The organism is Paraburkholderia sp. SIMBA_054 (assembly GCF_046534875.1).
GTDB lineage: Bacteria > Pseudomonadota > Gammaproteobacteria > Burkholderiales > Burkholderiaceae > Paraburkholderia > Paraburkholderia hospita.
This window is the reverse complement of sequence record NZ_JAWRXV010000026.1, coordinates 57,672-115,342: the sequence shown is the minus strand read 5'-3', so window position 1 is coordinate 115,342 and position 57,671 is coordinate 57,672. Positions and strand designations below refer to the sequence as shown.

General features: G+C 60.1%; 43 protein-coding genes and 5 pseudogenes. 41 read left to right on the top strand and 7 right to left on the bottom strand.

What is annotated here, in order from left to right:
• Positions 1–55: 55 nt before the first annotated feature.
• Positions 56–1,021: a LysR family transcriptional regulator gene (locus SB822_RS28910; RefSeq protein ID WP_410856184.1), complete on the bottom strand. Its 966-nt coding sequence runs from the start codon at positions 1,019–1,021 to the stop codon at positions 56–58.
• A gap of 372 nt (positions 1,022–1,393) precedes the next feature.
• Here SB822_RS28910 and SB822_RS28905 point away from each other — a divergent pair, with 372 nt between their 5' ends.
• From SB822_RS28905 to SB822_RS28865, 9 genes are all read left to right on the top strand, one after another.
• Positions 1,394–2,344 carry a 3-carboxyethylcatechol 2,3-dioxygenase gene (locus SB822_RS28905; protein WP_410856183.1) on the top strand — a complete coding sequence of 317 codons (951 nt, stop codon included), beginning with the start codon at positions 1,394–1,396 and terminating at the stop codon, positions 2,342–2,344.
• 30 nt (positions 2,345–2,374) lie between these two features.
• On the top strand, positions 2,375–3,886 hold the full coding sequence (locus SB822_RS28900; protein ID WP_410856182.1) for a 4-hydroxyphenylacetate 3-hydroxylase family protein: 1,512 nt from the start codon (positions 2,375–2,377) through the stop codon (positions 3,884–3,886).
• Between the two features lie 104 nt (positions 3,887–3,990).
• Positions 3,991–4,470 (top strand): flavin reductase family protein, encoded by a 480-nt coding sequence (locus SB822_RS28895; RefSeq protein ID WP_410856181.1) that lies wholly within the window; start codon positions 3,991–3,993, stop codon positions 4,468–4,470.
• Positions 4,471–4,507: 37 nt separating this feature from the next.
• Positions 4,508–5,341 (top strand): 2-keto-4-pentenoate hydratase, encoded by an 834-nt coding sequence (gene mhpD, locus SB822_RS28890; protein WP_410856180.1) that lies wholly within the window; start codon positions 4,508–4,510, stop codon positions 5,339–5,341.
• 11 nt (positions 5,342–5,352) lie between these two features.
• Positions 5,353–6,306: an acetaldehyde dehydrogenase (acetylating) gene (locus SB822_RS28885; RefSeq protein ID WP_410856179.1), complete on the top strand. Its 954-nt coding sequence runs from the start codon at positions 5,353–5,355 to the stop codon at positions 6,304–6,306.
• Between the two features lie 5 nt (positions 6,307–6,311).
• A complete protein-coding gene (gene dmpG / locus SB822_RS28880) occupies positions 6,312–7,343 on the top strand; it encodes a 4-hydroxy-2-oxovalerate aldolase (protein ID WP_410856178.1) in 1,032 nt (343 codons plus the stop codon).
• 92 nt (positions 7,344–7,435) lie between these two features.
• On the top strand, positions 7,436–8,779 hold the full coding sequence (locus SB822_RS28875) for an MFS transporter (RefSeq protein ID WP_410856177.1): 1,344 nt from the start codon (positions 7,436–7,438) through the stop codon (positions 8,777–8,779).
• A 153-nt stretch (positions 8,780–8,932) separates the two neighbouring features.
• Positions 8,933–10,687: an FAD-dependent monooxygenase gene (locus SB822_RS28870; RefSeq protein ID WP_410856176.1), complete on the top strand. Its 1,755-nt coding sequence runs from the start codon at positions 8,933–8,935 to the stop codon at positions 10,685–10,687.
• A gap of 85 nt (positions 10,688–10,772) precedes the next feature.
• Positions 10,773–11,636: an alpha/beta fold hydrolase gene (locus SB822_RS28865; RefSeq protein ID WP_410856175.1), complete on the top strand. Its 864-nt coding sequence runs from the start codon at positions 10,773–10,775 to the stop codon at positions 11,634–11,636.
• 1,067 nt (positions 11,637–12,703) lie between these two features.
• Here SB822_RS28865 and SB822_RS28860 read toward each other — a convergent pair.
• Positions 12,704–13,963, bottom strand: coding sequence for an IS256 family transposase (locus SB822_RS28860; protein ID WP_410856174.1), 1,260 nt, complete (start codon positions 13,961–13,963; stop codon positions 12,704–12,706).
• Positions 13,964–14,401: 438 nt separating this feature from the next.
• Here SB822_RS28860 and SB822_RS28855 point away from each other — a divergent pair.
• Positions 14,402–14,797, top strand: a pseudogene (locus SB822_RS28855) (FMN-binding negative transcriptional regulator); the annotation flags it as partial.
• Positions 14,798–14,823: 26 nt separating this feature from the next.
• Here the strand turns inward: SB822_RS28855 and SB822_RS28850 are convergent.
• Complete coding sequence (locus SB822_RS28850) at positions 14,824–15,423, bottom strand: lytic transglycosylase domain-containing protein (protein ID WP_410856173.1); 600 nt, start codon at positions 15,421–15,423, stop codon at positions 14,824–14,826.
• Between the two features lie 1,335 nt (positions 15,424–16,758).
• Here SB822_RS28850 and SB822_RS28845 point away from each other — a divergent pair.
• The 26 genes and pseudogenes from SB822_RS28845 to SB822_RS28720 all read left to right on the top strand — a co-directional run bounded on the left by SB822_RS28845 (position 16,759) and on the right by SB822_RS28720 (position 46,084).
• Positions 16,759–17,592 (top strand): phytanoyl-CoA dioxygenase family protein, encoded by an 834-nt coding sequence (locus SB822_RS28845; protein ID WP_410856172.1) that lies wholly within the window; start codon positions 16,759–16,761, stop codon positions 17,590–17,592.
• 17 nt (positions 17,593–17,609) lie between these two features.
• The gene (locus tag SB822_RS28840; RefSeq protein WP_042305830.1) at positions 17,610–18,023 is read left to right on the top strand and encodes a RidA family protein; all 414 of its coding nucleotides are present in this window, start codon (positions 17,610–17,612) and stop codon (positions 18,021–18,023) included.
• 79 nt (positions 18,024–18,102) lie between these two features.
• Positions 18,103–19,461 carry a DUF1329 domain-containing protein gene (locus SB822_RS28835; protein WP_042305829.1) on the top strand — a complete coding sequence of 453 codons (1,359 nt, stop codon included), beginning with the start codon at positions 18,103–18,105 and terminating at the stop codon, positions 19,459–19,461.
• Between the two features lie 75 nt (positions 19,462–19,536).
• Positions 19,537–21,366 carry a DUF1302 domain-containing protein gene (locus SB822_RS28830; RefSeq protein ID WP_410856171.1) on the top strand — a complete coding sequence of 610 codons (1,830 nt, stop codon included), beginning with the start codon at positions 19,537–19,539 and terminating at the stop codon, positions 21,364–21,366.
• 45 nt (positions 21,367–21,411) lie between these two features.
• The gene (locus SB822_RS28825; protein ID WP_410856170.1) at positions 21,412–23,772 is read left to right on the top strand and encodes an efflux RND transporter permease subunit; all 2,361 of its coding nucleotides are present in this window, start codon (positions 21,412–21,414) and stop codon (positions 23,770–23,772) included.
• A 33-nt stretch (positions 23,773–23,805) separates the two neighbouring features.
• Positions 23,806–24,771 (top strand): WD40/YVTN/BNR-like repeat-containing protein, encoded by a 966-nt coding sequence (locus SB822_RS28820; RefSeq protein WP_410856169.1) that lies wholly within the window; start codon positions 23,806–23,808, stop codon positions 24,769–24,771.
• Positions 24,772–24,859: 88 nt separating this feature from the next.
• Positions 24,860–26,347, top strand: coding sequence for a flavin monoamine oxidase family protein (locus tag SB822_RS28815; protein ID WP_410856216.1), 1,488 nt, complete (start codon positions 24,860–24,862; stop codon positions 26,345–26,347).
• Positions 26,348–27,028 (top strand): c-type cytochrome, encoded by a 681-nt coding sequence (locus SB822_RS28810; RefSeq protein WP_410856168.1) that lies wholly within the window; start codon positions 26,348–26,350, stop codon positions 27,026–27,028.
• Between the two features lie 221 nt (positions 27,029–27,249).
• A complete protein-coding gene (locus SB822_RS28805; protein ID WP_042305823.1) occupies positions 27,250–28,383 on the top strand; it encodes a saccharopine dehydrogenase family protein in 1,134 nt (377 codons plus the stop codon).
• 58 nt (positions 28,384–28,441) lie between these two features.
• On the top strand, positions 28,442–29,995 hold the full coding sequence (locus SB822_RS28800) for an AMP-binding protein (RefSeq protein ID WP_042305822.1): 1,554 nt from the start codon (positions 28,442–28,444) through the stop codon (positions 29,993–29,995).
• A gap of 25 nt (positions 29,996–30,020) precedes the next feature.
• Positions 30,021–31,262, top strand: a complete 1,242-nt coding sequence (locus SB822_RS28795) for a thiolase family protein (RefSeq protein ID WP_410856167.1) — start codon at positions 30,021–30,023, stop codon at positions 31,260–31,262.
• 178 nt (positions 31,263–31,440) lie between these two features.
• The gene (locus SB822_RS28790; RefSeq protein ID WP_410856215.1) at positions 31,441–32,784 is read left to right on the top strand and encodes an NAD(P)/FAD-dependent oxidoreductase; all 1,344 of its coding nucleotides are present in this window, start codon (positions 31,441–31,443) and stop codon (positions 32,782–32,784) included.
• Positions 32,785–33,039: 255 nt separating this feature from the next.
• Positions 33,040–33,726: a TetR/AcrR family transcriptional regulator gene (locus tag SB822_RS28785; protein WP_042305820.1), complete on the top strand. Its 687-nt coding sequence runs from the start codon at positions 33,040–33,042 to the stop codon at positions 33,724–33,726.
• Positions 33,727–33,894: 168 nt separating this feature from the next.
• Complete coding sequence (locus tag SB822_RS28780; RefSeq protein WP_042305819.1) at positions 33,895–35,184, top strand: acyl-CoA dehydrogenase family protein; 1,290 nt, start codon at positions 33,895–33,897, stop codon at positions 35,182–35,184.
• A 135-nt stretch (positions 35,185–35,319) separates the two neighbouring features.
• Positions 35,320–35,748, top strand: coding sequence for a DUF4148 domain-containing protein (locus SB822_RS28775; protein WP_410856166.1), 429 nt, complete (start codon positions 35,320–35,322; stop codon positions 35,746–35,748).
• Positions 35,745–36,494 (top strand): electron transfer flavoprotein subunit beta/FixA family protein, encoded by a 750-nt coding sequence (locus SB822_RS28770; RefSeq protein ID WP_410856165.1) that lies wholly within the window; start codon positions 35,745–35,747, stop codon positions 36,492–36,494. Before SB822_RS28775 ends, SB822_RS28770 begins: the two co-directional genes overlap by 4 nt.
• 14 nt (positions 36,495–36,508) lie before the next feature.
• Entirely contained in the window at positions 36,509–37,450 is a 942-nt protein-coding gene (locus SB822_RS28765) for an electron transfer flavoprotein subunit alpha/FixB family protein (protein ID WP_091787069.1), read from the top strand.
• 404 nt (positions 37,451–37,854) lie between these two features.
• The gene (locus tag SB822_RS28760) at positions 37,855–39,342 is read left to right on the top strand and encodes a flavin monoamine oxidase family protein (protein WP_410856164.1); all 1,488 of its coding nucleotides are present in this window, start codon (positions 37,855–37,857) and stop codon (positions 39,340–39,342) included.
• Positions 39,343–39,352: 10 nt separating this feature from the next.
• Complete coding sequence (locus tag SB822_RS28755) at positions 39,353–40,009, top strand: c-type cytochrome (RefSeq protein ID WP_091787063.1); 657 nt, start codon at positions 39,353–39,355, stop codon at positions 40,007–40,009.
• 34 nt (positions 40,010–40,043) lie between these two features.
• Complete coding sequence (locus tag SB822_RS28750) at positions 40,044–40,721, top strand: hypothetical protein (RefSeq protein ID WP_410856163.1); 678 nt, start codon at positions 40,044–40,046, stop codon at positions 40,719–40,721.
• 15 nt (positions 40,722–40,736) lie between these two features.
• Positions 40,737–41,471, top strand: coding sequence for a hypothetical protein (locus tag SB822_RS28745; RefSeq protein WP_042305814.1), 735 nt, complete (start codon positions 40,737–40,739; stop codon positions 41,469–41,471).
• A gap of 36 nt (positions 41,472–41,507) precedes the next feature.
• On the top strand, positions 41,508–41,804 hold the full coding sequence (locus SB822_RS28740) for an EthD family reductase (RefSeq protein WP_042305813.1): 297 nt from the start codon (positions 41,508–41,510) through the stop codon (positions 41,802–41,804).
• 90 nt (positions 41,805–41,894) lie between these two features.
• A pseudogene (locus SB822_RS28735) lies at positions 41,895–43,485 on the top strand (Re/Si-specific NAD(P)(+) transhydrogenase subunit alpha).
• 13 nt (positions 43,486–43,498) lie between these two features.
• Positions 43,499–44,911, top strand: a complete 1,413-nt coding sequence (pntB, locus tag SB822_RS28730; protein ID WP_042305811.1) for a Re/Si-specific NAD(P)(+) transhydrogenase subunit beta — start codon at positions 43,499–43,501, stop codon at positions 44,909–44,911.
• Between the two features lie 101 nt (positions 44,912–45,012).
• Positions 45,013–45,324 (top strand): high-potential iron-sulfur protein, encoded by a 312-nt coding sequence (locus SB822_RS28725; RefSeq protein WP_042305810.1) that lies wholly within the window; start codon positions 45,013–45,015, stop codon positions 45,322–45,324.
• A gap of 112 nt (positions 45,325–45,436) precedes the next feature.
• Positions 45,437–46,084 carry an MCP four helix bundle domain-containing protein gene (locus SB822_RS28720; protein ID WP_410856162.1) on the top strand — a complete coding sequence of 216 codons (648 nt, stop codon included), beginning with the start codon at positions 45,437–45,439 and terminating at the stop codon, positions 46,082–46,084.
• Here SB822_RS28720 and SB822_RS28715 read toward each other — a convergent pair.
• Positions 46,006–46,263, bottom strand: coding sequence for a recombinase family protein (locus SB822_RS28715; protein ID WP_410856161.1), 258 nt, complete (start codon positions 46,261–46,263; stop codon positions 46,006–46,008). The two genes, SB822_RS28720 and SB822_RS28715, sit on opposite strands and share 79 nt — an antisense overlap.
• Entirely contained in the window at positions 46,179–46,502 is a 324-nt protein-coding gene (locus SB822_RS28710) for a recombinase family protein (protein WP_410856214.1), read from the bottom strand. The genes SB822_RS28715 and SB822_RS28710 overlap by 85 nt, the downstream gene beginning before the upstream one ends.
• 217 nt (positions 46,503–46,719) lie before the next feature.
• Here SB822_RS28710 and SB822_RS28705 point away from each other — a divergent pair, with 217 nt between their 5' ends.
• Together SB822_RS28705 and SB822_RS28700 are read left to right on the top strand one after the other, a co-directional pair.
• Positions 46,720–47,358: a plasmid pRiA4b ORF-3 family protein gene (locus SB822_RS28705; RefSeq protein WP_410856160.1), complete on the top strand. Its 639-nt coding sequence runs from the start codon at positions 46,720–46,722 to the stop codon at positions 47,356–47,358.
• 14 nt (positions 47,359–47,372) lie between these two features.
• The gene (locus SB822_RS28700; RefSeq protein ID WP_410856159.1) at positions 47,373–48,803 is read left to right on the top strand and encodes an ISKra4 family transposase; all 1,431 of its coding nucleotides are present in this window, start codon (positions 47,373–47,375) and stop codon (positions 48,801–48,803) included.
• 126 nt (positions 48,804–48,929) lie between these two features.
• Here the strand turns inward: SB822_RS28700 and SB822_RS28695 are convergent.
• Positions 48,930–49,085: pseudogene (locus SB822_RS28695) on the bottom strand (tyrosine-type recombinase/integrase); the annotation flags it as partial.
• A gap of 16 nt (positions 49,086–49,101) precedes the next feature.
• Between SB822_RS28695 and SB822_RS28690 the strand changes: the two are divergent.
• The 3 genes and pseudogenes from SB822_RS28690 to SB822_RS28680 all read left to right on the top strand — a co-directional run.
• Positions 49,102–49,275 (top strand): annotated as a pseudogene (locus SB822_RS28690) (site-specific integrase); the annotation flags it as partial.
• Positions 49,272–52,209, top strand: a pseudogene (locus SB822_RS28685) (Tn3 family transposase). The pseudogenes SB822_RS28690 and SB822_RS28685, both read left to right, overlap by 4 nt.
• 6 nt (positions 52,210–52,215) lie before the next feature.
• Positions 52,216–52,410 (top strand): SDR family oxidoreductase, encoded by a 195-nt coding sequence (locus SB822_RS28680; protein ID WP_410856158.1) that lies wholly within the window; start codon positions 52,216–52,218, stop codon positions 52,408–52,410.
• Positions 52,411–53,059: 649 nt separating this feature from the next.
• Here the strand turns inward: SB822_RS28680 and SB822_RS28675 are convergent.
• The gene (locus SB822_RS28675) at positions 53,060–57,205 is read right to left on the bottom strand and encodes a CheR family methyltransferase (RefSeq protein ID WP_410856157.1); all 4,146 of its coding nucleotides are present in this window, start codon (positions 57,203–57,205) and stop codon (positions 53,060–53,062) included.
• Positions 57,206–57,671 lie beyond the last annotated feature (466 nt).

Here is a 57,671-nt window from a genome sequence, read left to right as displayed (position 1 = left end):
TCAGCATTAATAGGCGGCTCGGCATCGCAATCGTGCGCTGCAAGCCATCCGGCCGCTACACCTCTTCAACCAGCTCAAAAGCGGCAGCCTTCGCGGTTTTGCTCAATCGCTCTGCTCCAAGCCACGTTCCCTGAGCCAGGATTTCATCGACAAGCTTATAAACTAGCTTCTGCCCCTCCCGCACAGCGGGTGAATGCGACCTGGCGGTGTTCTCGCATATCGCCCATGTCATGTACATACCGCGAATAGGACTCCACGCAACCTCCTTTTCCCACCGAGGATGGTCGCTGACTGCGCAGCAGGGCGTCACCGTATCGCAGACACCTTGACGTGCCAGTTCTATCGAAAGATTCATCGCGTCGATTTCGAAGATGGTCTTGAACTGGAAGCCCTTTCTTTCGAGCGAATTTTCAATCTGCGTTCGGATGACGTTCGGTTTGCCCGGCAGCGCCAGTTTGAGGTTATCAAGGCGTGACAACGGTACAGGGCGGTTTGGCTGCAAGTCGGCACCCTTCTGTGAGACAAGTATCAGCGGTTCACGAACAAGAGGCGTGTGAATATACCCTTGTGGCGGCGACCCTTCGAAAGGGACTATCGCCAGGTCAAGCATCCCGGAGTGCATGACTTCGCGCAGTTCATGACTGGCCCCTTCGTGTACTCGCAATGACACGCCAGGGAATTCTTCGACGAGCTTCGGGATGTACTTCGAAGTGAACATGTGTTGCCAGGACGGCGCTAGCCCTATGGACAACTGGCCCGCAGCCCGGTCGCCAACTTCCTCGACCAGCTTTGTGAGTTGCCTGAGTATAGGGCGAGCACGTTCCAACAATAGTGTTCCGGCATCGGTCAGGGTGACGCCGCCCTGCGTTCGCGTGAATAGCTTCGCGCGAACCTGATGTTCAAGCAAAGCAATATGACGTGAGAGCGCCGGCTGCGACAGGCGGAGGTCGGTTGCTGCCTTATTGATGCTGCCAAGCTCTGCGACGCGGAGAAAGTATTCGATAAGCCGCGAGTCCATCATGTGTCTCCATTACGCCGAATACGTCAAACCTTGGCGCTTGTTATCCATAAAATGATTATATGCCGCGCTCGATGGTGCTCTGCGACCAGGGTTTGCACGGGGGAGAAAATTCGGACCAGTGCGCTAGCACTGTGGCTTTGTCGGCGAGCGTAAACATCTGATTAACAACAAAAATATCTGTAGAGCTTGGTGGAGTGTCGCCGAGCATTGAGGGTTTTTACCGATAAACAAAAAACGGATGGAGACTATAGAAAAGCCGCATTATCGGCATAACAGGCGTGTCGCTACTATGTATTCAACGAACCGATACCAAGCGCCTCTCGCAACGTATCCTGGTTCGAACGGAATCCAAACATACATAGGAGACAGACCGTGCCATTGGCCGTGCTGAGCGCATCCCATACGCCTCTTATGAAAGACGGCGTTACCTCGGATGAAGTCCGAACTGCCGTCAAGCGTGCTTTTGGCGAACTCGCCGAACGCGCCGAGCGCTTCAAGCCGGACCTCCTCATCCAGTTTGCGCCCGACCACTTCAACGGATTTTTCTACGACGTGATGCCGAGCTTTTGCGTCGGCATTAACGCTGCGTCAGTTGGTGACTGGGATACCGCTGCCGGACCGTTACCGGTCGCTTCAGAAGAGGCGATGCACCTCAGCGAAACTTTAATTGAGGACGGGTTTGACGTCGCTGTCTCGTACCGCATGGAGGTCGACCACGGCTTCGTGCAGATTTGGGAGCAGATGTTCGGTTCATTCACGCGATACCCGACCATCCCTATCTTTATCAACTGCGCTGCGCCGCCGCTGCCTACTTTCAAGCGGGCTCGCCTGCTGGGTGAGGCGGTAGGTCGGTGGGCGGTGGCGACCGGAAAGCACGTGCTCATCTCTGCCTCCGGCGGCTTGTCTCATGACCCGCCTACGCCAAGCATCGTTACCGCGCCTGACGACGTCAAGGAGCGGCTCATTGATGGTCGTCACCCGTCACTCGCGATGCGTGAGGCCCGGGAACAACGCGTTCTTGCCGCTGGCGCACGGGCATTCGTCGGTGACCCGGCCATCCTGCCGGTCGACCCGGATTGGGATGCCAGCTTCCTCGAGCGTCTCCGGCTCGGACATCTCGCCGGGTTCGACAGGTTGACCACCAGAGAAGTCCGCGAAAAGGCAGGGCGCGGCGGCCCGGAAGTGCTCGCATGGGTAGCAGCTTTCGCTGCGCTCTCAGTGGAAGGCGAATACGAATCCGACCTCATCTACTACGAAGCCATCCAGGGGTGGATTGCTGGTATGGCAATGCTGTTTGCTCAATCGAAGACGTCGCGCGCATGAACGCGCCATCGCGAATCAAGGAGATAAGTCATGGGTATCAGAACCGGTAAGCAGTTCATCGAAGGACTCCGCAGCCGTCCGCGCGACGTTTGGGTGCGAGGCGAGCGTGTCGACGACGTCACGACGCATCCTGCGTTCAAGGGAGCCGTTGAGCAACTGGCGGCGCTGTACGACACCCAACACGACCCCGAACTTCAGGACAAGGTCACCTACGTCGTTCCGGAAACGGGCGAGCGTGCTGGCTCGGCATTCATGCCGGCAAAGTCGGCAGGCGACCTGCGCAAACGTCGCGAAGCCTATCGCATCTGGGCGGAAACGAATTTCGGTCTGATGGGTCGCTCCCCGGACTTCATGAACGTGACGCTGCTCGCCTTCTGGGAAGCACGCCACGACTTCGCGAAGGGTGGTCAGCAATTCGCAGACAACATCGTGAAGTATTACGAGTATGTCCGCGACAACGACCTCTTTCTCAGCCACGCGCTCATTACCCCGCAGAACGACCGCTCGAAGCAGTCATCAGAGCAGGCGAGCATGCACCTGCGGGTCGTCAAGGAAACCGAAGACGGCATCTATGTCAGCGGCGCCCGAATGATTGCGACGCTCGGCCCGGTCTCTGACGAGATGATTATGTACAACCTGCCGCAGTTCAAGGTGGGTGACGAAGACCATGCGCTGATTTTCGCGGTGCCGACGGACATCAAGGGCATGCGGCAGATTGCACGTGACCCGTACTACGTCGAAGCACACGAAAGCTATGACCATCCGCTCTCGACGCGTTTCGAAGAAAACGACTCGCTACTTATTTTCGATAACGTGTTCGTGCCGTGGGAGCGCGTTTTCTGCTACCGCCAGGTGGAGCTTTCGAACAAGCTCTACTCGCACACGGGACTTCGCAATCACACCGCGCACCAGACCAACACGCGTGCGCTCATCAAGATGCAGTTCTCGGTCGGACTTGCAATTGCCGTAGCGAAGTCAATCAAGGCAGACCAGTTCCTGCACGTGCAACAGATGCTAGGCGAATTGCTGGGTTACATCGAGCAAATCAAGAGCGCACTTGTGCGCTCGGAGTATGAGTCGGAACCGTCAGAAGTTGGCACCGTCCGTCCTTCATTGGCGCCGCTTCAGGCCATCCGCACCATGCTTCCGTATGCCTATCCCCGCGTCATCGAGGTGTTGCAGACCATCGGCGCCGGCGGCTTCATGCTTATGCCGAGTGGCGCAGATTTCCGCGCGCCGGAACTCACCGATGACCTCGCGCTGTACTACCAGGGTGCAGGCGATATGCCTTCAGTCGAACGGGTGAGGCTCTTCAAGCTCGCATGGGACCTCGCGGGCGAAGCGTTTGGGCAACGCCTCGTGCAGTACGAACGCTACTACGCAGGTGACCCGGTGCGAAATCTCGCCATGAATTATCTGAGCAACCGCAACCCCGATATGCAGCGGCTTGTTGATAACGCCTTGGCGCTGGCCGGTGCTCCTGATACGACCAGCAATCCCACGAACGGCGCCGCCAAAGAACTTGAAGCGGAATTGAATTGACGATGAATTGGGGCTCGGTTTGTCCCGGGCCACGAACGACACAGCGGGAAAAAACCATGTCAGCGAGCAGCCAAACGGACCGTCCATCTACGGACCAACGCGATATGAACGACGCGGCGTTTCGTCACGCACTCGGTCATTTTGCGACGGGCATCACCGTGATTTCGACGCTGGATGAACAAGGGAAACCATACGGCGCGACAGTGAGCTCCTTTTCTTCCCTTTCTCTGGACCCACCGCTGATTCAGTGGAGCCTGACTACGCGTTCGTTCTCGTATCCCATCTTTAGTCGGGCTGCGCACTTCGCCGTGAACATTCTGGCCTCGGACCAAGAGGAGGTGTCGCGCACCTTCTGCAAGCCGCTGGACAGGTTCGCGCAGGTCGAATCGATGGAGGGCCTCGAGAAGCTTCCTCTTGTCGCGGGATGCCTTGGCTGGATTGAGTGCGTTCGAGACCGGGAAGTGGAAGCGGGCGACCACACGATTTTTATCGGACGCGTGTTGCGAACGAGGGTGGCAGACAAGTCGCCGCTACTCCATTGGAGGGGCGCATACCACTCGTTCGAAGTTGATGCCCTGTCCTGATTCCGCATTTTGCGGACACGTTCAAAGAGGTTTTCTCATGTCTGACGCAACCATCGAGCATCCGGTCTCCGGTGCAGGAAATATTGAGGCGCTGGCAGCCGAGCTGCGGGACTGCTTCAAGACTGGACTGACAATTGCTCCGCTGCGCACGCGCACGTCGAGCGACGACGTCGACACGGCCTATGCCATCCAGGACACAAATACTCGCTTCTACGAATCGCAAGGGCGTCGCCTCGTGGGACGCAAGATTGGACTCACCTCGAAGGTGGTCCAGTCGCAACTGGGCGTTGACCAGCCCGACTTCGGAATGCTCTTCGCCGATATGGCCGCCGGCGAGGCCGAGCCTATCGATGTCGCCAAGCTACATCAACCGAAGATTGAAGCCGAGGTTGCACTCATCCTTGGCGAAGACCTCGACATCCAGACGCCGACGATAGCAGACCTGATACGTGCCACGGCCTATGTATTGCCGGCGCTGGAGATTGTTGGCAGTCGCGTCGCGAACTGGGACATCCGGATTTTCGACACTGTGGCCGACAACGCTTCATCCGGAATGTTTGTTCTTGGTGGACCCGCCCGCCGAATTGACGACCTGGATTTACGCGCGCTGCAAATGACGATGCGCCGCGAACACGAAGGTGTCAGTACCGGGCCCAACGTCGTGTCGACTGGCAGTGGCGCGGCTTGCCTTGGTCATCCACTGAACGCAGCAGTATGGCTTGCGGGCGAAGTTGCACGCAGAGGCCGTCCTCTGAAAGCCGGTGATGTCGTGCTTACCGGCGCGCTGGGACCCATGGTCCCGGTCACTGCCGGCGACACGTTTGTCGCTCAATTGTCGGGACTCGGCGAAGTCACGGCTAAATTCGTTTAAGAGGTTCTTCAATGTCCAAAACCAAAGTGGCCATCATCGGTTCCGGCAATATCGGTACCGACTTGATGATTAAGGTGCTCCGTCTTTCGGACGTGCTTGAAATGGGAGCGTTTGTCGGCATCGACCCTGAGTCAGATGGCCTGAAGCGCGCCGCAAGAATGGGTGTGCCAGTTACGGCAGAAGGCATCGATGGCCTGACCCGCATGCCGAACTTCGGCGAAATCCAGATTGTTTTCGACGCGACGTCGGCTGGTGCCCATAAAAAGCATGATGCCATTCTTCGTGAACATGGCAAGCGCGTCATTGACCTGACTCCGGCGGCAATCGGTCCGTACACCGTCCCCTGTGTCAACGGGGAAGCAAACCTCGACGCCCCTAACGTCAACATGGTGACGTGTGGTGGCCAGGCGACCATACCTGTTGTGGCGGCTGTGAGCCAGGTCGCCACCGTCCACTACGCCGAAATCGTGGCATCGATTTCGTCGCGGTCGGCTGGTCCCGGCACGCGGGCCAACATCGACGAATTCACTGAGACCACTTCAAAGGCAATTGAAGACGTCGGCGGCGCAAAGCGCGGCAAGGCAATCATCGTCCTCAACCCGGCAGAGCCGCCGCTCATCATGCGCGACACGGTGTACTGCCTCTGTGAGGGCGCGGACGAAGGCGCTATCGCTGCCTCGATTGAGGCAACCGTCGCAAAGGTGCGTTCATACGTCCCTGGCTACCGTATGAAGCAACAGGTCCAGTTCCATCGTTACACGGAGCAGAACCGTCTCTACATCCCCGAAATGGACAAGTGGTTCACGGGCCTGAAGGTGACCGTGTTCCTGGAAGTGGAAGGTGCAGCACATTACCTGCCTGCTTACGCGGGAAATCTCGACATCATGACCTCTGCGGCACTCTCGACTGCAGAGCGCATCGTGCGCCGTCAGACGCACGAAAACACTGAAGCGGAGGCGCTGTGAGCACCATGAACAAGCCTAAGTTGTACATCCAGGACGTGACGCTTCGAGATGGCATGCATGCCATCCGTCATCAGTACAGTCTCGACCACGTTCGCGCAATCGCGAAGGCGCTTGACGCTGCAAAAGTCGATGCCATCGAAGTCGCGCACGGCGATGGCCTTTCCGGCTCGAGCTTCAACTACGGGTTCGGTGCCAACACGGACTGGGCATGGATTGAGGCGGTCGGGGAAGTTATCACTCACGCGAAGCTCACCACGCTTCTGATTCCCGGCATTGGGACGACCCACGACCTGAAGCGGGCATACGAACTCGGCGTGCGTTCCGTGCGCGTTGCGACGCATTGCACGGAAGCTGATGTCTCGAAGCAGCACATCGAATATGCGCGCTCGCTCGGCATGGACGTGTCGGGCTTTCTGATGATGTCGCACATGGTCGGTCCTTCCAAGCTCGCCGAGCAGGCACAACTGATGGAACAGTATGGCGCCCACTGTATTTACGTGACGGACTCGGGCGGTGCGATGACGATGGACCATGTCGCGGCACGCTTTCGTTCATACGACGAAGCGCTCAAGCCTGAGACCCAACGCGGCATCCACGCACATCACAACCTGTCTCTCGGTGTAGCGAACTCTGTCGTCGCCGTGCAAAACGGCGCGATTCGAGTCGACGCCAGTCTGACAGGAATGGGCGCAGGGGCGGGCAATGCGCCGCTCGAGGTCTTCATCGCCACTGCAGATGTGTACGGCTGGAACCATGGCACTGACCTTTACGCACTGATGGATGCGGCCGAGGAGCTCGTGCGTCCGCTGCAGGACCGCCCGGTCCGCGTGGACCGCGAGACGCTCAGCCTCGGCTACGCCGGCGTCTACTCCAGCTTTCTCCGTCATGCCGAGGCCGCCGCGAAGGAGTACAGGCTCGATACACGCACCATCCTCATCGAGCTTGGCAAGCGAAAGATGGTTGGTGGTCAGGAAGACATGATTGTCGACGTTGCACTCGACCTGGTTCGACAGCGCGACGAACAGGAAGCAGCCTGACAGCTGTCAGTCGAATCGATGTGAATCGCCGGGCTCGTATCGAGTCCGGCAAACATAAAAAGAAAAACGTCCATCCACGTTTGGAGGAAGACATGAACGATTACGTTACTTCGAAATACGAGCCAGACGCGATAAAGCGTGTGGCATACCGGAAAATCTGGTGGCACATCATCCCTCTGCTGTTCGTGTGCTATGGCATCGCCTTTATTGACCGAATCAATCTGGGGTTCACCAAGCTCCAGATGAGTGACGCGTTGGGTATCAACCCGACGTGGTATGGGATTGCTGCGGGGGCGTTCTTCATCACGTACGCTATTTGCGAAGTTCCGAGCAACATGCTCCTCGCGAAGTGGGGCGCACGACGCACGTTTATTCGAATCATGGTGCTCTGGGGACTGGCAACGGCCGCCACGGCGTTCATCTCGAGCGTCGGTCACCTCGTGACGTTGCGACTGCTGTTGGGCGCGTTTGAGGCCGGCTTCCTCCCAGGCATCGTCCTGTACTTGACCTTCTGGTTTCCCGCAAGCATGCGAGCTCGAGTGACGGCAGTCATTTTCGTGGCCAATGCGGCTGCCGGCTCGGTCGCGGCTCCTCTGAGTGGATGGATTCTCAGTTCAATGAACGGTGTCTGGGGGCTGGCCGGCTGGAAATGGGTCTTTATTCTGGAAGGATTGCCTGCCTGCGCTATGGGATTCGTCTGCTTCAAGATGCTCCGCGACCGCCCTGACCAGGCTGAATGGCTGAGCGATGCAGAGAAGTCGGCGGTGAACGCAGACCTCGCGGCAGAAGTCGTCTCGACAGACCATTCAGCAGGGGTGCTACGTCAGGTTCTTGGGAACCCGACCAACTATCTGGTGGCCTTCCTCTTCTTTACGGCCATCTGCAGCAACTATCTGCTGTTCTTCTGGCTGCCCACGATTGTTCGTGAAAGTGGTGTGGCCTCGCTGGTGAACGTCGGGCTTCTCACAGCGATTCCGCTCGCTATGGGCTTTGTCGGAGCCATCGTACTGAGCTGGAGTTCCGACTGGCTCAAAGAGCGTCGCTGGCACCTTGCACTTTGCTTCTGCCTGATTGCATTGGGTCTGATTGCGAGCACGTCCACTCATTCGTTGCCATTGATGCTCATCTCCTTCGCAGTCGCCAGCTTTGCAACAGGTGCCAGCGGGCCGCTCATCTGGGCGATTCCTCCTGCATATCTTGGCAAGAAGGCCGCACCCGTTGGCATCGCTTTCATCAGTACGTTGGGCAACATCGCAGGTTTCGCTAGCCCGCCATTGCTTGGCTATATCAAGTCCTCGACGGGCAGCCTGGCCCCCGGCGTAATTGGCATCGCCGTTCTGTCGGCCGTCGGTGCGCTGTGCATTGCATTCGCCTTCCCGGAGCAGGCCGTACGTGTGAAGCACAAGGATGTGCTCGACACCCTCGAGCAGGCCTGATGCAGACGTAGCGGCTGGACCGATTGGCCAATGCAACGAGGTAACGAAGGGCGCGCGAGGCGCCCGGCACGCAGAGACTCTCTAACGTGTGCAGCCAGTGGGTGTGCCCATGGATGCGATTTCAACAATCTTTATGAAGCTCAGGATGTGACTATGGGAAACACCACTGAATTCGACACGGATGTCGTTATTGTCGGCTCCGGTCCGATGGGCGCAACGACTGCTTTGGCGCTCGCTACCTACGGTGTTCGTGCACATATGGTTTCGCGCTGGAACTGGCTTGCCGATACGCCGCGCGCCCACATCACGAACCAACGGACCATGGAGGTTTATCGTGACCTCGATATTGAGCAAGAGGTAATTCGGAACTCAACGCCGTGGGACCAGATGGGCGACAGCCTGTTCGCAACAAGCCTCGCTGGTGAAGAACTGATTCGTATCCGTGCCTGGGGTACCGGTCACGAGCGCCATGGAGACTACGTCAAGGGCAGCCCGTGCCCACTTGTCGACATTACGCAGCCGGAAATGGAGCCCATCCTGTTCAAGAACGCGGCTCAACGTGGCGCGACATTTTCGACAAACGCAGAGTATCTGTCGCACGAACAGGACGAGAGCGGCGTCTCGGTGCGCCTGCAGGACCGGTTGACGGGGCGCGAATACGCGATGCGCGCAAAGTATCTGGTCGGCGCCGACGGAGCGCGTTCGAAAGTTGTCGAGGAACTTGACCTGAAAATTGAAGGTGAGATGGCGCGTGCTGGAACGGCGTATGTCATTTTCAATGCAGACCTCAGTCACTATGTGAAGCACCGACCGAGCATCCTGCACTGGATTGTGAGCCCGCATGCGAGCTTCGGGGAAATCGGACTTGGTCTCCTTCGGGCGGTAAAGCCGTGGACCCAGTGGATTGCTGGGTGGGGTTTCGATATATCCAAAGGCGACCCAGACCTCAGTGACGAAACGGTACTCGAGAAAATTCGGGTTCTGGTTGGCGACCCGGAGCTCGAAGTCGACGTCGTACGTAAGTCGGTCTGGTATGTCAATCAGGCCTACGCCACGTCTTATTCCAAAGGACGGGTTTTCTGCGGAGGCGACGCTACGCATCGGCATCCTCCATCGAGCGGGCTCGGTCTGAACACGTGCGTTCAGGACGCTTTCAATCTGGCGTGGAAGCTTGCATACGCTCTCAAGGGATATGCGAGTAGTCACCTCTTGCAAAGCTATTCGGATGAGCGCGCTCCCGTCGGCAAACAGATTGTTCTGCGCGCGAACCAGTCCCGTCGCGACTACGCACCCATCAAAGCGGTGTTCAGCGTGGAAGGCGCAGAAAATCCCGTTGCCGCTGGAATCGCGCGATTCAAGGACCCGGGGCCAGAAGGTGTGAAGGCGCGGATGCTTGCGCAGGAAGCGCTCGAACTGAAGAACAAGGAATTTAATGCTCAGGGCGTGGAAATGAATCAGCGTTACGCGTCCACCGCAGTAATCGCTGAAGCGCACGTGCCGTCGGAGGAATGGGTGCGTGACCCTGAGTTGTACCTGCAGCCGACGACGCGGCCAGGTGCAAAGCTTCCGCACGCGTGGCTTATCGACCGGCGCGGCCAACGAGTCTCGACGCTGGACGTTGTCGGGAAAGGCAAGTTCACAGTGCTGACGGGCCTCTCCGGTACAGCCTGGGAGCAGGCAGTTAAAGAATTGGATTTGCCGTTCCTGGACGCTCTAGTTATTGGGAAGGCGGAACACCAGGACCCTTACTGCGAGTGGCAGCGTCAGCGCGAGATTGAGGAAGCGGGTGCCCTCCTTGTGCGGCCGGACGGCTACGTCGCCTGGAGACAACAGACGGGCGTGTTTGACCGCGCGACGGCGCGTCAGATGCTTCGGTCAGCCCTCGAAAGCATTTTGGGCAAAATGTAATCAATGTGGAACGAATCGCGTCATTGACATGGCTGCAGCAACGTCTGCTGCAATGGACCAACGTACCTACAGAAGGGAATCAAGCATGAGCACAGCATTGACTGAAGCAACAACAAGCAAATATGCACGTATCAAAGAGGGCGATTTGGACCTCCAGATTCACTATAACGACATGGGCAAGGGGCCGGAGACGGTCGTCATGTTGCACGGCTCGGGCCCGGGCGCAAGCGGATGGGCCAACTTCAATCGCAATCTCGAACCGCTTGTCGAGAAGGGCTATCGCATCATCCTGATGGACTGCCCAGGCTGGAGCAAAAGTGACCCGATTGTGTGCACTGGCTCGCGCTCCGAGCTCAACGCGCGAGCGTTAAAGGGACTGCTGGACGCGATTGATGTGCAAGGACCTGTCCATATCATCGGGAATTCGATGGGTGGTCACAGTGCCGTTGCGTTCGCTATGGCCAATCCGCAGCGAGTCGGCAAGCTTGTTCTGATGGGCGGTGGCACGGGTGGTCCGAGCCAGTTTGTACCGATGCCCACGGAAGGCATCAAGCTGCTCCAAGGGCTCTATCGAGACCCAACGATTGAAAACCTGAAGCGAATGATGAACGTCTTCGTGTTCGACACGAGCAATCTGACCGAAGACCTCTTCAAGGCACGCCTTGATAACATGCTTTCGCGGAAAGAACACCTTGATAATTTCGTCAAGAGCCTCGAAGAAAATCCGAAGCAGTTCCCGGATGTCGGACATCGACTTTCCGAGGTGAAGGCCGAGACGCTCATCATCTGGGGCCGTGATGACCGCTTTGTCCCGATGGACGTCGGCCTTCGATTGCTGTGGGGCATGCCCAACGCCGAGTATCACATTTTCAATCGCTGCGGTCACTGGGCTCAGTGGGAGCATGCGGACAAGTTCAATCGCATGGTTCTGGATTTCTTTGCCCATTAACCTGCGACCGTGCCAGCGGACCGAACCGCTGTACCGGGTTCGCTGGTCGACTTTCAGGACGAGGCTTGAGTTGTCTTTCCCTTGCCTCCCGGTTCATGCCCGCGTTCAGCCTGCCTGTGAGCACTCGAGACATACGCGGTTCGTGTGCACAAGTTGGAGCTTTGTCACCGAGTCACTAACTCCTCATACCGAGAGCTAGGACGTCGACGCAGCGCGCATCGCTTGTCTTCCTATCAGCTAACGTCGGTCATCCATTGCAGAATCAGTGGTGTCGAGTGTGCGCATGAGGGGTTGGATAAACGGGACCCTTGATAACAGTCGAAGAATTGATAAGCCGCACAGGTATTCCTGAAGGCCGGGTTAGTGGGCACGGTAGGATGAGGGCTCGGATTGCAACCTCGCTCGGCTTACCCCGTGCTGAGCGGCCGTGTTGTTGGAATCTGGAAAGGAGAGGATTTAATTCTTCAGAGAAAAATCGGCTGACCTAGGTTCGGGAAAACACTAGCTCGCTTCCTTGGAGAGTTGGGGCCATACCTGCTACAACTTATTAGTGCCGGAGCGCGAGGGCCGCATTCCGGCTGGTGAAGAAGAAAAGCAAGGAAGAAGGAGAACAACATGCAACCGGCACACGTATTTCCCGCTACGCTGTTCGTGATTGCGTGCCTGATAAACTTCGTAATCTTTTTTCTATGTCGTCTCCCGCGAATTAACGTGACCTGGTGGCCTTGGTTGAACCAAACGAAGTTTGGCCGGTGGCTTGGTAAGGCGCATCTTCCGCTGGGTGCTTTCCTGATTAAACTGTTATGCGATTGCATGAGGGAGCAGTATGCGAAGAACTGAGTGAAAGACACCGCAAGGGCCCTCAGCGAAGAGAATATCGCGACCCTTTCGGGAGACGAAAAGGACGACTTGGTTGAACTGGTTGGAAAGGCGTTGTCGCCGACAGAGCACTCGATGGGCAGAAGGATAGCGTGGGTTGAAGAAGTGCTGTACATGTAGGGAGTGTCTGAATTTTTGTGTGCAAGGCAGATAAAAGCCTGCCATCTGGCAGGCTCATCAATTGCATTCTACAAATGATTCCTGGTGAAGCGATCCTCGTAGAGGATCGCGAACTGGTTCATCGCGGCTTTCCAGTCATGCGCGGCACGGCTCCAGTCAGCCGTGATATTGCGCAAGGCCAGCCATAGCAGTTTGGTCGCGGCCTCGTCCGTCGGGAAGTGCCCACGCGTCTTGACGATCTTGCGTAGCCGGGCATTGACACTTTCGATGGCATTGGTCGTGTAGATCACCTTGCGAACCGCTGGCGGAAACGCGAAGAAGGGGATCACGCGATCCCAGGCCCGACGCCAGGCGGCCACCACCGTCGGGAATTTCTGGCCCCACTCACCCTGTTCGAACGCGTCCAGTTCGGTCTGCGCAGCTTCAGCGCCCGTTGCCGAATAGATCGGTTTGAGGGCAGCAGCCAGCCCCCGCCGGTCTTTCCAGCTCGCGTAGTCCAGCGAGTTGCGGATCAGGTGCACGATGCACGTCTGGAGCGTGGTGGCCGGAAACACCGCGCCCAGCGCTTCAGGCATGCCCTTCAGTCCATCGGTGACCGCGATCAGGATGTCCTGCACGCCACGCACCTTCAGGTCGCTGAATACCTTCATCCAGAACTTCGCGCCTTCCGTGTTCTCGATCCACAGCCCCAGGATGTCCCGTGTGCCGTCCGGCAGGATGCCCAGCGCCAGATAGATCGCCTTGTTGCGCACCATCCCTTCCTCGCGGATCTTGACGCGTAGCGCGTCAAAGAACACTACCGGGTACATCGGCTCGAGCGGACGCGCCTGCCAGATACTCACCTCGTCCATCACGGCATCGGTCACCGAACTGATGAATTCCGGCGATACATCGGTACCGTACTGCCCAGCCAGAAACCCCTGGATCTCGCGCACTGTCATGCCACGGGCGTACATCGCGATGATCTTGTCGTCAAAGCCGGTAAAGCGCCGTTCGTGCTTCGGAATCAGGATCGGCGCAAAGCTGCCGTCGCGGTCACGGGGAATCTCCAGGCGTAGCGGACCGTCGTCGGTCAGCACTGTCTTGCCGCTCTTGCCGTTGCGCTGGTTGGTCGCATCTTCTGGCCGCACGGCACCCGCCGGATAGCCCAGATGGTGTCCAAGTTCGGCGCCCAGCGCCCGCTCGATCAGCGCCTTCTTGAACGCCGCCGAAGCGGCATGCACCGCTTCGGCCGTCATCGGCCCCTTCGCGAACTGGTCGATTAGTTCCTTCGGAATGGACGGCAACGCTGTCTGCGCTTCGGTGGTCGTCTTGGGTTTGCGTGGCATACATGCTCCTTGAGCTACATGTTATGCCTTGAACACAAAATCTATGACAGCCCCTGCGGAGCGCAGGTAAAAGACGTCTCCCGGCCCCCTTCGCCTCCATGACAATTAGCGCGACGTGGTGACCTGCAAGCTTCTCAAGCATCGAGTCAAAGCTGACATGATCATTCGGAAGAGTCAACGGAGTGGATGTCACACCAACTGCTATGTCCAAAGTGGCTTTCGCCACGTCGATGCCAGCAATGACCAGCGTCGGATTCGGAACTGGCAAGCTCGTCATTACCCCTCCTTGTACATGCGAATTCGCTACAGACAACTGTTCGGGCTTTCGATGAGCAGTTCGGCACTGCGCCTTAATGATTGGAGACGGGCTTCAAATCCCATGGAAGTTCTGGCTGCACGAGCCTCGCTAAACTTGCATCTACACCAGCCTGTGATCGCATTGCCCAACATCCGTTTGGCACGTTAGTCGCGCATGGGAAAAGCGGACTCGACGCCAACACATTCCTTTCGAACTAGCGATGGGAGAGGGAGGTCAGGGCGTACTGCGCGTGCGCCACGCGGGCGAGCCACGTATGGCAGGAAGTCGCGAATGGCGACGAGGTGCTTGTGGTCTTTCATGCCGGGGCGAAGCCTGCATGTCGCCGGTATCCGGGCAAGCATGAACTGCACGAGCGGGGGTGCCGACCTGAAATTACATGATTGTCCATGCTCACGGACGCATCGCGATCATCGACGAAAGCGTTATGCGCGCAGTGTCATCGATCGCTTGACGCGCGCGCACGAAGCCTCGCAGCCATAACCTGGAACAGGGTCGATGCGTCCAGGTACTACCTCACAATCGAATCCAAACAAGGCTGCGTCTACAAGCCAAATGCCGTTTTCATCATGCTCAAGCGATCGGCAACCCGTCGTGCATAGCCCTTGGCGCCCCCGCTATAGCGACATAGCGCGCCCTCGAGGTCTCCGCCTGACGCCCTTATGTAGTCTCGGAGAATCGCGGACCCAATACGGACGTTGGTGCGCGGATCGGTCAAATCGGACGTGCGAAGGACACGGTCTCTGTGTTGAGATGGAAGTACTTGCATGAGTCCCTTGGCGCCAACAACACTTATCGCAAATCGGTCGAAACTAGATTCGACTGCGATCACTGCAAGCAATAACAACGGCGAGATTGCGTAACGCCTTGCCGCAGTTAGCACCGCGTGACCGATTCCCAAGGCGTCGTGTAATCCTATATGAAAGCGCGAACTCACAACAGCTGCGATTTCCTCTGCTGTGGGTGTTTCCTCTAGCGGCAGTTCGACCGCTTCAGCCGACGTCGGCAAAGCCGGTGCAGCAGCGCCATAACACAGCCCCGTTAGCGAGCAGAAAACCACAATAGCCGAGAGGACGATGTCGCGCAGGCGGCGAGCAAGAGGGTGTAGCCACCCAATTGAATCTTCCCTCAGGTTCGTGAACATGGTCTATGTTCCTCAATATTCCACGGTCACGACCGGTTCAATCGTCTTCCATGGAACGACACGACGACGAATAGATGAAAAAACAAAGTAGAAAATCGAAGTGTCGGGTACTGTCCAATTCAGTCTTTAAGAAATCAAACAATCTGCCCAGCACCTTCCGCAGCGGAAACAGCAGAGTCGTCAAGCCAGACGCTCGAGCGCCCGATCAATGCAAGCTGCGCACGTTTCGCTCGCAACCAACTCGCGAACGCTATTGGCATAGCGTCGGTGCGCTACGGGCACCTGTCCACGCTCTTGCATTCTTCACGTTTGATTTGTTCATCCAGCTCGACCCGCCATGCCCGGCTCGCCCGAAGTCTTTTCGATACCCATCACAATTCTCCTTCACCGCAAATTAGCATTACAGTAAGCATACCTTACTAAAATCTACAGTCCGTCGGTAGACGTTCCTGTTCAGCCAAGGCACGAACGTGTATTCGTCGTATGCATTGCTGCCCACATAAATCCAGTTGCTGAGAATGTTGGACATCATCGTCTCCTACTCTTTCCACCATTAATGGGCGCCGGTTTTGCGACAAAGGCCGCTCCATGCCGGCTTTCATGTCCTCCGATGCCAAGGCGCTGGGTTGTTAACTCGCTCGCCTGCGGCACATCAGTACCGATATGTAGTACGTGAAGACTAAGATAGGTAAACATACCAACGACGTCAAGAAAAATTTTGATGGCGTGTCCACTGGCTTCGCGGCTGAAAAGGCGGTCTCGAGCGCTCAAGCTGCTTGCGGGTGCCGGAACCGCTTCCCGGGAGTTGTCATGGGGCTGGCAGGCTAGTGCGTAACCCTAGGAAGACCGGGATACCCTCTCTTTTCCTCTTGCACAATGTTTTTCTTTATGACCTAATTTTGGTGACGTTACCTAGGATGATTCTGGAAGCGATTGCAAGCGAAGCACCGAACGACGTTTCACGGGTTCAACGATCGATGAAGGCACGCGAGGCATTCGACGAGGAAGATGCCGTCGGGCCATAGATTTTCCTGGCGAGCAGTAGCTGGCCCGGCGCACAAGGCTCACGGCCGAAACGCCAATCCGTTCGCGAAGGCCGCCCGGGCGACCTGGTCGGGCAGTTGCGGTTCGACCGGTTGTTCGCTGGTCTGGCAGGATCTGGGGCACGTTTGATACTTCGCCATTGGCCGTAACCCGCAGAACACAGGGAATTCCCCGTCTTTTTTTCTTTTTTCTATTTTTGTATTATGACCTAACTTTGGTAGTATTTTCTACGAAGGCGCCGCAGGAAGCGTTTGCAACCTGGTCGCCTTTTGACGATTCAGGAGTTCAGCTATGGATGAAGCCACGCGCAAGGCGTTCGCGGAGGACGGCGCCGTTCCGGTCAAGGGCCTTCTCAGCGAGCAACAGTTGGCCCGGTGCCGACAGGTCTTCGACTGGGGTATAGAGAACCCAGGGCCTATGGCCTGCAGCCTCTTCGACGGCACAGTGCACAAGACGCGCAACGACAACGCCAATCCGTATGCGAAGGGACGTCTGGACGAGCTCGTTGGAGAGCTGCCGTTCGGCCGACTGTTCGCGGATCTCTGGGGCTCAGACAACGTCTGGTATTTCGCAGAGGAACTGTTTCTCAAGAGCGGGGGCAATAGCGGCCGCTCGCCTTGGCATCAGGACACGTCCTACCTGCCATGGAAGGGGATGCACTTTGGCAATGCCTGGATCAGTTTCGAGGCCGTGCCCAAACAAAATGCGCTTGAGGTCGTGCGCGGGTCGCATCAAGGCCCCCGTCACGACGGCACGACCTTTCAAAATGCTGAAGATCCGACTGATCCCTTGCATGGCGGCGATGTCTGGCCGCGCCTGCCGAATATCGAAGTAGGGCGCCGCGCTAACCCGGCTGCCTACGACATCCTTTCGTGGGCGACCGAGCCGGGTGACGTCTTGCTGATGCATCCGGGCGTACTGCACGGTGGCGGCGCGGTGGACCCAGCGTTTCCGGATCGCCGCACGCTCGTACTGCGCTTTTTCGGCGACGACGCGGTTTTCAGCCCACTTCCGCAACCGAGTATCTCGGGCTTCACCGCGGCTGGTGTCTTGTTCCTCGAAGAACTTGCTGCGTTGAAAGACGGGGATCCGTTTCGCGCAACGTCTTTCCGTCAACTCGTCTGACCAAAGGAACCACCATCATGGCAACGCCCACTTCGCGGCAACCGATCATCCCGAAGCCGTTCCAAGCGTTCTACGACGCCTATCACTTTTCTCCCGCGACCCGCGTGGGGGACACGATCTGGGTCTCCGGTCAGGTCGGCATCGGCCCCGACATGAAGGCCGGCGAGGGCATGCAGGCTCAAGCCCGCATCGCCTTCGAGTCCCTGAAGGCCGTCCTCGAGACGGCGGGCGCGAGCCTATCCGATGTGGTGGAATTGACCACTTTTCACACTAACCTTCGCGACGAGATGGAGGACTTTTCGGCAGTCAAGGACGCGTACTTCCCGGCGTGCTATCCGTCGTGGACGGCGGTTGGTGTAACGCAACTGGCGCTTCCGGAGTTGTGCATCGAGATTCGGGCGGTGGCCGTGGCAGGGTGTGGCGACGGCTGAGCGGTTTGGTCCAGGGGCATTGGGTTTGAATCAATCCATATGTAGTGCGAATGAATGTAGGATAGGACGGAGAGTCGAGATGAGAAAGCACACAATCGGAGCCGTATCCGCCATCGCGGCATTGTTGCTCATGACCGGAGTGGCCGTCGCCGAGGACCTTACGCCGGTCGGCGGCGAGCGCGCGGCCAGCAAGGACGGGCTCGTGCCAGCGTTTGCCGGCAGGGAAGCCACGCCCGGAGGATGGGAATGGGGCAAGGTTCGCGGTGACTTCTGGAAGTACAAGAATGAAAAACCGGTGTACACGATCGACGCATCGAACGTCGACAAATATGCCGACAAGCTTTCGCCGGGGCAGACCCAACTCGTCAAGCAACTGAAGGGCTATCGCATGGACGTCTATCCGTCACATCGCGAATGCCAGTTGCCGGAATTCGCCGAGCAGAATTCGAAGGCAAACCTCACGACGGCGAAACTTGCTTCGGATGGCGAAACGGTGCAGGCCGCAGTGCTCCCGGGGGTCGCCTTCCCGCAGCCGAAAAACGGCGCCGAAGCGATTCTGAACTATGAGACGCGCTATCGCGGCGAAGGGATCGAGTGGTCGCCCGTTGTAACGTCCATTTCCCCGCGCCCCGGCAGTAGTGACTGGATCGACGCAGTCGGTCCGCAGGCGTTCTATTTCCCTGCAGGCAAGGAAGGCAAGACCACACCGCAGGACGTCGACCAGTTTAACCTCGGCGCGTATTTCTCGGTCGATTCGCCCGCGGCGCTGGCTGGTCAGGCTTTCGTGCAGCGCCAGTACTTCGACAAGGACTCGGAAACGTACTACTACTTTCCCGGCCAGCGTCGCGTCAGGCGCATGCCGGCATACACGCATGATGCGCCGCTGATCGGCTTCGAAAATCAGTATCTGATCGACGAATCCAACATGTTCAATGGCTCCATTGACCGGTTCAACTGGAAGCTCGTGGGCAAGAAGGAAATGATCGTCCCGTATGACGATTTCGGCATGTACGCCTTCAGGGACAAGCTCCACGACGTCGCTACGCCCAACGGCATTTCCTCCGATCATCGTCGTTATGAAATGCATCGCGTCTGGGTGGTCGAGGCAACGCTTAAGCCCACGGCGCGGCACGTCGCTTCGAAAAAGGTCGTATATCTGGACGAGGACAGCTGGCTCGCGCTCGTAGGCGAGGACTATGACGCGCAGGGCAAACTCTGGAAGGTGCGCGAGAGCTACCCGATTCCGGTGTGGGAGCTGGGCGGTGCATGCGATAACGAGCCGTTCGTGCAGTATGACCTCAACGACGGACGCTACGTGCTTGATGCTTCGTCGATCGGCCAGGGCAAGGATCTTCACTGGTATGAGCATGTCGACAACCCGCGCTTCAAGGTTGACTTCTTTACGGCGGAGTCGCTGAGGTCGGTAAGCGAGCGCTGACGCTCATTGGAAGGTCGGGGTCCGGCGCACGCGAATCGCGTGCGCCGGCTTGGAGGAGGACGGCAGGATAGAACCATGAAAACGAAGATCATCGGCAGATATGTTGCGGTATCGCTGGCCATGTTCGGAGCGGCAGCGTCGAGCGCGTACGGTTACGAGTTTACGACAGGAATCAACGATCTCACGGGCTCGTGGGTGACCAACCTGACGGCAGGCGCGGGGATCCGGACCAAGAACCCGAGTTGCTCGCTTACGGGCGATCCCAATTCCGAGGGTTGCGGCGCGGCGGCCAACACCAATCAATGGGGATTCGGCGACAACGGCGACCTGAATTACCGTAAAGGACAGGCCTTCAGTACCTACGTGAGCGCGACCAGCGAGCTGCTGATGAAGATGCCGAGCGCCGGTCTCAAGTTCATGATCCGCGGCACGGGGATGTACGACTTCCTCGCGAAAGACACTGCGAGAACGCCACTGTCGAGCACCGCATCGGCGCAGGTCGTCTACGATGCGCAACTGCTTGATCTGTGGGGCCAGAAGGATTTCGCGATCGGCGGGCGGTCCGCTCACGTGCGACTGGGCAACCAGGTGATCAACTGGGGCGAGAGCCTGTTCGCACAGGGCGGCATCAATGCCACGAACTCGCTCGATATCCAGAAGCTGCTGGTACCGGGTTCGCAACTCAAGCAGGCGCTGCTTCCCGCACCGATGGTGAGCTTCGCCGCCGATCTTTCGCATGGATTCAGTACTGAGGACTACTACCAGTTCAATTGGAATGGCAATCGCTATCCGCCCGTCGGATCTTACTGGTCAACGACGAACAGCCTGGGCCGCGGAACGCAGCCGCTCACGATCAGCACGACCAACCTCAACGTGGCGGGTCCCAGTGCGGGGACGATTGCCGGTTCGAATAGCGGCAACCAGAATGTGCTCGACGGAATCAACAACGGTCTCGTCAATGGCGGATTCGCCGGGCCGCCCTTCTTCGATATCGGTCTTCCGGTCAACTGGCAGGCGCCGTCGAAGTACAAGCCGCAGTTCGGCTTCAAGTTCAACTATGCGCCGCGCTCCTTCGGTGCGAACTTCGCGTTCTACTACATCAACTATACCGACAAGTCCCCTGTGCTTTCGTCACTGGCCAACGGGACGGAGCAGTGGTCGTATCTGCAGAACCGGCAACTGTTCGGTGTGAGCGCGAATTTCGGGCTGGGCGACTGGGCGATCGGCACGGAGCTTTCGTACCGGCCTCATGACGCCGTGGCGCTGTCGAGCTGCTATGGCGCTGGTGGTGCGCCCGATCTGAACACCAATGGTGTGCCAGGCATCAACTGCCAGCAGTGGGCCGACATGAAGAAGTTTCAGTACGACATCAACGGCATCCTCGCCCTCACGCGCAGCGAGTACCCGTTTCTCAAGCTGATCGGCGCGGATTCGGCGACGCTGAGCGCGGAGCTGACGTGGATCTACTACCCGGGCCTGAGTTCGAGCGGCATCACGCGCACGATCAACGGACAGGCGGTAACGCAGTTGCCGCAGGCGGGCTACCTTCCCTGGCTGAACAACAACTCGAGTCTCGGCTATCCGATCGGGATGGCGCAAGGCACGTCGAGCTCCGTGGGTGCAACAGTTGATTTCAACTGGACCTATGACGGCACGCTGATTCACGGCTGGCAGGTGACGCCAGGTATCACCTTCGCCGGTGGACTCTACGGCTATACGCCGACACTCAACGCGAACTATCTGCAGGGCGCGAAGTCGCTGAACCTCTACGTGCTGTTCAACCAGAACCCGACCACCTGGCAGGCGGGCATCAACTACACGCTGTTCTGGGGAGGCCACAACACGGTCGGCCAGCCATATGCGGACCGGAACTTCGTCGGGATGTTCGTCACCCGGAACTTCTGATGGCCCGATGCCGTGGGCCTTTGAATCACCTGAGGGAAGAATACCGTGTTAAATCGCCTGGTTAATAGTCTGGAAAGGGTGTGCTTCGGCCACCGGATCGCCGTGCTCGTGACGATCGGTGTGTTTACTGCCGTCATGGCCGTGTTCGCGGTGCAGCTGCGCATGGACGCTGGTTTCGAGAAACAGATGCCGATCGGCCACGAATACATCCAGACCTTCCAGAAGTACCGCTCCGACCTGCTCGGTGCGAACCGGATCACCTTCGTCGTGCGGGCCCGCAAGGGTTCGATCTGGACGAAGGATGGGCTTACGCGCCTGTACCAGGTAACCCAGGCCGTCACGTATCTGCCGAACGTGGACCGCATCGGCGTGCAGTCGCTCTGGACGCCGAACGCCTACGTGAACGAAATCACCGACGAAGGCTTCCGCGCCGAGCCGATCATCTCCGGCAGGATCACGCCTGCCCAGCTCACGCCCGACGTCGTCGCGGCGATCCGCCGCGCGACCACGTTGGGTGGCTACGTCGGCACGCTTGTCTCGCACAACGAGGACAGCGCGATGATCACGGCCGAGATCAACGAGCGGGATCGCAACGGCAAGGTGCTCGACTACGTGGCATTCAACCATCAGCTCGAAGCACAGATCCGCAAGCCGTTCGAGGATGCGGGCTATGAAATCCAGATCATCGGCTTCGCCAAGCAGATCGGCGATATCGCCGATGGCGCGACGGCAGTGCTCGGCTTCTGCGGTATCGCGCTCCTGCTCACTGCGCTCGCCGTCTACTGGTATTGCCATTCGGTCCGCTTCACGGTGCTGCTGATTTCGTGCTCGCTGACGTCGCTCGTCTGGCAGTTCGGCACGCTCAGGCTGCTGGGCTTCGGTCTCGATCCGCTGGCCGTGCTGGTCCCGTTCCTGGTGTTTGCGATCGGCGTCTCGCATGGCGTGCAGCAGGTCAACTTCATCGTGCGCGAGATTGCGCACGGCAACAGCTCGTTCGATGCGGCCCGTCACAGCTTCAGCGGTCTCCTGATTCCCGGTGTGCTGGCGCTCGTCACCGCGTTCGTTTCGTTCATCACGCTACTGCTAATACCGATTCCGATGGTGCGTGAGCTGGCGATCACGGCATCGCTCGGTGTCGGCTACAAGATCGTGACGAACCTCGTGCTGCTGCCCGTCGCGGCTTCGTGCTTCAACTTCACGAAGGCCTATGCCGACAATGCGCTTAAGCGCAGCGAACGGCGCTCATCGTGGCTGCGCGGGCTGGCGCGGATCGCCCGGCCGAGGTATGCGGGTGTCACCGTGGCGTTGACACTGGCAGTGTTCGCACTCGCTGCATGGCAAAGCCGCGACCGCGTGATCGGCACGCTCCAGCCGGGCGCGCCCGAACTGCGTGCGGACGCGCGCTTCAACCGCGATGCTACCTCGATCGCCAACAGCTATGACATCGGTCTCGACTGGCTCACGGTCGCAATCGAGTCGGACGGCAAGGCCTGCGACAACCCGGCCGCCGGACTGTATGAAGACGACCTGACGAGCGCGATGCGCAGCGAGCCGGGCGTCGTGTCGGTGCAGTCGTATTCGGCGATGCTGCGCCGCTACAACCAGGGTTACAACGAAGACTACCCGAGGATGAATGTCGTGCCGATCGACCCTGAAAACTACGGCGCGGTCTCGGTCGACGCCGGCCGGGTAAAGGGATTCATGAAAGGCAACTGTGGGATGACGGCAGTGCATCTTTTTCTGACCGATCACAAGGCCACGACGATCAGCCGGATTCTCAATGACGTGAAGCAGTACCGCGTATCCCACGTCTTTCCTGGTATCAACGTGCGTCTCGCGGCGGGCAATGCGGGCGTGCTTGCCGCGACCAACGAAGAGGTGGCGCGCAGTGAGTTGCCCATGATGCTTTACGTCTACGCGGCCATCCTGATCCTCGTGTTCCTGGCCTACCGCGACTGGCGCGCAATGCTGGCCTGCTGTCTGCCGCTGACGGTTGCCACCTTTATCGGTTATTGGTTCATGAAGGAATTGAAGATCGGCCTGACGGTCGCCACTCTGCCCGTCATGGTGCTGGCCGTCGGTATTGGCGTGGATTACGCGTTCTACATCTACAACCGGCTGCAGGTGCATCTGGCTCACTGCCAGGACATTGTGAAGGCCGTTCAGCACGCGATGCTGGAAGTGGGCGTCGCAACGATCTTCACGGCGATCACGCTGGCCATTGGCGTGGCAACGTGGAGTTTCTCGGCGCTGAAGTTCCAGGCGGACATGGGCAAGCTGCTGGCGTTCATGTTCCTCGTGAATCTGCTGATGGCGATGACCGCGCTTCCCGCACTGGCATCGGTACTGGAGCGCTGGTTCCCGCGTCGCAAGCCGGCGCGCGCGGCCGGTCTGTTCAGCCACTGATGCCCGCGAGTACCCAATAACTGAGGCCCAGCCATGATCAAGACGCTTGTTGCCTGTACCGCGCTCTGCGCGTCCATCACCGCGTTCGCACAACCGCCGGGAACGGTCGCAACGTGGGCCGCGATGCCGGCTCATTCCTGGACCGCTCCGTCACACATGATGCTGATGGACGCCACGCGCGCCGGCAGTCGCATGGTCGCCGTGGGCGAGCACGGCGTGATTCTTCTTTCGGACGATGACGGACACAGCTGGCGGCAGGCGCGTCAGGTGCCGGTGTCGGCGACCCTCTCGGCCGTCACCTTCATCGATGCAGAACACGGCTGGGCCGTCGGGCAATGGGGCGTGATCCTCGCGACCCGAAACGGCGGCGAAACCTGGGAGAAGCAGCGCATCGACATTTCGGTCGACCAGCCGCTGTTTTCCGTGCTCTTCACCAATGAGCAGGACGGGATAGCGGTGGGTCTGTGGTCACTGATGCTCACGACCCATGACGGCGGCAGGACGTGGGCCCGAACGACCTTGCCGAAGCCGCCGGGAGGCGGGAAAGCGGACCGCAATCTGTACCACGTCTTTGCCGACCGCAAGGGCGGGCTTTATATCTCCGCTGAACAGGGGACGGTGCTCAAATCGAGCGACGGCGGCGCGAATTGGACCTACCTTCCGACGGGTGGCAAGGGCACGCTGTGGACGGGTGTGGCGCTACCTGACGGGCGGCTCGTCGTTGGTGGCTTGCTCGGCAGTCTGTTCGAAAGCCGCGATGGCGGGTCGACGTGGGCGGCGCTGAACTCGGGCACGAAGAGTTCAATCACCGATCTCGTGGCGACGCGAAGCGGATTCTTGGGTGTCGGACTCGATGGCCTTGTGTTCCGGCAACACGAGGGGAGCGCGTCGTTCGAGGTTCATCAGCGCGACGATCGCGCTACGCTCACCGCCGCATTGATCGATGGCGCCGGCAAACCCGTGTTGTTTTCGCAGGACGGGGTGCTGACGGTCCGTTGAGAAACGCCAGTCGCTACCTTGTTAGATCGTTCTCCTTAAGAGCGGGGAATTAAAAGGAGAAGCAATGAAACTGAATTGGGCATCAAAGATGGATCGGAAGCGTAAGCCGGATACACAGACCCGGCGCCAGCTTCTACGCGTCACGGCGATAAGCGCGGCGTCACTTGCGACCGGCGGTGTGTCGCTGGCACAGACCGCCGCAACGACCGCAACGAAGCCTATGAACGGCGACATTCTGGACGTCGCAATCATCGGCGCGGGTCTTGCCGGATTGACCGCGGGCCGTGACCTCAAACTGGCCGGATGCGATTCGTTCGTCGTGCTCGAGGCGCGCGACCGCGTCGGCGGACGCACGTATAACCATGACCTTGGACAAGGCGTCGTTTCCGAAGCCGGAGGGCAGTGGATCGGTCCCGGCCAGACCGCGATCTTCGATCTGGCACGTCAACTGGAGATCGATACGTTTCCGAGCTGGTACGCGGGCAAGACCGTCGTGATGGCGCAGGGCGCTACGGTGGCCCAGGATTTTCAAGGGGGCACTGGGGGTGACGACACGATCGGTAACCGGCTTGCCGAACTGTCGCGCGGCGTGCCGTCCGGGGCGCCGTGGAACGCGCCGCATCTGGCGGAACTGGACAAGCTCTCTTACGGCGAGTGGCTGTTGCAGCAGGGCGTGAAATACGAGGACGGCTACTTTCTCGCGCTAGCCGCGAAGCTGACCACGGGCGGTGCGCCAGCGCAACTGGGTCTGCTGCACTACCTATCGATGATCAACAGTGCAAGCTGCAACTACACGCAACTCGAAGCGTTCAAGGGCGGCGCGCAGGAAACGCGCATCGTCGGCGGCTCGCAGCGTCTGAGTATCAAGATGGCCGAACAAGTCGGCGACAAGGTCAGGCTGTCCTCGCCGGTGCGCAAGATCGCCGGCTGGGATCGCGATGTTGTCGAACTGCATACCGATCAGGGCGTGGTCAAGGCGCGCCGCGTGATCGTTGCGATAAATCCTGCCCTGTGCAATCAGGTGGTTTTCGATCCGCCGTTGCCCGGCGGCCGGGCGCAGCTACAGCAGAACTGGCCCACAAACGCCCCCATGCGCAAGACGGTACACGTCTACGACAAACCGTTCTGGCGCGACGCCGGTTACTGCGGAACGATCTTCCAGGTCGGTGGCCCGGTTTTCATGGCGTACGACAACTCGCCCCCCGATGCGTCGCTCGGCGTGATCGCCGCATTCGTCGCGCCGGGGATGTTGCCCAACGATCCCACGACGGCTGAAAGAACGCTTTCGGCCACGTTTGCGAAGGCATTCGGCGACCGCGCGCTGCATCCGACGCAATTCCACGACTACGACTGGGGCCGGGTCGATCCATGGACCCTGCATTGCATCAATCCCATGCCACCGGGCTTCTGGTCGAAGTGGGGCAAGTATCTGCATCCCGAAGTGGGCCGCCTGATCTGGTCAGGGACCGAAACCGCCGACATCTGGGCCGGCGCGATGGATGGCGCCGTGCGTTCGGGTCACCGCGCAGCCTTGCAGGCGCTGGCCGGTTTCACTCAACGCGGCGAGGTGGCGTGAATGAAACGGGCATGGATCGTAAGCGCAGTCGTCGTGCTGGCAGGCGTCGTGGGTGTGGGAGCGCTCTACGGGCGCGAATACCTCGACGGCATGCATTTCGAAAAATCGATGAGCGAAATCGACAAAACGGAAGTGGTCAACGGCGGCCCCTGGCCGCAGCCGCAGGAGACCTGTGTCTTCTGCCACGGTGCGCACGGCCAGTCCGTCAACGCCTGGTATCCGGCGCTGTCTGGACAACCCGAGGCTTATCTCGTTGCCCAGTTGCACGCGTTTGCCGGCGGGCAACGACTCAACCCCTACATGGGGGCGATTGCGAGGGGGCTTACGGGCGAGCAGATCAAGTCGCTGGCTGCTTATTTCGCGCGGCAGACGCCGTCCCAAAGCGAAGCGGTGCACGCCCAGACAGCGCTCGAAAAGCAGGGCATGGCGCTCGTAGCGGCGAAAAGCTGCCAGGCCTGCCACGGGGCTGCGTTCATGGGCCAGGGTGCCGTGCCGCGTCTGGCAGGCCAGGGCGAAGCCTATCTCGCGACGCAGCTTGCTGCGTTCAAGGCGGGCGAACGTCGTGACCCGAGCGGCGCAATGAACGGGATGGCGGCCGCATTGTCCGGCGAAGACATCCACGCGGTAGCCAGCTACCTCGCGGGCCTGAGGCCTGGGGGCAGCCCCGCAGGCGTGCAATAGCCGCATTGGCGTAGCGCGGCAGGAGTCGGGAAGAGACAGGAAATACCCTGTCTTTTTTAGCTTTACGTATTTTGTAACATGAACTATGTTTTGTATTGTGTTCTATAAAATGGACGTGCATTATCGCAGTATCGTCCGACGGCGGGGTTCGCCAGCCGCCGAAGACAATCCAGGCATTTAGCCGACTCGACATTCGACCAATCAAGCTTCAGGAGACAAGCATGGCAAAGCATCCCGTCGTCGTTTATGGCGCAAGCGGTTATACCGGCATGTTGATCATGGACTGGCTCATCGACCAGGACATTCCCTTTACGGCGGTCGCACGTAATGCGAAGCGCACGCAGGACATGATGGCGCAGCGTGTCGTGCGCCTCGAATCGGCGAACTACGAAGTCATCGAAGCCGAGCACACCGTGGATTCGCTCGTGAATGCCTTTCGCGGTGCCAAGGTCGTGTGCAACACGGTCGGGCCGTTCTTCAACTTCGGCCTCACCGCTGTTGAAGCGGCGCTCAAGGCTGGCTGCCACTACCTCGACACTACTGGCGAGCAGCACTTTATCCGCCAGGTTCGCGAGCAGTTTGGCGAGCAGTTCCGGCAGGCCGGGCTGCTGGTGTCGCCCTCGAATGCCTACATGTACACATTCGCCGAAATCGCCGCCGAACTGGCACTCGAAACGCCCGGTATAGACGCGCTGGAGACGGCCACGCTCACGCGCGGCCCGCGCGGCGCCGGCGCTGGTGTGAGCGTGGGCTCCACTGCGACCATCTTCGAAGGCTACCGCCAGGAATCATCCTATCTGTGGGAAAAGAGGCTGGTGCCGCATGACAGGCACGCATCGTTCAGTGTTGCCTCCCCCGATTTCCTGCAGCCTGTGTTCGCGTTGCCGTGGGGCGGTACGTCGTTGCCGGTGTATTTCGAGCACGATCCGCGCGTGCGCAGCTGCGTTTCCTGCGTAGGCTTCTACGACAACAACGCGATGCAGATGGTGCACGCGCTCGGACAGAAGTGGGATGCCGAGTACGCGCACCTGCCGCGCGAGCAGCAGGATGTGGTGCTCAAGCAGCTCGTCGATTCGACCACGCCGGCCATGCCGCCACGCGAACGCACGTCGCTTCATCGCACGGTTGACTTCGCGATCGGCCGCGGCCAGCTCTCGGCCGTTCGCGCGACCGTGCACGGCATCACGCCATACATCGCGACCGGCGCTATCCAGACGGCCGCAGCCATCAAGCTGCTCGACGGCGAGGCCGCGAAGGTGGGCTTTGCCTCGGGCTCGAAGGCATTCGGGCATCGCTATCTGCTCGGATTCCTCGAGCAGCGCGGGCTCGCGCGCGCCACCGTCACGCAGCTGTAAGCGCCGCGAGCGCGCAGTTTCGGTACAGGTTCAGGACAGATTCAAGGAAACATGGGACATGGCAATCATTGACTTCTTCGACCGCGGTTGGCGCCTCAACCCCAACGGCGTGGCCTACATCCAGGACGAGCGCAGCTATTCGTTCGATGAGGTGCGCACGCTGTCGTGTCGCGTCGCCAACGGCCTGCTCGCCGCCGGCTTCGAAAAGGAAGCGAAGGCAGCGGTCTGGGCCGATAACGACGTCACCGCATGGACCTGCACGCTGGGGCTGTGGCGTGCGGGCGTGGTATGGATCCCGGTGAACGGGCGCAGCGCACCGCAGGAGAACGAGTACCTTCTCGACGCGTTCGATTGCGAAGCGCTGTTCTTCCATCAGGCGTTCGCGCCGGCGATTGAAGCGCTGCGTCCGAGCCTCCCCAAGGTCAGGCTCTGGATCTGTATCGATGCCAACCTGCCATGGGCGCCGTCGCTCGAGACATGGAGCGCGGCGCAACCCGTGACCGAGCCGCGTGTCGATTACGACATGGACGACATCGTGACACTTTCGGGCACGGGCGGCACGACGGGCTTGCCCAAGGGGGTGATGAACACCCATCGTGCGTTTCAGACCTACTTCGCGCAATTCATGATGGCGTTTCCGTATGGTGTGGAGCGGCCGGTGAATCTTGCCGCGGCGCCCATGACCCATACCGCGGGGATGCTCTCGCTGCCATGCACCGCGCGCGGCGGCACCGTGGTCGTGCTGCCCAAGCCGGAGCCGGGCCTGCTTCTCGCGGCGATCGCGAAGCATCGGGTCACGGAGTTCTTCCTTCCGCCGACGGTCATCTATCGCCTGCTCGATATTCCCGGCATCGCGGCCCAGGATTTTTCGTCACTCAAGTGCTTTTTGTATGGCGCTGCACCGATGTCGGTGGAGAAACTCAAGCGCGCGATCGAGGTGTTCGGGCCCGTCATGGCGGGCGGCTACGGTCAGACGGAAGCTCCAGCGTCGATCTCCTATCTCACTCCGGCCGAGCACTTCGTGGACGGCAAGCTTGCGCCGCAAGAACGGCTCTCCTCGGTTGGCCGCCCCAATCCGCTCGTACGCGTTGAAATCATGAACGATAGCGGGGAGATTCTGCCTCGAGGCTTGACCGGTGAAATCTGCGTGCGCGGCGACCTCGTGATGAAGGGCTACTACAAGGCGCCCGACAAGACAGCGGAGACCGTCGTCGATGGATGGCTGCATACGGGCGATATCGGTCATCTCGACTCTGAAGGGTACCTGCACATTACCGACCGCAAGAAGGACATGATCATCAGCGGCGGCTTCAACGTCTATCCGAGCGAGGTCGAGCAGGTCATCTGGGCGCATCCAGCAGTGCAGGATTGCGCGGTGATCGGCGTACCCGACGAAAAGTGGGGCGAAGCCGTGAAGGCAGTGGTGGAGCTCAACGCCGGTCAGAGCGTCAGTGCTGAGGAGCTCGTGGCGTTGTGCAAGGAAAAGCTCGGGTCGGTCAAAGCACCGAAGAGCGTGGACTTCATCCGCGCGTTGCCGCGCAGCCAAGCCGGCAAAGTGCTGAAGAAGGACCTGCGGGAGGAGTACTGGAAAGGCGTAAGCCGCCGGATCTGAGTCAGCCACGCAGGAACAAAACACCATGAGCGATATTTACATTGCCGGCATTGCAATGACCGTGTTCGGCAGGCACTTTGAACGCAGCATTGAGGATCTCGCGGGCGAAGCACTGCGCGGAGCGTTGAAGGATGCAGGTTGCGACGCCGCGGCGATCGGCGCGGCTTTCTATGCCGGCATCACCAACGGGCCGCTGCAGGGCCAGCTGTCAATTCCGGGGCAGGTCGTGTTCAGCAAGATCGGGATTGACGGCATTCCGGTCTACAACGTGGAAAACGCCTGCGCATCTGGCAGCACAGCGGTGCATCTCGCGGCCCAGTCGCTCAGGTCGGGCGCCTGCGATGTCGCGCTCGCGCTCGGCGCGGAAAAGATGAACGTGCCGGACAAGGCGAAGTCATTCGCCCTGTTCGAGGCGGGCTGGGACGTGTCACGCGTCGACGAGAACTTCGCCAGCCTGATGAAGCTTGGCGAAGGCGTCGAGCCACCGCCCGGATCGGAGTCCGATCGGCCCTATAGCCGCTTCATGTCGGTCTATGCCGCGCTGTGCCGGTATCACATGAAGACATACGGCACCACGCAACGACAGATCGCCGCCGTGTCGTCGAAGAACCATCTGCATTCGGTGCATAACCCATATTCGCAGTTTCGCCAGGCGTTCACGATCGAGGAGGTCCTTGCGGCGCCGCCGATCACCTATCCGATCACGCTGCCCATGTGCGCGCCGGTTTCAGACGGTGCGGCGGCGGCGATCCTGTGTACCGGGGAGGGCTTGCGGCGCATCGGCGCCGACCGCAGCCGCTGCATCCGGGTTGCAGCGAGCGTCGTGCGCAGCTTCACACATCGACGCGTCGACGAGCCGGAGAAGAACATCGGCCGCGTTGCGGCGCTGCAGGCCTACGACCAGGCGAGCCTCGGCCCCGAGGACATGGATGTCGCCGAAGTGCACGACGCGTCGGCGATGGGGGAAATCATCCAGGCCGAAAACCTGCAACTGGTCCCGCCCGGTCAGGGCGGTCCCGCCGCCGAGCGCGGCGAGTTCACCCTCGGCGGGCGCATTCCCATCAATACATCGGGCGGGCTCGAATCGAAGGGGCATCCGCTGGGTGCCACAGGAATCGGTCAGCTTTACGAACTGGTTGCTCAACTGCGTGGAGAAGCGGGCGCGCGCCAGGTGCCGGGTGCGCACCACGCGATTCAGGAAAACGGCGGCGGTTTTCAGGGCATCGAAGAGGCGGCGCTTGCCGTCCACATTCTGAGCAAGACTTGATGGAGCATGCATGAGCGAGACAACGGAAGCACAAGCAGGACAACAGGACGGCTCGCGTTCCGGAGTGAGCCGCCGCACCTTCATCAAGGGTGCGGCGGCAGCGGCCGTGGTGGTGCCGGCGGTGGCGGCTACGCAATGCTCGCGCGTCGAATCGCCCGGCCCTGTGGAGGAGGCCAAAATGACTGCTGACCTGGAGAAGTACCGTGCGCTCGGCGGTTGGGTAGAAAGACCAGGCGACATGCAGCCTGAACTCGCGGGCGACGTGAGTGCAGATGTGGTCATCGTCGGCGCCGGTTTTGCGGGGCTTTCGGCTGCACTGGAACTGGTCAGGCACGGAGCGAAAGTGGTCGTGCTCGAGCGCGAATTTGCCGGCTTTGGTGCAAGTGGACGCAACGCGGGCTATCTGGCTGGCGCGCTCGCGCTCGAATACGATCTTTTTCTCAAGAGCGTAGGTAACGAGAAAGGGAAGGAGATCGTCCGCTACTACGAGGACGCCGTTCCCTTCGTAGAGGGGAAGCTCAGAGAGTACGAGATCGACTGCGACTACAACCAGACTGGCATTATCCGTGCGGGCATTGATCCCGCACAGGAGGAGAAGGTGCGCGAGGACATGCGAACCGGCGCCGGGTTGGGCTTTCAGTCGGAGTTTCTCGACCACGCCGAGATGCGTGCGCGTGGCATTCCGCCGGCGTTTTTATTCGGCAATTACGTGCCGCGCGGCGGCACGCTCCACCCCGGCAAATACGTGATGGGGCTCAGGCGCGCGGCGTTGCGAGCAGGCGTGAAGATCTACGAGAACACGCCGCTGCTGTCTTACACCGAGGGGCCGGTCATCAAGGTGCAAACACCGCGCGGCAGCGCGAGCGCGCCGGCGCTGATGCTGGCCACCAACGCCTATACGCCGCAGCTCGGCCTGCTCGCGGACAAGGTTGTACCGCTACGTGTCTCGGCGATCGAGACCGAACCGCTCTCCGACACCCAGCGCAAGGCGTTGGGTTGGCCGCGACGCGAAGGCATCGTGACGGCACACTGGACCATGGAGAGCCATCGCCTGACCGTCAATAACACGCTCGTGGTGACGACGAAGCGTATCCATTACCCATACGGCTCCAAGACGCCGAACGTGCCCGACTATGAGTCGTATCGCGAGCTGCGCGCGGCCCTGCATGACCGCTTCCCGTCCCTCAAGGGCATCGCGCTGCGGGCATGCTGGAGTGGCTATATCAGCCTGGCCAATGACGCGCTGCCGGTTGTTGGAGCCACGGGGGCGCATCGGAACATCTTCTACAGTGCCGGGTGCTCCGGACATGGCGTGGCCGCGCAGTCCATGGTGGGCAACATGATTGCCGGGCGGATTCGTGGCATCGAAAATCCGCTCCTTTCGGCGCTCGATCACAAGACGCCATCTACGCTGCCCGAACCGCTGCGATGGTGCGTCGTAAATGCGGCGTTAGGCGTGGTGAACGCGCTCGACGACCGCGTGAACAGCAAGGCGCGCGCCGCGCAAGCGCTGCGAGCGTAACGCGCATCAAGGTATGGGACGGCTCCGGCGAACGTGCCTCGACCATGCAAAATCGGGGCATTGTGCGAGCGGCTCGGTGATCGGCTACTGCGGTTGTAGGTGATGAAGAGCGGGTGCGAACGCTGCAGCAGGCCCGGCCATGCGGATGGAGTTTCAGCCTGGTGTAAGGTATAGTCATGTTTACCTAGGAAGCGGTTCGTGTGACCGCATTGCCTCTACCCGGCGAGGCGTCTACCTCACTCAAGGCGGAAAGCGATGACAGTGCCAAAAGAGCCAAGCACCCGTAAGCGGCGCACGTCGAGCGCAGCACCTTCCACGGGAACCGCTCCCGACGGCCTGCGGGCCCAGGGCGTACGTACACGCAATGCCATTATTCGTGTGGCGAGGAAGCTCCTGCTCGAGAATGGTCCCATGGACTTCTCGCTGCGTGCCGTCGCGCTGAAAGCGGGAATCAGTGTCAGCAACCTCCAATACTACTTCCCGACGCGGCCTGACGTCGTGCGGGCGGTGATGGCGCCGGTGATCAACACGTATCTCGATGTTCTGAAACAGGCGCTCCAGAACAACGCCTCGCCGCGTGCGACGATCGAAGCCATTCTCGACCAGTCGGTGCAGGACGCGAAAGACTCGAAGAATATCCCGTTGTGGTGGCATTTCTTTTCTTTTGCGTCTACCGATCCGGAGTGCGCGCAGATGCGGGATGAATGGTACGAAACCTTGACGAACGAACTTACCAAGCTCATTCGCGCTGCGAATCCGGAGCGTGGGGCGGCCGAGAGTACACATATCGCTGTGCTGCTCATTTCGATGGTGGACGGCATGACCATTCATCTGGGCACCGCGCGCAGCAAGCGCGCGTACATGCGAGGGTTTGAGACGATGTTCCTTGAGACCGCGCGTAACCTGGTATGGGGGAAGACGGTGGACGCCGAAACGGCCTAGCAGCCACGGCACTGTGCCGACGAAGAAAAAGGAAAGGGGGAATACCCTGTCTTTTTTTTTCACCTCATGTTTTGTATTGTTACCTATGTTTGGTAGTGTGATCTATTAATGAGGCGGCTGGGTTGCTGGGCAGTCCGGTCGACATATGTCCAGGATAGGAGTACTGAAATGATTCGACTGCACAAGTCCGTGGGGTTGCCTCTGGCAGGCTTGACTGGTTTCGAAACGCCGATGGGGGAGGAGGAACGTGCGATCCAGGAGACGGTTCACCGTTTCGCACGCGACGTGCTGAAGCCCGTCGGTCGCGAACTGGACCGCATGACGCCGGAGGAAGTGATCGCGCCTGGCTCGCCGTACTGGGGCGCCATGATGGAGAGTGCAAAGCTGGGCCTCGATCCGCAACTGCTTGCGCAACTTCCGCCAGACATGGCGGTGCGCATCGAATCGCTGATCGGCGAAGAGCTCGGCTGGGGTGATGCGGGGCTTGCCGTTTCGATCGGCGTGGCGCCCGCTCCGTTGATGATGGCACAGTCGATCGGTAATCAGGAACTGATCGACATGTGCACCGGCAAAATTGGTTGCTGGATGAATACGCAGCCCGACCGCGGCACCGATGCCGCGATTCTCTACCGCGATGAGATCAGCGCGGGCGGCAAACAGCCGGTGGGTAATCTCACGGCGAAGGTGGGCACAGACGAAATCGTCATCAACGGGCAGAGTTCGGCGTGGATCTCGAACGGCTCGGTCGCGCAGGTGGCGCTCGCGTACATGGCGGCGGACTATGGCGATGGCTTTTATGGCACCGGGGAACGAAGTTCGTTTGCGAACGGCATCGGGATGATCGTTCCGCTCGATCTGCCGGGTGTCTCGCGCGGCAAGCCGCTCGACAAGATTGGCCAGCGCTCGCTTCCACAGGGCGAGATCTACTTCGACAACGTGAAGGTGCCCAAGCGTTTTGCCATTGCGCTAGAGGACGATTATCTCGGCAATCTGGCATCGACCTGGTCGTTCGCGGGCACACACATGTGCCAGGTGTTCGTGGGCGTAGCCCGCGCTGCGTTCGAACTCGCGCTGGGTTATTGCCACGAGCGCAAGCAAGGCGGGGCGCTGTTGATCGATCACCAGATGACGCAACTGCGCGTGGGCGATATGTTGCGGCGGCTGGAGATGGCGCGTGCGATTGCGCGACGCAGCCTCGCATTCTCACGTCTGTCTCCAAAGAGCCATCCATACGCTACGGCACAGGCCAAGGTCAGCGTAACTGAAGAAGCGATGAAGATCACGCACGAGGCGTTCCAGCTCTTCGGCGGCAACGGTACCACCCGCGAATTCCCGATCGAGAAGCTGTTCCGTGATGTGCGCTCCGCACTGATCGAAGACGGCGAGAACTATCACCTCACGTTGCGTTTGGGCGTGCTGGCAGGGAAGCTCTATCAGAACGGGTGGACGAAAGAGTAACCAGCCCGTCGACGCCGATATATTGGCCTGGCGTTGGGGCTCCATGGTACCCGAAGGAAGCAGTCGAATAGCAGCTACTGTGCGTGCAGTGCCGCTAATCTGGGTTCGAATCCATTTGTCTATCAGGAGTGCGACATGAAAGCTGCTGCGATATCGAACCTTTCGGCACTCGCGGTTGTGCTGACGTCCATCGCCGTTTCTGCTCACACGGGCGGCGGCGGCATTCGCCCGCAGGAACAATCGACTCCGCAATTCGTGTCCGTTTCAAGTGGAGTGCCCGACGAGTCGAGTGCGCAGACCGATGCGGCTCGTGCAGACGGGCGCCCGGGCACGGAAGTCAGCCCGGCGCTGGGTAAGACCCGGGCACAAGTCCGGGCCGAACTCGTGCAGGCCGGGGAGGAGGGCATGCTTCCGCCACGCTGGGTTGATTATCCGCCCAGTGCGGCAACGAGCGCGCGCAATCGGGAAAACTTTATCCGCGTGGAACAAGTGGGGAAGGCGAAAGCGATCATTCCGCCGACGAGCGCAAATAGCACAAATGGATCGAACGAGGAGCAGCAATGAAATTGTTGGTCGCTGTAAAGCGGGTCGTGGATGCCAACGTCAAGGTCAGCGTGAAATCCGATGGAGCGGGCGTCGATATCGCCAACGTGAAGATGTCGATAAATCCGTTCGACGAGATCGCCGTGGAGGAAGCGGTGCGGTTGAAGGAGGCAGGCGTGGTCACTGAGGTGATCGCAGTTTCGTGTGGCGTTCCGCAGGCGCAGGAAACGTTGCGTACTGCGCTCGCGATCGGCGCAGATCGCGCGGTGCTCGTGGAGTCCGCAGTTGAGTTACAGCCTTTGGCTGTCGCGAAGCTCCTGAAGGCGCTGGTCGACAAGGAACAGCCGCAGCTCGTGATCCTCGGCAAGCAGGCCATCGACGACGATTCGAACCAGACAGGCCAGATGCTCGCCGCGCTGGCGAACCTGCCGCAAGCGACGTTTGCCTCGAAGGTTGTGGTCGCGGACGGCAAGGCTACCGTGTCGCGTGAAGTGGACGGCGGCGCGGAAACGCTGTCGCTGACGCTGCCTGCCGTGGTCACGACGGACTTGCGCCTGAACGAGCCGCGCTACGTCACGCTGCCGAACATCATGAAGGCGAAGAAGAAGCCGCTCGAAACCGTGAAGCCGGAAGACCTGGGCGTTGACGTCACGTCGCGTCTGAAGACGCTGAAGGTCGCCGAGCCGCCCAAGCGTTCGGCAGGCGTGAAGGTGCCGGACGTGAAGACGCTGGTCGAGAAGCTGAAGACGAAAGCCAGGGTGCTGTAAGGAGCGAGACGAAAATGACAAATCCGGTAAATCTGGTAATTGCTGAACACGACAATCACTCGATCAAGGCCGCGACGCTAAACACGGTCGCTGCAGCACAGAAAATTGGCGGCGACGTTCACGTGCTGGTCGCGGGCCACAACGCCCAGGCCGCAGCGGACGCAGCAGCAAAGATCGCCGGCGTTGCGAAGGTGCTGCTCGCCGACGCGCCGCAACTCGAACAGGGTCTTGCAGAGAACGTTGAAGCGACGGTGCTGAGCATCGCGAAGAACTATTCGCACATCCTGGCTGCGGCAACGGCAGCGGGCAGAAACGTCACGCCGCGCATTGCCGCGAAGCTCGACGTTGCACAGATCAGCGACATTACCGCCGTGGATGCGCCCGATACGTTCGAGCGTCCGATCTACGCCGGCAATGTGATCGCAACGGTTCAGTCGTCCGATCCGGTCAAGGTCATCACAGTCCGCACGACCGCTTTCGACGCCGTAGCAGCCGAAGGCGCCAGCGCAGCGGTCGAGAAGCTCGAAGCGGCAGCAGACAGCGGCCTCACGCAGTTCGTCGGCCGTGAAGTGACGAAGCTCGACCGTCCGGAACTCACGAGCGCGAAGATCATCGTCTCGGGTGGCCGGGGTCTGGGCAGCGGCGAGAACTACACGAAGGTTCTGGAGCCGCTCGCCGACAAGCTCAATGCCGCGCTCGGCGCCTCGCGCGCAGCAGTCGACGCTGGCTACGTGCCGAACGACTACCAGGTCGGTCAGACCGGCAAGATCGTCGCGCCGCAACTGTATGTGGCAGTCGGCATCTCGGGCGCGATCCAGCATCTGGCCGGCATGAAGGACTCGAAGGTCATCGTCGCGATCAACAAGGACGAAGATGCACCGATCTTCAGCGTGGCCGACTACGGCCTCGTGGGCGACCTGTTTACTGTCGTGCCGGAACTGGCGTCGTCAATCTGAACGCATAACCTGGAGTTGCGCCTGTGATGTCCGGGCGGATGCCGGGCTAATCCTGCTCACTTGGGCGGATCGTCAGAATCCCTACATGGCGTGGCGCTTTGGCGCTCAGCCAGGCGTCGGAAAGTGGAATGTCGCGGCATCTTTTGAGATACAGGGGAATACCCTGCATTTTTTTCGATCACTATATTGGTATGTTGACCTATCTTTGTCTATATGAACTAATACGAGGTCGCTGAAACATCGGATCGCACGGGTCTCGGGCCAGACGCGCGAACGATTCTTAAGGGATTTCAAAGAAGTTGCACAGCACGGTGTATCGACCGGATATGGAGACTGGCGCCTGAGCGCAGCGGTTTCGGTGACCCGCTCAGAGCGGGAGCCTTCATCAAGTAGACAGAGGCACTATGGCAAAAAAATCTTCCCCAGACGGCGCTGCAAACCTGCAGCGCAGGCAATGGCTCAAATATGCCGGTGCCTCGGCAGCTGCCGTGGGTACGCTCGCCATGAGCACCCAACAGGCGTATGCCGCAGTCACCAAGGCCGCGCCAGGCGCGGACGGCATTCTCGACGTCGCTATCGTAGGAGCGGGGCTGGCCGGACTGACCGCCGCGCGCGACCTGCGCCACGCGGGCTGCGAGTCCTTTCTGGTGCTTGAGGCCCGGGACCGCGTGGGTGGGCGAACGTTCAACTACAACATCCCCGGCGGGTACGTTTCGGAAGTCGGCGGGCAATGGATCGGGCCCGGCCAGACCGCCGTTGCGGATCTCGCGCGCGAGCTGGGCGTCGGGACTTTCCCGACCTACTACGACGGGAGTACGGTCATTCTGGGCGGCAACGGCCGCGTGGCAGTCGATCTGAAGGGCACGTTCGGCACTGACGAGGCGATTGGCGCCAAACTCAGCAGACTCTCGCGCGACGTGCCTTGTGGCGCACCGTGGACGTCCCCGAAGGTCGCTGAACTGGACAAGCTCTCGGTCGGTGACTGGCTGGAAAAGCAGAATATCAAGCCTGAAGATCAGGTCGCATGGAATGGCAGCATCACGCTTTCGGGCGGCGCGGCGCCGGCGAAGATGGGGTTGCTGCACTTCCTTTCGATGGTCAATTCGGCGGATTGCGATTATTCGCAACTCGACAGCATCAAGCACAGCGCCCAGGAAACCCGCTTCATCGGCGGCTCGCAAATCCTCAGCATCAAGATGGCCCAGCAACTGGGCGATAAGGTCCGCCTGTCTTCTCCAGTCCGCCAGATTTCCGGATGGGACGGCGACGTCGTCACCCTGCATACCGACCATGAAGAAGTGCGGGCACGGACCGTCATCATGGCCATCCATCCGGCATTGTGTCATCAGGTGCAGTTCGATCCGCCACTGCCGGAAAAGCGTGCGGCCCTGCAGCGCGCCTGGCCCGCGAATTCCCCGGCACGGAAGACGGCCATGGTCTATCGCCGTCCGTTCTGGCGCGACAAGGGCATGAACGGGAGCATCTTCCAGGTCAATGGTCCCATTCTCTGGGCCTACGACAATTCTCCGCCCGCTGGGGAGATCGGGGTTATCAACGCATTCATCGAGAATGCAATGGTCCCGTCTGAGCGGGACGCGGCAATGGCCATGCATAAGCAATTCTATGCGCAGGCATGGGGCGATGAAGCGCTGTCTCCCATCTCTTATCACGATCAGGACTGGGGACGGGTCGATCGCTGGACCTTGACCTGCGTTTCCGCCATTCCGCCCGGCTTCTGGAGCGCTCACGGCGAGGCGCTGCGCCCCTCGTGCGGCAAGCTGATCTGGTCGGGGACGGAGACTGCGAATATCTGGGCCGGGTACATGGATGGCGCCGTGCGCTCCGGCCATCAGGGCGCGCTTCAGGCGCTCAATGCGCTGCACCGGGCGTAGGAGGGTTACGATGAAGAAAACACTATTGATTGGCATTCCTCTGGTTATTGCCCTGCTGCTGGCCATTTTCGGTTCCGATCTGCTGGGTCTTTATCGGCTTCAGCAGTATCTCACGGCATCGACCACGGCTTACCTTGCTGACGGCGGCCCCTGGCCGCACGTGACCGACGTCTGCATGGGCTGCCACGGCGTCAAGGGCAATTCACTCCATCAGGGGTATCCGAGTCTCGCCGGGCAGCCGGCACCCTATCTGGAGACCCAGCTCCACAATTTCGCGAGTGAGGCGCGCCGTAATCCGAACATGAGGCCCCTCGCGATGACGATGAGCGATCCGCAGATCAAATCGCTGGCTGAATATTTTGCCAGTGTGACCCCGGTCGCGAATCACTACTTCAAGCCGGATGGGCAATTGCGCGAGAAGGGACAGCGTCTGGTGGCAGCGAGCAACTGTGTCGCCTGTCACGGTGCCCAATTGATGGGCCACGACCAGTTTCCGCGTTTGGCGGGGCAGGGATACGACTATCTGCTCGCGCAGTTCGACGAGTTCGCATCCGGCACTCGCAGCGAACCCACCGGCGTCATGAAAAACCTTGCGACCGGTTTTTCGCCCGAAGACCGCAAGGCTATTGCCACCTATCTGGCAAACCTTGACCCGAAGAGAAATTGATCAATCAGATGCAACCGGAGTTGGGAGTTTAGTCATGGACCTCAGATCTGTAGTTCTTATGCTTTCCAGTACCTTGCTGGCATTAAGCTCATTTTTCTACGGCTGGAAGGTCGTCAGGAAACGAAATTATCTTCTCGGCCTGGAGATGTGGATCGTCGGCGCATCGGCGACGAACGCCATCGGATTTTTTGCTACCGGAAATGCCGTTTCCTATGAAGTAGCGCACTTCTTCGATGCATTTTCTCGAGGATTTGGCATACCCATCATCGCCGTCGCGGGTCTGATGGCGATTACGCACGGCTACAAGCCGTCGATTCGCCAGGACGTCGCGGTATTCGTCGTCGCGTTTGCGCTTACGTTCGCTCTCGTGGGAGCGGAATTCATCGCTGGGGTTTTGCCTTACTTCTATCTGACGATGTGGATTCTGCTGTCGATCTATCTCGTGTACTTCATCAAAAGACTTCTGGAAATTGGCGAGATGCTCCGTGCGCTGGCCGTGGGGGTGGCTCTGGTAACGTCACTGGGCATTGCGGTCATTTACGATTTTTACAAAATACCGGGCGAAGAGACAAACGTTTTTTTCAACTTCTACACGCTTGCCTTGTGCTCATGGGCCTACTTCATGCCGGCGATCTATTACGGCTATTGCGCTCTGGAGCGCGTAAAAAATGGCAGAGTCGTGCTGAACTCGCCCACGCCTTACCGAACCTGACCTTCCTGGAGATCAATGATGAATCAAACCTCGCATAGGGTCATGCGCTTCACGGCCTGGAGCGCCATCATCGGCGGCGTTCTGGCGTACGCAAATGTGGGCTTGTCATTTGTGGTAACGGGCCAGGATGCGGATATGGTGCTGCACGGTGCATCGATGCTCGCGTTGTCGCCCGATACCCGCGACGTGTTTCGCTGGTGCATGGTTGCAGACACGTTCGGGTTCTATCTGCCCTTCCTCGTCATTGGCGGATACTTTGTGCACGTATTTCGCGAAGAGCTGGGTGCGCTCGGCAACATGGTGGCGATGGCCGTCGTGTTGTACGTCATGGTTGGCATGACCGGCGCTGTCGTGCAGTTTGCGATCCTTCATCCGCTGGCCCATCTCTACGCGGGCGGCGACGATGCCACGAGAAACGCCGCGGCGGCAGTATGGACTGCGATAGCCAACGGGACGCAAAACGGCCTCTGGTGGATTGAGGGCCCGCTCGTGCTCTTCTGGACGCCGATTGCCGCCAACGTGCTCAAGAAGGAGGGCTGGAAGGGATCGATTCTGCTGAAGATCGTCGGATGGGCTTTCGGGGTCTTCTTCCTGTTCGGCTTGTTTCCGGATCTCGACGCGTTTTCGAATGCCAGCGAGATGGTCGTCGTGCTGGTTCTGCCGCTATGGATGTTGTTGTTCGGATGGCAGATGCTGCGGCGCGCGCGAGCGTTGCCGGCACCATTGCAAGGCGCCGGCGCATCCACGTAACGCAACTCTCAAACGCATCTCAACACGGGACTGAATATGACTACCCTTATCGTGAGTTACCCAAGCACAGAAGGCGGGATGTTTGACCGCGAGTACTACCTTTCGACTCACGCTCCACTTGTCCGCTCAGCGTGGAGTGAGTTTGGTCTGCAATCAGCCGAAGTCCTGTTCCCATCACCAGATCCGCAACCCTTCGCATGCATAGCGATACTGCGTTTCAGCGATCAGGTCGGGATCAATATGGCCCTTTCGTCGGCGAAAACTGCTGAGGTCATTGGCGACGTGAAGAACTTCACCAATATCACACCGACGATGTTCTGCGCGGACGACTGACTGATTGCGCGGCTGGCGTGACTTCGCCATTGCCGTCAGGCCTGCAATCCTTGCGACAACCGATACCAGTGTGACGAATCAACTTGCCCTATGACATTACTGATTGGCATTCCTCTGGAACTTGCCACCGGCGAGCGGCGCGTAGCGACCGTACCCGAGGTGGTCGAGAAACTGATCAAGCTCGGATTCATGGTGGCCGTGCAAAGCAGCGCAGGCGCCGCGGCGAACTTTGACGATGACGCCTACCGTGCGGCCGGTGCCGAGGTCATGGCATCGGCTTCCGAACTCTGGGCTTGCAGCGACATCGTCCTCAAGGTTCGCGCTCCGAGCAGCGACGAAGTCGCGTCGATGCGCGAGGGCGGCATGCTGATTGGCTTTGTTTGGCCTGCCCAGAACCCCGAGCTGATGCAGCAACTGGCCGCGAAACGGGCCACGGTACTGGCCATCGACGCGCTGCCGCGCACGCTCTCTCGCGCGCAGAAGATGGACGCGCTCACCTCGATGGCCGGCATCAGCGGCTAGCGCGGTGATCGAGGCCGCGCATGCGTTCGGCCGCTTCCTGAACGGTCAGGTCACCGCCGCCGGCAAGGTCCCGCCTGCGAAGGTCTTCATCGCCGGCGCGGGCGTAGCGGGCCTGGCCGCGATCGGCACCGCGGCTAGTCTCGGCGCGAGCGTGCGCGCCAACGACACGCGCGCCGAGGTGGCCGACCAGGTCAAGTCCCTGGGGAGCGAATTCGTCAAGGTGGACTACGACGAGGAAGGCTCGGGCGGCGGCGGCTACGCCAGGGTCATGAGCGAGGGCTTCCAGCAGGCGCAGCGGGCGATGTACGCGCAGGAGGCGAGAGACGCGGACATCATCATCACCACGGCGCTGATTCCCGGCAAGCCGGCTCCGAAGCTCATCACGGCCGAAATGGTGCGGTCGATGAAGCCTGGCAGCGTCATCGTGGATATGGCGGCCGAGCAAGGCGGCAACTGCGAGTTGACCGTGCCCGGAGAAGCGGTGGTGCGCGACGGCGTGACCATCGTCGGCTACATCGAACTTGCTTCGCGTCTGGCGCGGCAGTCGTCCATGTTGTATGGCAACAACCTGCTGCGCGTGGTCGAGGAACTGTGCAAGACCAAGGACGGCACGATCAACGTCGATTTCGATGACGACGCCATCCGCGGTCTCACGGTCATCAAGGAAGGCAGCATTACCTGGCCGCCGCCGCCGCTCAGGCAGCCGGCCGTAGCACCCGCACCCCAGCCCGCCGCTGCTGCGGCGGCAGTCGCTCCGAAGAAGGGCCACGGCAGCAGCGAGCCGATGTCGGCGAAGTCGCTGGCCTTCGCCTTCGGCATCGGGGCGCTGGCCTTCCTGATGGTGGGGCTGTACGCGCCGGCCACGTTCCTCTCGCACTTCACGGTGTTCGTGCTGGCCTGCTTCGTGGGCTATATGGTGATCTGGAACGTCACACCGTCGCTGCACACGCCGCTGATGAGCGTGACCAACGCGATCTCGTCAATCATCGTCATCGGTGCGCTGGTGCAGGTCGCGCCGCCGCTGGGCGGCTCCGCGGCGGGTGACCGGCCATCGGGGCTGATCCTGGGCCTCGCCGTGGGCGCGTTGGCACTCACGGCCGTCAACATGTTCGGCGGCTTCGCAGTGACGCGGCGCATGCTGGCGATGTTCCGCAAATAAGGGGATGACAACAATGACTTCCAACCTGACTACCGTCTCCTATATCGGCGCGGCGATGCTCTTCATCCTTAGCCTTGGCGGCCTCGCTAATCCTGAGACCGCGCGCCGCGGCAATCTGCTCGGCATGGTCGGTATGACTGTTGCCGTGCTGGCGACCGTACTCGGGCCGCGCGTTTCATTTGGGGGCATTCCGTATATCGTCGGCGCGCTGGTCGTTGGCGGCGCTGTCGGGATTGTCGCTGCGAGAAAGGTACAGATGACGCAGATGCCTGAGCTCGTGGCGCTGATGCACAGCCTGGTCGGAATGGCGGCCTGCTTCGTGGGCTTTGCAAGCTACGTCGACACCTCGGTCCACTTCACCGGGTCCGAGAAGGCCCTCCACGAAGTCGAAATTTACATCGGCATTCTGATCGGTGCGGTGACATTCGCGGGCTCGATCATCGCGTTCGGTAAGCTCTCGGGCAAGGTCGGCGGCAAGCCGCTGTTGCTGCCGGCGCGGCACTGGCTCAACCTGGCAGCACTGTTGGTGGTGATCGTGTCCGGCCGGGCATTCCTTCATGCGGGCAGCATCCAGGATGGCATGACGCCGCTCGTCGTGATGACAGCGATCTCACTGCTGTTCGGCGTGCACATGGTGATGGCCATCGGTGGTGCCGATATGCCCGTGGTGGTGTCGATGCTCAACAGCTACTCGGGCTGGGCGGCGGCGGCCACCGGCTTCATGCTCGGCAACGACCTGCTGATCGTGATCGGCGCGCTGGTGGGCTCGTCGGGCGCGATTCTCTCGTACATCATGTGCCGCGCGATGAACCGCAACTTCATTAACGTGATCGCCGGCGGATTCGGTACCGCCAGCGGCGCGCACGCAGCGGTCGGCGGCGGCGCGCAGCCGGCCGGTGAGGTAGTGGCGGTGAACTCCGCCGAAACCGCCGAGCTGCTGCGCGACGCGAAGAGCGTGATCATCGTGCCCGGCTACGGCATGGCCGTGGCGCAGGCCCAGCACACGGTGTACGAACTCACCAGTGTGCTGCGCGAAAAGGGCGTAGACGTGCGCTTCGCGATTCACCCGGTGGCCGGCCGCATGCCGGGCCATATGAACGTGCTGTTGGCCGAAGCGAAGGTGCCCTACAACATCGTGCTGGAGATGGACGAAATCAACGCCGATTTCGCCGAGGCGGACGTTTCGATGGTCATCGGCGCGAACGACATTGTGAACCCCGCGGCGCAGGAGGATCCGGCGAGCCCGATCGCCGGTATGCCGGTACTGGAGGTCTGGAAGGCGAAGACGTCGATCGTGATGAAGCGCAGCATGGCCTCCGGATATGCTGGCGTGGAAAACCCGCTCTTCTACAGGGACAACAACCGCATGTTGTTCGGCGATGCGAAGGCGATGTTGCGCGAGATCTTTGCGGCGCTGAAAGCCTGAACACGGTGACGCGCTCGACAACTACGGTTACTTCATAAGCCATTCGTATTTATATTACTCTGCCTTACCGGCACGCCAATCCCACAAAAAGGATTACTTATATGAAAAAGTCCCGCCGTATATTTATGATCGCGACCGCCGGTGTGGCTTCGAGTCTGGCGCTCACGCGTCTTGCATTCGCCGATTCTCCGAAAGAGTCCGACACCGACGCTACGGCGCAGGCACTCGGCTACAAATCCGATGCAACCAAAGTTGACAAAGCGAAATACGCGAAGTATGCCGCTGGCCAGGTTTGCGGCAACTGCACGTTCTATCAGGGCAAGCCAGGCGACGCGTTCGCGCCTTGCCCGATGTTCGGGGGAAAGCAGGTCGCAGGCAAGGGCTGGTGCAGCGCGTATAGCAAGAAAGCCTGAAGCAATGGCGCGTGTCGACGATATCTGAAGCATCAGTGGGCGACCGGTGGTAGCAAGCGGCCAGCCGATAAGACGTTATATTTCGTAATCCAAATATAAGAATGCTGGCTGTATGGGAGCTTTTGCGGCGACGATCCGGTTCAAGGTCATGCTGACGCTTGGTGTCTGCGTCGCGCTGATGGTGGCGATCGGCATGATGGGCCTTCGCGGTCTGGCGAGGCTCAGCACCGATATGGGCAGTATGTACTCGGCGAGTACCGTGCCGATCGAGGATCTCGCCTCGATGCAGGCGGCGGCGCTGAAGATCCGTCTGCAGATGCGCTACATCCAGGCGCTGCATGAACAGGAAAAGGCCGAGGAACTCGTGGCCGATATCGGCAAAGAGCAAAGGAAGCTCGATGCGGCCTGGCACGACTACTATCCCGCAAAGATCGCGACGGCGGATGAGCGCCGATTGGCCGACCGGGTAGCGATGGTATTGGCCGCCTTCCGGACGCAATCGGACGATATCGTCGCGGTGCTTCGGTCCGGCAATCTGGAGATGGCGGCCTATTCGATTGACGAGCTGACGGAAACTGGCGATGCATTGTCTGACGCAATCGGCCGCGACGTTGCACTGAGCGCCATGCAGGGAGAGCGCGCCATTCCGGGGGCTGGCGTCACCGACCGCCTTTTCGACTGTCAGGCGGCCTTGCCTTTCCTGCGGGCGCGCAGTAGCGTGGAAATGCTCCCCCCCGATTGCTCGGCTGCCTGTTGGTAGGTGATTCCCTGCCTGATCAGGGACAAGCCCTTGTTCACCAGGCGCGGTGTCGCGTTGGGCCGGCCGAGGCGCTTGCCCTTGACGCGCGCATTGGCTAGGCCCGAGCGGACACGTTCCCGAATAAGCTCCCTTTCGAATTCCGCGACCGCCGAGAGCAATTGCGCCTGCATCCGACCCACTTTGGTGTGCTCATGTCAATCTGGCCAGGTACCACGAAGGCCACTCCAAGCGCTTCCAATTCCGCCATTGTCAGGATCAGGTCCTGCACGCAGCGGCCCCAACGGTCCAGGGCCTGGACCAGGATCACATCGACGGCGTGGGTGCGCGCCAGTTTCATGACCTCTTCGCGCAGCGGCCGCTTTTGTGACGCGCCGCTGGCGGTTTCCCGGTTTCCTGCATCTCTCGCACGATCTTCCAGCCGCGGGCTTTCGCGTAGTTAATTGCGCAATTCCCGCCGTTGCCGGTCAGTGGTGGATTGGTCCGGGGTGGACACGCGGGTATAGACCGCCGCACGCATGGTCAACCCCCCTCCGGTTCCGGTGCCCAGCCCCCAGTGCTGGCGGGCCTTGCAGAGCATCGTTCTCGACCGTCAAAATCAGGTGATTCTGACGGTCGTTTGCCAAGCTTAGGTGACTATGACAAATGCAACCAGCGCCACGGTTTACCGGCTCCACGTATGGATTCGCCAGATCAGTCCGATGATCTGGCGCCGATTACTGGTACGCAGCGACAGCACGATCGCCGACTTGCATTACGCGCTGCAGATCGCCTTCGGCTGGAGCGACGCGCATTTGAATCTGTTTCACATCCATGGCCAGGACTATGGCGTGTACCACGACGGCGGCACGGGCTTCTCGACTGATCCGGACCAGGTTCGACTGTGCGATTTCAAATTCCGTATCAACGAACGCTTCCGCTACGAGTACGACTTCAGCGACGGCTGGCAACACGAAGTGCGCGTTGAAGCGCGCCTGGCGCAGGACGAAAAACGCATCTATCCGTGCTGCATTGGCGGCAAGCGACGGGCGCCACCGGAAGGCTGCGGCGGTGCTCTGGCCTTCATGGCACGACGGGACGCGGTCCCATCACACGTTGAAGATTTGCTCGAGGACATTCAGGCCGACCTGGATGCGAACGACATCGAGGCCGTCCGGGATCGAAGCGAGGATATCGAAGCGTTACGTGAATGGCTGACGCTGGATGAGTTTGACCGGCGCGGGGTCAACCGCCGGCTCAAGCAGTACGCGACCCACGATGACTGGATGTGGCAATAGACAGGAGCCGCCCGATGAAAATGCGAATACAGGTAGTCGTTGAAGCTGAAAATGGCGAACCGGAGAAGGTCGAGGAAATCGCGCGGCTGGAGCGCGGTGCGCTGCGGCCGGAGGACCTTGGCCTGACACTCGCGGAGGCGAAAGTGTTGCTACACGGCATGCAGCAGGCCGTAGTCACTGAGCAGATCGTGGAATACCTCGAGAAATTCAAGACCTGTCCGGACTGCGGCGCGCACCGAACCCGGAAAGGACAACATCCCCTTGTTTATCGAACCCTGTTCGGGAAACTTAACCTGGTCAGCCCGCGTCTTTACGACTGCCCCTGCCAAAACCACAACCGCCATAGTTCAAGCCCCCTGGCCGAGCTGCTGAGCACGCATTGCGCGCCCGAACTGCTGTATCTGGAGACCAGGTTCGCTTCGCTGATGTCCTATGGGCTGAGCGTTGAGTTGCTGACGGAAGTCCTGCCGATCGCCGAAGAGATCAGCTCCACGTCCGTGCGACGCCACCTGCAACGCGTTGCCGAACGGATCGAGGGTGAGCTGGGCGAGGAACAGTTCCAGTTCATTGAAGGCTGTCCCAGCGATTGGGCGAAACAACCGCCACCGGGGCCACCGTTGACGGTCGGCCTGGACGGCGGCTATGTGCATGCTTCGGACCAGAAGTCGAAAACCGAAGGCTGGTTCGAGGTCATTGCCGGCAAGAGTGTCCAGACCGAGGGTGGCGCCAAGGTGTTTGCATTCGTCAACAAGTTCGACACCAAGCCCAAGCGCCGGCTTTACGAGGTGCTTAAATCGCAGGGTCTGCAAATGAATCAGCAAGTCGTCTTTCTGTCGGATGGCGGCGACACCGTGCGTGATCTGCAGCACTATCTCAGCCCGGAATCCGAACATCTGCTCGACTGGTTCCACATCACTATGCGCTTGACCGTGATGAGGCAAATGATCAAGGGGATGACGGCGGAACTGAAGCACGGCGACAAATACCCGGAAACTACAACCGGGCTGGCCGATCTGGAGAAACGCCTGGAAAGCGTCAAATGGAATCTCTGGCACGGCAATGTTCCGCACGCCCTGCAACGGATTGATGACCTGGACGACGATCTGGAGATGCTGGAAGAGAACCCGGCAAACAAGAAGAAACTGGAGAAGGCAGTCCGGGAATTCCGCACCTATATCGCGGCCAATCAGACGTTCATTCCGAACTACGGCGACCGCTACCGGCACGATGAGACGATTTCCACGGCGTTTGTCGAGTCGACCGTGAACTACGTGGTCAGCAAGCGCTTTGTGAAAAAACAGCAGATGCGTTGGACCCAGCGCGGCGCGCATCTGCTGCTGCAAACCCGCGTGCAGGTTCTGAACGACGATCTGCGGAAAACCTTCGCTCGCTGGTTTCCGGGAATGAGAGCGGAAGAACCAGCAGCGCTAAACGAGGCTGCATAGAGACCTCAGCCCCCGGAATGGCGCGCTCTCCCGTACAAGGCCCCTGACCACGATTCGGTCGAATTGCTATCATAAGCCCGTAGGTTATAAGGTGACCTGGTTTCCGTTGCTTTCGGAATAAGGGAGTCACCCAGTAAATGCCTGGCCAAACTGCCGTGCCCGCTTTACATCGTCCGCATGCAAATAGATCGATGTGGTCGAAATCGAAGCATGACGAAGGTTGTCCCGGACGGCGCTGAGTTCGACACCTCTGGCGATCGCGTGAGTGACATGCGTGTGCCGGTTATATCTTGCAAGATATAAGCGCCACACGCACGCAACACACGCGCTGGCCAACGGGGCGACGCTGACCACCGTACGCGACAACCTGCGTCACGCGTCGATCACAACCACGTCGATCTACCTGGACGACGACGAGGTCCAGCGTACCCGGCAGATCGGGCGGATCTTCGCGAGACGGCCACCAGCATGAGCACCGTCCACGAGACCATCTACCCGGTCCTGCCCGCCGAACCGGGCACGGCGGAACTGAAAGCGGCGTTCACCCCGACCGCCGCGGAAATCCGCTTTGTGCGTCGGCAATCCCGGCAGGAAGCTACCGCCATGCTGATCATGGTCCAGATGAAACTGCTGCAGCGTCTCGGCTACTTCCCGATGCTCTCGGACGTGCCGCCGGGCATCACCGATCACATCCGGACCGCGATGCGAGCCCGGGCGTTGCCCCGGACGGCGATTGCGCGGTACGACATATCTGGAACTCGCATCCGGCACCAGAAGCTGCTGCGCGCCTGGCTCGACATCCGGCCGTTCGACGCGGACGAGACGGCGTGGCTCGCCGATCTCGCGTCGGGGGAGGCAAGGACCAAAGTCGAGCTGCCCGACATCATCAACGTGCTGGTCGAGGAACTGGTCCGCCGCCGTTACGAACTACCGCCACTGTCGACGCTTCAGCGCATCGCCACACAGGCGCGCAACGACCTCAATGAAACGATCTGGACGACGATCTCCGGCGCACTGGATGCGGCCATGATCGAAAGGATCGATGGGCTCCTCGTCATCAAGGTCGGCAAGTCGGGCTGGGACGATCTGAAGCAGGAGCCGAAGAGGCCAGCTGCGCGGGCGATCTCGAGCTTCCTCAAACATATCAACGGGATCAGGAAACTGGCGGAAGGCTTGCCGGCACCGCCCGCGATCCTGTCGGTCAGCAAGCGAGCACAGCTAGTCACTGAAGCGCGGGCGCTCGATGTCGCGGAACTGCGTTCGCTCAAGGTAGCGAAGCGTCATGCGCTCGCGGTACTCTTCATCCAGGCGCAGTTGCAGAAGGCGCTTGACGACGTCGCCGAGATCTTCATCAAGGTCATGCGCAAGTTCGAGACCTACGCGAAGGTCCGGCTTCAAAAATATCAACTCGAACACGCCGGCGTGCTGGAGGGACTGGTCGGGCAGTTCCGGGACGTCCTGCAAATCCTTCAGGATGAAGGGGTATCAGAACGCCAACGGGTTGCCGAAAATCCGCGAGGCGCTCGGCGACCCATCCGCAGCGCTTGCACAATGCAACGAGCACATCGCCTATGCCGGCCAGTTCGACCTGCCGTTCATGCTCGTGCCGTACCGGAACCAGCCCTCACTGCTGTTCCAGTGCCTGGACGTGCTGCCGTTGCGATCGAGCTCGCAGGACCGCGCGGTACTGGTCGCGCTCGCCTGGCTGCAGGGCTCCCGGAACGCCCACCGCGAATACCTGCTGCTCACGGAGAACGACCTCGCAAACCTGCCGCTGGACTGGCTACCGGATAAGTGGATGCGTGCGGTATTCCCGCACGGTCGGGACAGCCGTATGCTGCACCGCCGGTTTTTTGAACTGGGCGTCTTCAGCCAGATCATGCGCGAGCTGAATTCCGGCGATCTCTACGTCGAGGGCAGCGATCGCTTCGACGACTACCGCATGCACCAGGTCTCCGACGAGGAATTCCGGCGTGAGCTGCCGCGCTACTGCGAGATCGTGGGGCTGCCCACGGGCGGCAAGAGCTTCACGAAGGATATGCGGGACCGTCTGAACGCGGCGCTCGACGAGACCGATGCGAACTTCCCGGCGAACGACAGCATCGAGTTCGTCGATCAGGAACTCGTCATTCACAAACCGGACAAGGAGCCCGAACCACCGAACCGGACGCTGATCGATCAGGCGATCACGGCATCGATGCCGCAGATCAGCATCCTGGATCTCCTCACCGAAACCGAGCAGTGGCTGGACCTGTATAAACTGTTCGGCCCGCTGTCCGGATTCGACGCGAAGGTCGACGATCCGCGCAAGCGCTTCATCACGACGCTGTTCTGCTACGGCTGCAATCTGGGCCCCAGCCAGACGGCGCGCTCGGTGAAAGGGCTCAGCCGCAAGCAGGTCGCCTGGCTGAACCTCAAACATGTCACCGAGGAGCGGCTCGACAAGGCGAACGTGAAAGTGATCAACGCCTACAACCAGTTCGCGTTGCCGAAATACTGGGGTAGCGGCAAGCGCGCGTCGGCGGACGGCACCAAGTGGAGCCTGTACGAACAGAACCTGCTGTCCGAGTACCACGTCCGCTATGGCGGATACGGCGGGATCGGCTACTACCACGTGTCCGACATGTACATCGCGCTGTTCAGCCACTTCGTCCCGTGTGGTGTTCACGAAGCCGTCTATATCCTTGACGGACTGATCCAGAACGGGGCCGACATCAAGCCCGACACGATCCACGGCGATACGCAGGCGCAGAGCGGTCCGGTGTTCGGCCTGTCCTACGTGACGGGAATCAACCTGATGCCGCGCATGCGCAACATCAAGGACCTCGTGCTGTACAAGGCCGACAGGCGTCGCAAGTACGAGCACATCGACAGCCTTTGTCGCCAGACCATCGACTGGACGCTGATCGAGCGACACTATCCTGACATGATGCGCGTCGCGGTATCGATCAAGGCGGGCAAGATGACGCCGTCGACAATCCTGCGCCGGCTCGGATCGGAGAGCACGAAGAACAAGCTGTACTTTGCGTTTCGGGAACTCGGGCGTGTGATCCGGACGCTGTTCCTGCTGAAATATCTCAATGACCCGGAGTTGCGCCGCACGATTCACGCGGCGACCAACAAGAGCGAGCAGTTTAATGACTTCGCGCAGTGGCTGATGTTCGGCGGCGAAGGCGTCATCGCCGAAAACGTCCGGCACGAGCAGCGCAAAGTGATCAAGTACAACCACCTCGTCGCGAACATGGTGCAGCAGAAGGGGCATCCGGTCGACGCCCATGTTCTCAAGGTGCTGTCGCCATACCGGCGAGAGCACATCAACCGGCTCGGCGACTATCTGCTGGATCTCCAGCGATCCGTGCCGCCACTCGATCCAACCATTGAATTCGTATTTAAATCAGCAGCGTAGATCGAGATGTGGCGGATTTTTTACGAATCCCGGCCGCCCCTCGTGGTCGCCCAGGTTAGGGAGAAGACGATCGGCATGATTCCGATGAAGCGCTTCGGCACGTCGGGGGAAATTGCGAAGGCGGTCCTCTACCTCGGGTTCGATGCGACCTTCACGACAGGCATGGAACTTCCAGTCGATGGCGGTTGGTCGCAACTCTGAAGGCGGTACGCGGGTACGCGCCCTGGTCTAGAGCGCTACGCCTTGCCGCTCGCTATAGCCTCATCGTTTCGCTGCGAACGGAGCAGACGGACATTGACCTGTACAGCGTGATCGCGAACAAGATCGCGATCTGATAGTCGATCCGGACGCCACAGAGTTTACATCTCTACACGCCCACAAATGCCGCGAGCCATCTATACAGGGTCATCATGGCCGTTTCCAATGCAGTCCAGAGCCCAGTACGTTTGGAAGCGCTGCTTGAGGACCCTTTGAACGAGGCCAGCGGCCTAACCGCTCGGTCTTCCCCCGCAAGATGGAAGATGGCAGCAACGCGCCAAGAAGCAGCCATCCGATGGCCGACATGTCGAATGACCGGGTTGGGAGTACGCGTTGACGACCGGCCGGTTTCGGGGAGCGAAATACCAATGACCGCTTTGCGGCGATGAGTTCGAAGCACGGATGGACTCAGGACGACCAATTCAGCCAGTTGCGCACCACCGGCAAATGACCGTTCGCGCTCCGACTTGAGACACCCCCGGGGACCCGGGTCCGCTTCGAAAATGCCTCATCCCGCTTCAGGTCGGGCATTTTGGCGTGACGACTGATGTCGGCGGCATGCGATTTCCATGTTTGCGCACGCATCCCATGGTCAGGGCTTCGCCATCCGGGCATTGCCGATCGCACCGAGTAACGCGTGCAACGACACGGGCTTGCCGAGATGCGCATCGAATCCGGCCCGTATTGCTTCCTCCGCATCGCTCTGCCTTCCGAACCCTGTCAGGGCAAAAGCCGGTACCGCCTCCATGCCTGGCAGCTTGCGCAGTTCAGCGATCAGTTCGTAGCCGCTCATGCCGGGCATACCGATGTCTGACAGGATCAGGTCGAATTTGCCTTCTTTGGCAGCCGCCAGCGCGTCCGGACCATTGCGCTCGGGCCGCACCTGCGCCCCTTCCAGTTCAAGGAGCGCACGAAAACCTGCAAGCCCTTCCGCAGAGTCGTCGACAAGCAGGACGCGTAGTCCCTTGAGTGCGCTTGTATCGGCTTGCGCGCGCCGGGTTGCCGGCTGAGTCGAGTGTGGCACCTCCGGTAGCCTGAGACTGAACCGCGCGCCGGTGCCCAGACCTTTCGAATACGCCTCGATCCTTCCGCCGTGCATTTCGACCAGTTGCCTGACGAGAGACAGGCCGATGCCGAGTCCGCCGCGCTCGCGACCTGCACCGGTATCCGCCTGACTGAACATGTCAAACACGCGTGGCAGAAAGTCCGGCGCGATGCCCTGCCCTGTGTCGGTCACGTCGACGCACAGGAACGCGTCCTTGTGAGACATGCGCACGTCTACGCGTCCGCCCGAAGGTGTGAATTTCAACGCGTTACGCACCAGATTCCACAAGATCTGTTCGAGGCGCACCGGGTCGGCCTGAATCGTTGCAGCGCTTTCCGCGCCGGTGAGTGCCAGGGTGACGCCACCGGCCGCCGCATCGACTGCGCTCGCATCGATTACCGCGTGCAGGATCGACGCGACGTCGACCGCCGTGAAATGGAGCGCAAGCTTTCCGGTTCGTGCGCGCGACAGATCCAGCAGATCGTCGATGATCTTGGCCTGGCCAACAACCGAGCGCAGGATGGCATCCGCCGCGTCCTGCACAAGTGTTATCTTCCGAACCTCGGGTGAGCGCGTCAGCATCTCGGCCTTGACATGAATCAGGTTCAGCGGATTTTTGAGTTCATGTGACAGCACGGCAAAAAACTCGTCTTTCTGACGATTCGCCGACTCAGCGCGCTCGCGAACGCGCCGTTCGAGTTCCAGCCTGAGCGCCTGCTGACTCTCGATGCTTTTGCGGTCCGTCACGTCCCGCGCAATCTTCGCGTAGCCGTTGAATTCCCCGGTCGTGACCATCGTCATCACGCCGCTGCAATAAATCCGCCTGCCGTCGCTTCGCACGTGCCAGCGTTCATCCTCGGCCCGGCCGGTGTCCTTGGCCTGGGTTCGCTCCGCCAGCGGCGCGCCCTGCGCTCTGTCCTCTGCGGTAAAGATCACATCGATTGGCTGCCCCAGCACTTCGGATTCCGCGTAGCCGAAGATATTCTGGGCGCCCCTGTTCCAGCTGACAATCGCGCCATCGAGATCCTGCACGATGATCGCGTAGTCGTCGGTGGTCAGCGCAGCGAACTTCAGACGTTCTTCACTGCTGCGCGCCGACTGCTCCGCCTGCCGTCGCTTGGTGATGTCGATCAGCGTCAGCACGGCGCCATCGATGTGGTCGTCAAGTGTCCGGTATGGCAAGATCCGGGCGATGAACCATTCGCCGTCATTCGTGCAGACTTCCCGCTCGGTCGTCTTGAGCGACTCGAACGCCGCTGTCGCATCGGCGGTCAGTTCGGGATAATTCAGGCGATGGGTGAGATCCGGCAGCGGGCGGCCGACGTCCGTCGCGATCAGCTTGAAGATGCCAACCGCAGGTTCAGTGAAACGCTTGATGCGCATCTGCCGGTCGACGAAGATGGTCGCGATCCCCGTCGAAGCGATCAGGTTCTGCAGGTCGTCCTTGGCCTTGGCCTCGTCCTCCACCTTCGACTGCAATTCCGCGTTGACGGTGACCAGCTCCTCATTGACGGACTGCAGTTCCTCCTTGCTGGTTTCGAGTTCTTCCGTCGCTGAACGCAGTTCTTCGTTGATCGCCTGCAACTCCTCATTGGAAGCCTTCAGCTCCTCCGTCGATACACTCGCCTGTTCGATATTGGATTGCAGCAGTTCCTTCGAGCGACGCAGTTCGCTTTCCAGATGGGCAATGACGGGATTGTGGTCCGCATGACGGCTGGTGTCCGGTTCATCGGTGCTTTCCTTGACCACGATCTCATTGAAAAGAACGGCCATCACGTCGCCGCCCGCCACGTCGTCATGAAACGGATGCACTATCATCCTCACGTACGAATTGGCGTCGCCTTGCGGGAAACGGACGTTTTCCGCATGGATACTCTTGCCGGATTGCAGCGCCTGAAAAATTGCGGTCCGGAGCTCGAGACGCAACTCGGGATTGATCACCGTCAGCAGGTTATGCGACGGCTCGCCGGCCACATAGCGCAAAAAGCGTCCGGCATGCTCGGAAATATGGAGGATCTCGGCTTCCCGGTCGATCAGGATGCTCGGCGGTGCGTAGTGCTCGATTAGCCGCTGATGCAGATTCGCGAACGAAAAGCTGGAGGGACGCGACGCCGGACGGACAACTTCCGCTGGCAACGGCTGCAACGTCTTGCCGGCGACCGGCAGCACGGGCGTCACGCGAGGCCGGTTTGCATTGCTCTTTGCGCGATAGATGCGGTTTTTCTTGTCGACCGGAAAAAACAGTTCCTCGGCGATTTCTGCCGATTCGGAACTTCCCAGAAACAGATAGCCACCCGGCCGCAACGCAAAATGAAAGGTCTGCAACACCTGACGTTGCACGCTGCGGTCGAGGTAGATCAGCAGGTTGCGACACGACACAAGGTCGAGCTGCGAAAACGGCGGATCGCGCAGGATGTTGTGTGCCGCAAACAGTACCTTCTCGCGTAGCGGCTTGTTGACGACATAAGCGCCGCGAGTATGAGTAAAGAATTGCCGCAGCCGGGACGGTGGGACGTCGGTGAGAATGGATTCAGGATAACGGCCGGATCGGGCCATCTCGATCGCGCGATCATCGATGTCTGTGGCGAATACCTGAACCTGTGCGGAGGTCGAATGGTCCGGTAGCGCCTCCGTCAACAGCATCGCAAGGCTATACGCCTCTTCGCCCGTCGAGCAGCCCGCTACCCACGCTCGCACCTGCTCGGCGGGCAGTGCCCCGCCGCCGCAAATACGGGGCAACACTTCACGCTCGACCGCTTCGAACGCTTCCCGGTCACGAAAGAAATTCGTCACCCCGATCAGCATGTCCTTGAGCAGCGCACGCGTTTCGTCGGGGTGACTGCCGAGATAGCGTCGATAGGCCTTCAGGTCGGGCTGCGCGTTGACCTGCAGGCGCCGCTCGATGCGACGCAGGACTGTGGCGCGCTTGTAGTGCCGGAAGTCATGCCCGGTCTGCGTGCGCAGCGTGGTGAGTATGTCGTGCAATGCCTGTTCAGCCGTGTCATCAGGCTCTGCAGAGGGCAACGTGCGATCCGGTCGCTCGTCTGCGGCGGGGAGTTTGATGACCCGCGCGTTTGCCCATAGCTCGACCAGCTTTTGCGGCAGATCAACCACCGGTAACGCGATGTCGATCTGCCCACTCGCAATCGCGCTTTGCGGCATCTCAGGATATTCGGCGTCGTCGGGAGTCTGGGCGAGCGCAATACCGCCGCACTCCTTGATACGGCCAATCCCCACCGTCCCGTCGCTGCCCGTGCCTGACAGGATGATGCTCATGGCGCGCGCGCCGTGGGCGTCGGCAAGGCTACGGAAAAACCGGTCGATCGCCACTGGCGGACGACCCTGGCGTTCGGCCCGTGTCACCCGCAGGTGTCCGTCTGCCATCGAGAGATCGTTAGACGGCGAAATCAGGTAGACGTGGCTCTTTTCGATCCTTGTCTGCTCGAGTACCTGCGTGACGGGCATTGTGGTGACGCGCTGGATCACTTCATCGACGCGGCTTTCGTATTTCGGAGACAGGTGCAGCACGACAACGAACGCCATGTCGACGTCGCCCGGCATCTGTTCAAAAAAACGCAGCAGCGCCTGGATGCCGCCTGCGGATGCGCCGATTCCGACCACCGGGAAGTTGAGCGTTGAACGCCCAGGGGCTGGCTGGCCAGCAGGCGAATCCGTGGATGTGTCGGTGGTCATGGAAAAGCGAAACACCTTCGGTTTGACAGTTCAGTATTCTTCGCGCGAACTGTTGGGAGGGGACCGGTCCGCTGCGCAAGTCGACGCTGCGGCCCAGGTACACGGATACCGACAGCGCGTTGTCGCGACCGATTCCTGGAATCCTCGGATGCAGGTTCGTCGAACGCTACGACCAAACATTGACATCCTTATAGCGCAAGCGATGTTCCTACTGACGTTCTGTCGATTGCACAGACCTATCCGGAGGGTGACAACCGGGACAGTACGCGTCAAGACGGCGCCAACCTGGCGGATACTTTAGTGGCCAGGAGAGAATATTATTCTAATCCAGAGGACGTCCGAAACCGAATTTCTGCTAGATGCGACGCCCCAACAGAACTGCCGCGGGGTGCTGGCGCGAAGCGGATTCGGGCTTTTTTCCGCCCCTCCGGGCCGGCCTTGGACAGTAGTTGACGATTTGCCAATT

Coding starts and splice junctions, on each gene's coding strand:
- SB822_RS28885 (WP_410856179.1), top strand. CDS start 5,353: ATGTCCAAAACCAAAGTGGCCATCATCGGTTCCGGCAATATCGGTACC.
- SB822_RS28795 (WP_410856167.1), top strand. CDS start 30,021: ATGAGCGATATTTACATTGCCGGCATTGCAATGACCGTGTTCGGCAGG.
- SB822_RS28785 (WP_042305820.1), top strand. CDS start 33,040: ATGACAGTGCCAAAAGAGCCAAGCACCCGTAAGCGGCGCACGTCGAGC.
- SB822_RS28820 (WP_410856169.1), top strand. CDS start 23,806: ATGATCAAGACGCTTGTTGCCTGTACCGCGCTCTGCGCGTCCATCACC.
- SB822_RS28850 (WP_410856173.1), bottom strand. CDS start 15,423: ATGTTCACGAACCTGAGGGAAGATTCAATTGGGTGGCTACACCCTCTT.
- SB822_RS28680 (WP_410856158.1), top strand. CDS start 52,216: ATGTGGCGGATTTTTTACGAATCCCGGCCGCCCCTCGTGGTCGCCCAG.
- SB822_RS28770 (WP_410856165.1), top strand. CDS start 35,745: ATGAAATTGTTGGTCGCTGTAAAGCGGGTCGTGGATGCCAACGTCAAG.
- SB822_RS28810 (WP_410856168.1), top strand. CDS start 26,348: ATGAAACGGGCATGGATCGTAAGCGCAGTCGTCGTGCTGGCAGGCGTC.
- SB822_RS28835 (WP_042305829.1), top strand. CDS start 18,103: ATGAGAAAGCACACAATCGGAGCCGTATCCGCCATCGCGGCATTGTTG.
- SB822_RS28750 (WP_410856163.1), top strand. CDS start 40,044: ATGGACCTCAGATCTGTAGTTCTTATGCTTTCCAGTACCTTGCTGGCA.
- pntB (WP_042305811.1), top strand. CDS start 43,499: ATGACTTCCAACCTGACTACCGTCTCCTATATCGGCGCGGCGATGCTC.
- SB822_RS28675 (WP_410856157.1), bottom strand. CDS start 57,205: ATGACCACCGACACATCCACGGATTCGCCTGCTGGCCAGCCAGCCCCT.
- SB822_RS28745 (WP_042305814.1), top strand. CDS start 40,737: ATGATGAATCAAACCTCGCATAGGGTCATGCGCTTCACGGCCTGGAGC.
- SB822_RS28760 (WP_410856164.1), top strand. CDS start 37,855: ATGGCAAAAAAATCTTCCCCAGACGGCGCTGCAAACCTGCAGCGCAGG.
- SB822_RS28705 (WP_410856160.1), top strand. CDS start 46,720: ATGACAAATGCAACCAGCGCCACGGTTTACCGGCTCCACGTATGGATT.
- SB822_RS28740 (WP_042305813.1), top strand. CDS start 41,508: ATGACTACCCTTATCGTGAGTTACCCAAGCACAGAAGGCGGGATGTTT.
- SB822_RS28700 (WP_410856159.1), top strand. CDS start 47,373: ATGAAAATGCGAATACAGGTAGTCGTTGAAGCTGAAAATGGCGAACCG.
- SB822_RS28755 (WP_091787063.1), top strand. CDS start 39,353: ATGAAGAAAACACTATTGATTGGCATTCCTCTGGTTATTGCCCTGCTG.
- SB822_RS28800 (WP_042305822.1), top strand. CDS start 28,442: ATGGCAATCATTGACTTCTTCGACCGCGGTTGGCGCCTCAACCCCAAC.
- SB822_RS28830 (WP_410856171.1), top strand. CDS start 19,537: ATGAAAACGAAGATCATCGGCAGATATGTTGCGGTATCGCTGGCCATG.
- SB822_RS28780 (WP_042305819.1), top strand. CDS start 33,895: ATGATTCGACTGCACAAGTCCGTGGGGTTGCCTCTGGCAGGCTTGACT.
- SB822_RS28840 (WP_042305830.1), top strand. CDS start 17,610: ATGGCAACGCCCACTTCGCGGCAACCGATCATCCCGAAGCCGTTCCAA.
- SB822_RS28775 (WP_410856166.1), top strand. CDS start 35,320: ATGAAAGCTGCTGCGATATCGAACCTTTCGGCACTCGCGGTTGTGCTG.
- dmpG (WP_410856178.1), top strand. CDS start 6,312: ATGAACAAGCCTAAGTTGTACATCCAGGACGTGACGCTTCGAGATGGC.
- SB822_RS28860 (WP_410856174.1), bottom strand. CDS start 13,963: ATGCCACGCAAACCCAAGACGACCACCGAAGCGCAGACAGCGTTGCCG.
- SB822_RS28870 (WP_410856176.1), top strand. CDS start 8,933: ATGGGAAACACCACTGAATTCGACACGGATGTCGTTATTGTCGGCTCC.
- SB822_RS28895 (WP_410856181.1), top strand. CDS start 3,991: ATGAACGACGCGGCGTTTCGTCACGCACTCGGTCATTTTGCGACGGGC.
- SB822_RS28875 (WP_410856177.1), top strand. CDS start 7,436: ATGAACGATTACGTTACTTCGAAATACGAGCCAGACGCGATAAAGCGT.
- SB822_RS28865 (WP_410856175.1), top strand. CDS start 10,773: ATGAGCACAGCATTGACTGAAGCAACAACAAGCAAATATGCACGTATC.
- SB822_RS28720 (WP_410856162.1), top strand. CDS start 45,437: ATGGGAGCTTTTGCGGCGACGATCCGGTTCAAGGTCATGCTGACGCTT.
- SB822_RS28815 (WP_410856216.1), top strand. CDS start 24,860: ATGGATCGGAAGCGTAAGCCGGATACACAGACCCGGCGCCAGCTTCTA.
- SB822_RS28765 (WP_091787069.1), top strand. CDS start 36,509: ATGACAAATCCGGTAAATCTGGTAATTGCTGAACACGACAATCACTCG.
- SB822_RS28805 (WP_042305823.1), top strand. CDS start 27,250: ATGGCAAAGCATCCCGTCGTCGTTTATGGCGCAAGCGGTTATACCGGC.
- SB822_RS28910 (WP_410856184.1), bottom strand. CDS start 1,021: ATGATGGACTCGCGGCTTATCGAATACTTTCTCCGCGTCGCAGAGCTT.
- SB822_RS28900 (WP_410856182.1), top strand. CDS start 2,375: ATGGGTATCAGAACCGGTAAGCAGTTCATCGAAGGACTCCGCAGCCGT.
- mhpD (WP_410856180.1), top strand. CDS start 4,508: ATGTCTGACGCAACCATCGAGCATCCGGTCTCCGGTGCAGGAAATATT.
- SB822_RS28725 (WP_042305810.1), top strand. CDS start 45,013: ATGAAAAAGTCCCGCCGTATATTTATGATCGCGACCGCCGGTGTGGCT.
- SB822_RS28845 (WP_410856172.1), top strand. CDS start 16,759: ATGGATGAAGCCACGCGCAAGGCGTTCGCGGAGGACGGCGCCGTTCCG.
- SB822_RS28790 (WP_410856215.1), top strand. CDS start 31,441: ATGACTGCTGACCTGGAGAAGTACCGTGCGCTCGGCGGTTGGGTAGAA.